Here is a 57,671-nt window from a genome sequence, read left to right on the forward strand (position 1 = left end):
CACGATCGAGCACATCTTTCAATTGGTCTTGTGTAATCATACTTCTATATAACTAAGGTTACTAACCCCACCCCCTGCCCCTCCCCTACAAGGGAGGGGAGAGAGGCGGCTTCCTCTGCGGTTCTTCCCTCCCTTCAAGGGGAGAGAGGCGGCTTCCTCTGCGGTTCTCCCCTCCCTTCAAGGGGAGAGAGGCGGCTTCCTCTGCGGTTCTTTCCTCCCTTCAAGGGGAGAGAGGCGGCTTCCTCTGCGGTTCTCCCCTCCCTTGTAGGAGAGAGAGGCGGCTTCCTCTGCGGTTCTCCCCTCCCTTGTAGGAGAGAGAGGCGGCTTCCTCCGCGGTTCTCCCCTCCCTTGTAGGGGAGGGGCAGGGGGTGGGGTCAGTATTGTTATTATTCATGTCTGCTTTCGTCTATTCGAAAAGTTTACTGCAAAGGTATAAAGAAGCGGGCGAACTGCCAAACAATTCGCCCGCTTTTTTGCTATATCGGTATCTTCAAGTTGTTGACTTAAAGGCGATGCGGTCATTTCAGGAGGTACTTCTTCTGCTGGCTCACGACGATGCGATGACGCGATGAAACCGGCAGTTTTTGTCCGTTCAGACCATAGAGAGACTGGTCGGTAGAGCAGATGGGCTTCTGGTGGGCCACCTCTATGCCACTGGCCGACGGGGTGCCGGGACGACGATAGAGGCGGAAGTTGTCTATCTTGAACCAGGTCTCGGCAGGCGCACCCTCGGTAGAGACGCCGATGGTGACGGGCAGACCGTCTTCGGGCTGTTCGAAATCCACCGAGATGGTCTGCATGGGATAGACATCACCACAGCCAGCGGTGCTGAGCTGACGGGCAAAGTAGCCTTTCTGACTACCGGCAAACACGTGCTGCAAGCCCAGGCGTACGGTCTCGTTAGAGCGGTTGCTAACCTGCATATCTACCGTCAGCGTGTAGTTGCCCTTGGGCAGGGTGGTCAGCGTCTGACTGACAGTGGGGGTCTTGGTGGCGGTACCATCCCACACACCGAAGATATAGCTGCCGTCGGTGGCCTGGGGATCGCCGTTGCCACCGCCTGTGTTCACGCCCCACCAGGTGGTCTCGCTGCTGACGGTCCAGCCCTGTGGTGCCACCATGTTCAGGGTCTTACCATCGGCCTCGAAGCTGGGATTCACAATCAGACTGGTCACATCCTCGGGGATGGTCTCGGTCTCGACAGTGTCTTTCAGGCTGACAACGAGTTGCTGACCGTCGTAGCTCACCTCCTGATCGTAGGTAGCAGCGGGCTGGTCGCCAAAGCCTTTCTGAGACGACACGCGAACCAGACGGAAGGTGCGCTGCTTCAACATGCCGGGGAACTCACCCTGACGGGCACCGATGGTGAGGGTCTGCGCGGCCTCGTCCCACACAAAGGGTATCTCGCTGCAGGCGCCCTGCTTATAACCATAGCCATCGAGCTCGTCTTCATAGAGGGTGAAGCGACCGTCGGCACCGGCATAGATGCGAATTTCGAGGTCGTCCCATGATTTCTCGTTGCTGTACTGCACCTCAGGACCGAAAGGCAGAATGGTGCCCGCTGGGATGTAGAGGGGCAGAATGTCTTGTGGAGCCGTGCGGAACAGGGTCTTACCACCTGCATGGGTAGCACCCGTCCAGAAGTCGTACCACAGACCGCGGTCGGCAGTGGCGGTGGGGAACTGCGGCAGATAGACGTTGCGACCGGCAGCACCATCGGTGACGATGGGCGCCACGAGGAAGCTGCGACCGAACATATACTGATCGACCAGACCTACACACTGGGCATCGTCTTCATAGGCCAGCGCCATGCCGCGCATGAAGGTATCATCGTTTTTCACCACTTGATGGGCGGTGCTGTAGAGATAGGGCAACAGGCGATAGCGCAGACGGATGTAGCGGAGGATATTGTTGTAGTCGCCCTGGGCATCGTCCTGAGCGCCAAACTGCCAGATCTCGCGGGGGGTGTTGTCGCCATGGAAGCGCATCATCGGGCAGAAGCACGAGAACTGCGTCCAACGGTCGTAGAGCGTGCGCCATGCGGGGTCGCCCACACCACCGTAGCTGCCAGTGAAGAATGCGCCGGTGTCGCTGTTCCAATAGGGCAAGCCAGACACGGAGAAGTTGCAGGCGGCAGGAATCTGGGCGGCCAGCGTCTGCCAACTGGAGGTGATGTCGGCACTCCAGATGAAGGCACCGGTGCGCTGCATGCCGGCAAAGGCCGAACGGGTGAGAATGCTAACGCGCTTGTCACTGAGCGTGGGGTCGGCCAGGTGATGGTCATAGACGCCTTCTACATGGCAGAGGGGGAAGGCATTACGCAGCGAACGGAAGGTGCGACCACTGAGACCAGTCACATAGTCGTAGTCGGTACCTTTATTACTGAAGTCGTCGGGTTCAGAAGAGTCGAGCCAAAGGGCATCGACACCCTTGCTCATAATGCCCTGAGAGAGGTAGTTCCAATAGCTATCGCGGGTGGCGGCATCATAGACATCGTAGGGACGGGTGGCCACAGTGGTGGGATAGCTCTGGATGGGAATGAGGCGACCGGCCTGCTGGTACTCCTGATACTGACGGGTGGCGGGACCGAAGTTGGCCCATACACTGATCATGAGCTTGGCATTCATGCCGTGCACCTCGTCGATCATGCGCTGATAGTCGCTATACTTGGGGTTGAGGAACTCCATGGCGTTCCAGTGGTTGTCATCGCCCCAGTACTGCCAGTCTTGCACCACGCAATCGAGGGGCACACGCAGCTCGCGGTATTTCTTCACCACGTCAATGACTTCCTGGGTGCTCTGGTAGCGCTGCTTACTCTGATAAAGACCGAAGTTCCACAGTGGAGGCAGCTGGGTGCTGCCGGTCATCTGGCGCCAAGCGTGAAGTACTTCGTCGGAAGTGGAACCCACGAGGACGTAGTAGTCGATGGCCTGACCGGTGGAGCTGAACATGGTACCAGCGGCATCGTCGGTGAACGTAGTGGGAGAATAGTTGTCCCAATAGAGGGCGTAACGCTTAGAAGAATATATATAAGGTATATGGATGCTGCGGTTGTCTTGTATCATGGTGGTGCTGAGACCGCGCATCGAGAGACGACCGTTCTGCAACTGTCCGAGACCATAGATCTGTTCGTCGTCGGCCAGGCGGAAGGTTTGCTTCAGCAGACAGGCATCATTGGGACCGTCGGCCTGAGCGGTGATGTTGGCAGCAAGCTCGGTATAGAGCTGTTCGCCGGTGGCACGATAGACGGTGACAACGGCATCGCCGAGATGATAGGTCAGACGGACCTTAGAAGTGGATAAAGTGACGGTTCCATCGGCTTCTGAGTGGGTGAAGGCTACATTGGCAGCAGCCGACTTCACAACGAGGCTGGGCTCTACGCGCGTCTCTTCGCCTACAAACTTGGTGATGCGCACGATGCTGTCGTTCATGAAACGAACGCGGATGGACATGTCGTCCCAACGGGCCAGCATACCATCAGCGGTGAACTGACAAGACACCTGACGACTGTTGGCGCGATACTGCTCCATGGCCTGCTGCAGGGTGGCTACGTCTTCACCGACGGTAGCATAGTTGCTGGTAGTAATGCCGTCGCAGATCTGCTGGGCAGCAGTGATAGCATCGCGGAGGTGATTTTTCACGGTTTCATCGGCAGGACGGCTTGTCAACAGCTCGTTGGCAGCAGTGATGGCATCCGTGAGTTGCTGGCGCATCTGCTGGGCCAAAGACTCGTGGGTGATGCCCAGCACCTGCATCAGCTCGGGATAGGCAGTGACCACAGCCATGTCGCTATAGTAATCGACATCGGTCACCGTACCATCGCTTCCTGTAGCGGTGAGGCCCATGGCAAGGATGAAGCCTGTGCCATTACTGTTGAGCACCATGCGCTCGCGGTTGACATCAAACCATGAGAACAGCGGATTGCCATTGCGCAGGTTCCACACAAACACGGTGCGCTCATCGGCAGTGGTGCACACGTGGTCGGGGGCCACCTGCGAACCGTGGTTGGTGCCGTTGAGCCACCACAGGTAAGCATCGGCGGTGCCGGTCTTCAACTGGCGCCCACTGACCACAAACCAATGTTCGGCTGGTGTGATGAAATACTTGCCGTCGCAGTCACCGCCCATCTTGAAGGCCACATTATTCTGGCCTGAAGCATGAACGGTGAACGACTGCTCATCATAAGAAAAAGCGCTCTGAGGCGCACGATTGTTGTCGGTCGACACATAATCGGCAGGCACAAACTGATAAGCTGATTGCGCTGCGATTGTGGACTGTCCGATAAGGACGACCGACAATGTTAATAGTAAATTGTTAAGTTTCATAGCTGGTAAAAATTTGATTGTTTTTCCTTTAAACCGCTGCAAAATTACTATGAAACGATGGAATACTCGGTCAACAAATGTTGATTTGAAGTGAAGAAATGAAGAAAGATGTGCGGCGTTGCCGCAAGATGAGAGGGGTGCGGCTGCGCCGCAAGATGAGAGGTGAGAGATGAGAGGTGAGGGTTTCCTTTTTTTTAATATTCGGAGGGTTTGCATCCAAATTCTTTTTGGAAGCACTTGCTGAAATAGCCGGGAGAGGAGAAACCGGCATACTCGGCAATCTCGGCTACGGACATGTTGCCCTCGCGAAGGAGGGCGGCGGCACGACGCAGGCGGATGCTGCGGATAAAGGCTACGGGCGACTGCTGGATCAGCGCGGTGAGCTTCTTGTAAAGTCCGGTGCGCTCCATGCAGAGGTCGGCAGCCAACTGCTCCACATGGTAATTGGGGTCGGCAATGTGCTGTTCGACCAGGGCGGTGGCTCGCGACATAAACTCCTTCTCCTGGGGTGTGGGCTCAGGCTCGGCACTGGCTTCCTGCTCGGAAGCGGGCTCACTGAGCATCACCATAGCAGCGGAGTGCTCATATTGGTTGACCTGCTCCACCAGGTTCTGGATGCGCAGTAACAGAAGCTGCTCGCGGTTCTGACGCTGCATCCGGCGACGGTAGAACAGGAAGGAGGCGCCTATCACCAGCGCCAGCGCCACCACATAGAGCACAAAGGCTAGAGGCGACTGCCACCAGGGGTAGTCGATGGTGAAATGGATGGTGCGGACATCGCGCTGGTTCCAGTTGTTGGGATTGGTAGAGGCCATCACCTCTAAAGTATAGTCACCGGGCGACAAGCTCATCAGGGGCAGATAGAACACGCCTTTGTCATCGACGAAATGACCGATGGAATCGGCAGAAATGGTATGCCAGCCTTGTTCGTCGCCCGAGAAGCGATAGCGATAGACGGTACTGCGAGGGCGCACATAGTTCATGGTGGAGAACTGGAAAGCTAGCGAGTTCTGACTATGGGAGAAATGGAGTTCATCGACATAGGGAGGTGTCACGGTGAGCAGTTCTTGCCCGTCGTAGCTGTGGCCTGGCAGCAGAGGCTGACCATGGAGATAGATGGTGGTGAGGATGGGATGGACCTCGATGTCGATGGGCTTGGTGTCGAACAAGCCCGACAGGGGCGAGGTGTAGAGGATGCCACTGTCGTAAGTGCCCAGCCACATGCCGCCTTCACGGTCGAGACAGACGGTGTTGACACCGGTAGAAAGCACGGTTCCATCGGGCAAACAGAGCTGACTGAAGAAGGTCTGTTCGGAGGTCTGGGGATTGATGCGCCAATAGCCAGAGGGAGCCGTGAGGTAGAGAATGCCGGAGGGTGTGAGCGTGAGGGTGTGAAGGGTGCGATCACTGCTGAGGATGGTGCGCCACTGACGGTGGTGTCGGTCGAACTCAAGCAGCACCGAACCGCCGGCACCAGTGCGCAACTGATAGAGACAACCGGCACCTGGCACCACCAGCGAGGTCCACTGATAGCGGGATACAGCCTCAGTGGGATAGGCCTGAGAGCTGAACAGCTGACGAGCACGACCCGTGAAGGCAACTAGCTGACCGGTGTCGAAAAAGGTATAGACGGTGTCGCCTACGGATACGACATCCTGCAAAAGGCCGGCTTGCGGGGGCAACTGCAGGCGGCGGGTGCCTGCTGCATTTCTAAGCATGCGCCCCTTCAACAGCCAGGTGTCGCCTGCTTCATCGATGAAGAAGTCGTCATCATGGTGCCAGTCGGCAGGGATAATCTGCCGCATGGTGGGCAGATGGAAACAATAAAGACGCTCATGCTGCTTCATCCAAAGACAGTCATGGGCGTCGGCAAAAAGATGGGTAGCCCCCTGATAAGCAGGAAGGGCCACCCATTGTGCGGTGTCGATGGTGAGCGAACTGAAGCGCTGGCCATCGTAGATATCTATGGTACGCGGCGTGATGGTCACCATTCGGCCGTCGTGGAGCTGAAGGAGCTGAAGGACACAGTTGTCACTGAGGCCGTTCTGCCGGTTCAACGTATAGAAATGCTGCTCCTGACTACTGGCTGACAGCGTCAGCACTGCAAATAGCAGAAGTCCGAGAAGGCGGGAACAGGACGAACGGGCGACCATCGTTGACACTACTCTGCGTACATGGCGTCGATTTCCTTCTTGTAGTTCTCGTTGAGCACGCGGCGCTTGATCTTCAAGGTGTTGGTGAGCTCGCCGCGCTCCATGGAGAATCCGTGAGGCAACAGGGTGAATCGCTTCACCTGCTCGTAGTGGGCCAACTGCTGCTGCAGGGTGTCGATGCGCTCCATCATCATCTGATAGATCTGCTGGTTGCGGCACAGGTCTTCACGATTGGCGAAGGCGATGTTGTGGGCACGGGCATAGTCTTCGAGCAACTTATACTCGGGGATGATGAGGGCTGACACGAACTTGCGCTGATCGGCAATGATGGCAATCTGGTCGATATACTTATCAACGAGCAACTTCGACTCGATCATCTGAGGCGCGATGTACTTGCCGTTAGAGGTCTTGAAGAGGTCCTTGATACGATCTTTCAGGAACAGCTCGCCATCCTGGATATAACCAGAGTCACCGGTGCGGAAGTAACCATCCTCGGTGAACGACTCGCGGGTGATGTCGTCGCGGTTGTAGTAGCCACGGGTGATGGTGGGACCCTTCAACAGGATCTCGCCCTCGCTGCTAATCTTGATGTCGATGCTATCGATGGGATGACCCACTGAACCGACGTGAAAGGGCTGACCAAGATGATCGCAAGAAACGGTGGCAAGACTCTCGGTGAGACCGTAGCCAACCACCATGTTCAGACCGATGGAATGGACAAATTCTTCGACATGAGCAGACACGGCAGCACCGGCTGTGGGGAAGAAATGAGCATTCTCAAGACCCAACTCCTTGCGAACGAGCGAGAAAACGGTCTTGTTGAGCATCTCGTACTCGAGGCGCAGAGCCAAAGGTGGCTGCTTGCCAGCGGCGAGATAGGTGATGTTATGCTTCTTACCTACGGCAAGGGCATGCTTGAAGAGGGTGCGCTGAACGGCACCGCTGCTCTCGATCTTCTCCTGTACGCCCTGATAAACCTTTTCCCAGAAACGGGGCACGCTGGACATACAGGTGGGATGGGTCTCGCGCATGGTCTTCTGAACCTCCTGGGGATAGGTGTTGACGATCAGACGGGCACCAACGGTGATGCAGAGGATCTTCCAGCCTTTCTCGAAGATATGGGTGAAGGGAAGGAAGTTGAGCACACGGTCGGCATCGGTGACGGGCACACACTTGTGGTTGGCAATCATGGCTGCATTATACTGACCCATGGTGAGGATAACGCCCTTGGAATCGCCTGTGGTGCCACTGGTGTAGAGGATGTTAGCAATATCATCCATGGTGGCCTCACGCTGCAACTGCTCGACAGCGGCCTGATGGGGCAATCCCTCGCCCAGACGCAGGAAGTCGGTAAACGACATCACGGTGGAATCGTTTTCAGGCAACTCTATAGAGGGGTCGAAAACAATGATGCGCTCGAGGGTCTTACAGGTAGCAAAGACACGACGGGTCTTCTCGTACTGATCCTTCTCGCCAACGAAGATGTAACGAATCTTGGCATCGTTGATCATGAACTGGATTTGCTGTTCAGAACTGGTAGCATAGAAGGGGATGGTGACGGCACGGATGCCCCAGGCACCAAAGTCGGTGAAGAGATACTGAACGGAGTTCTGTGAGAACACGCCGATGTTCTCCTGTACGCCAATACCCAAGCTGAGCATGGCATTCGACACCTGCTTGACAACGTCAGAGAACTGATTCCAGGAACATGACTTCCATGTCTTTCCACCAAAGTTTTTGTAAATAAGTGCCTCGCGGTCGCCGTACTTAGCTGCCACATCGTGCACGAGAACAGATAGATGACTGTTAATCTGCATAATCCCTAATAAGTAATAATTTCTTTAGTGCAAAAGTACTGCAAAATAATGAGACCACCAAATTTTAACAGGAAACAATGGCCGTAATTGCACTTTTTCGGGTGAAATGTGCAATCGTAATTATTTTTTTTGTATATTTGCCACTGAAAAGCTATCTTACAGCGATGTGATAGCTCTAACCTTATAGATAATAATATGAAGACCATTAACAGTTTTGACGAACTGGTAGAACATCTTGTAGAACGCCGCCAGAGAAAAAGGGTGGCAGTGGTTTGTCCAAACGATGTATCAACACTGACAGCCGTAACGAGAGCTGTGGACGAGGGTTTTATCGAGGCACTGCTCGTGGGATGCCACGAGGGTGTGGCGAAGCTGGTGGAATCATACGGTGAACACGCCAAACTGGTGGATGCAGCCACGCCGGAGGAGGCTGCTCTGAAAGCGGTGGAACTGGTGAGAGACGGACAGGCCGACGTGCTGATGAAGGGATTTCTGAACACGGACACGCTGCTGCACGCGGTGCTGAACAAAGAGAACGGCATCCTGCCGAAAGGACAGGTGCTGACGCATATCACCTGCGCTCAGGTGCCGGGACACCGCCGACTGATATACTTCACGGATGCAGCGGTGATACCCTACCCCAACAAGGTACAACGCGAGGCGCAACTGCGCTATGTGCTGGACACGTGCCGACGCATGGGCATCGAGACGCCACAAGTGGCACTGATCAACTGCTCGGAGAAGGTGAACGAGAGGACGTTTCCTTTCACGGTGGAATATAAGGAACTAATAGCGAAAGCTAACGAAGGGGCGTTTGGGGCATGCGTCATAGACGGACCACTGGACCTGAAGACGTCGCTATCACCGGCTGCCCTGCATAAAAAGGGCATCGAGTCGCCACTGGACGGTCAAGCCGACGCACTGATATTCCCCGACATACAGGCGGGCAACGTGTTCTATAAGACCATCACGCTGTTCTGCGAAGCCACGACAGCAGGTATCCTGCGCGGACCTATCGTGCCCGTGGTATTGCCCTCGCGGGGCGACAACGGCACGTCGAAATACTACTCGCTGGCGTTTGCTTCGGTGTAGTTGAGGGTTGAAGGGAGGATATGAAGGAAGTTAAAAGGAGAAGTTTTTAGGAAATAACAAAATAAAGAAAAGATAAAGATATGCTGATATTAGCCATTAATCCGGGATCGACATCAACAAAGATGGCGGTATTCGAAGACGAGAAACCCATGGTGCTGCGTAGCATCCAGCACTCGAACGAGGACCTAGCGGGCTTTGACGACGTCATCGAACAGATGGACTACCGGAAACAACTGATTCTGGACGAACTGAAACGTATCAACGTGCCACTGAAGTTTGACGCGGTGATAGGTCGCGGCGGACTGGTAAAACCTCTGGCCGGCGGCGTCTATGAGATCAACCAACGGATGCTGGACGACACGCACAACGGCATCGCCATGCACAACCACGCCTGTAACTTGGGCTGCCTGATAGCGCACGACATAGCAAAGGAGATACCTGGATGCCGCTCGTTTATAGCCGACCCCGGCGTAGTGGACGAGCTGAACGACTATGCGCGCATCAGTGGTTCGCCACTGATGAACCGCATCTGCATCTGGCACGCCCTGAACCAGCGGGCCATCGCACGCCGCTTTGCCAACGAGATAGGCAAACGCTACGAGGACCTGAACCTGATTATCTGTCACCTGGGTGGCGGTATCTCGGTGGCAGCACACGACCACGGGCGAGCTGTGGACTGCAACAACGCCCTCGACGGCGAAGGTCCCTTCTCACCGGAACGTGCCGGCAGTCTGCCTGCGGCCGACCTGATACGCCTTTGCTTCAGTGGGAAATACACCGAGAAGCAGTTGTTGAAACGGATTGCAGGAAAGGCCGGACTGAACGCACATCTGGGCACCAACAACGTGGTGGAGATTCAAGAGCGCATAGCCAATGGCGACAAGCATGCTGAACTGATACTGAATGCGATGATCTATCATATCGCCAAGAACATAGCAGGACTGAGCGCTGTGCTCTGCGGCAAGATAGACGCCATCCTGCTGACGGGCGGTATGGCACGCTCGGAATATATCATCAGCGGCATACGCGAACGCATCGAGTTTCTGGCGCCCGTGTATTGTTTCCCAGGCGAAGACGAACTGGAGGCGCTGGCACAAAACGCCTACGCCGTGCTGAAGGGTAAGCGCGAAGTAAAGACATACGAGTGAGACAAGAGGACTGAGCGGACTAAGCAGATCCGCCGCCTCAACTTCAATAAAACAAGAAAAGGACTGGTTTCGGCGATGAAACCAGTCCTTTTTCATATAATAGCTTTTTCTAATTATGCGTCGATGTTAGCATAGGTGGCATTCTTCTCAATGAACTCACGACGAGGCTCTACGTCATCGCCCATCAACATAGAGAATATCTCGTCGGCCTCGGCAGCATTCTCGATAGTCACCTGCTTCAGCAAGCGGTTCTCGGGGTTCATGGTGGTCTCCCACAACTGCTCGGGGTTCATCTCACCAAGACCTTTGTAGCGCTGGGTGTGCAGGGCTGAACTGTTCTCGTCACCTGCCACATACTTATCGATGAAGGCCTGACGCTGCTGCTCGGTGTAGCAGTACTCAGAGAACTTCTTGTAAGTACACTTGTAGAGGGGAGGTGTAGCGATGTAGAGGTGTCCACCCTGGATCACCTGAGGCATGAAACGATAGAAGAGGGTCATGATCAGCGTGTCGATGTGAGAACCATCGACGTCGGCATCGGTCATGATGATAATCTTGTCGTAACGCAGCTTGTCGATATTGGCATCCTTTGAATCCTCGCCATCAACACCGAAGCGAACACCGATACTCTGGATGATGTTCATCACAGACTCGGCCTCGAACACGCGGTGCCACTGCACTTTCTCTACGTTCAGGATCTTACCGCGGAGAGGCAGGATGGCCTGGAAGTGACGGTCGCGACCCTGCTTGGCAGAACCACCGGCCGAGTCACCCTCGACGAGGAAGATCTCGCAGGTCTTAGGATCCTTGTTTGAGCAGTCGGCCAACTTACCAGGCAGACCGCCACCACTCATAGGATTCTTGCGCTGTACGCTCTCACGAGCCTTACGAGCGGCGATACGGGCTGTAGCAGCCAGGATGACCTTCTCACAGATGGTGTGGGCCTCCTTAGGATGCTCCTCGAGGTAGTTGTTCATAGCCTCGCCCACTGCCTTCTGTACAGCACCGTTCACCTCGCTATTACCCAGCTTGGTCTTGGTCTGTCCCTCGAACTGAGGCTCGGCAACCTTCACAGAGACAATGGCAGTGAGACCCTCGCGGAAGTCGTCTTGTGCTACCTCGATCTTGGCCTTCTCAATCTGCTTGCGCAGCTGGTCGTCATCGTCGGCGTACTTCTTCAGCGCACGGGCCAACGCAATACGGAAACCAGTGAGGTGGGTACCACCCTCGATGGTGTTGATATTGTTGACGTATGAGTGGATATTCTCAGAATAGTCGCTGTTGTAGAGCAAAGCCACCTCGATGGGCACACCATCCTTCTCGGTCTTCAAACAGATAGGATCGCCAATGATAGAGGTGCGGTGACGATCGACGTAGCGAACAAACTCCTTCAAGCCTTCCTTGGCATGGAACACCTCGGGCTCGCGCAGCTTGCCTTCCTCGTCGGGACGCAGGTCGGTCAGCGTGATGGTGATACCGGCATTCAGATAAGCCAGCTCGCGCATACGCTTTGCGATGATGTCGTACTTGTATTCTGTGGTGGTGAAGATAGAACCATCGGGCCAGAACTGCTGGCGTGTACCGGTCTTATCCGTATCTCCTACGATCTTCACGTCGTAGAGGGGCTTTCCCTTCTCGTATTCCTGCTGGTAGATATGACCATTGCGGAATACCTGCGACTTCATATGGGTAGAAAGGGCGTTTACGCAGCTTACACCAACACCGTGCAAACCACCAGACACCTTATAAGAGCCTTTGTCAAACTTACCACCAGCGTGAAGCACGGTCATTACCACTTCGAGGGCAGACTTATGCATCTTCTCGTGCTCGTCAACTGGGATACCACGTCCATTATCCTGGACGGTGATAGAGTTATCTTCGTTAATAGTTACTTCGATATGAGTACAATAACCAGCCATGGCCTCGTCGATAGAGTTATCGACGGTCTCGTTCACCAAATGGTGAAGACCCTTCTCGCTGATATCGCCGATATACATAGCAGGACGCTTGCGCACGGCCTCCAATCCCTCAAGCACTTGAATATTACTTGCGGAATAATTTTGCTGTTCTTGCTGTAATTCTTCTGACATATTTCAAAAAAGCTTTATAGGGTGCAAAATTACATAAAAAAAGTGACTTAAGCGAATAAAATATATAATATTTTAGACTTAAAAAAACAAAAAAATCCGCATAAACAAAATTGTCTATGCGGACTGTATCGAATACTCTATTATTGTTTCTCTTAGAGCTTGTTCACGTGGAGAGCGAGGCTTGACTTCAGGTTTGAAGCCTTGTTCTTGTGAATAACGTGAGTCTTTGCCAGCTTATCCAGCATCTTCTGAACTTTGGGGAAGAGAGCAACAGCCTCATCCTTGTTAGTCATAGCGCGCAGCTTGCGAACTGCGTTACGCATGGTCTTGGCATAGTACTTGTTGTGCAGTGCCTTTTTCTTGTCCTGGCGAATTCTCTTCACCGATGATTTGTGGTTTGCCATTTTTTAAATTAAAATTTAATTGTTATTAAAGCTTATGGGTCTTACGCCGCTAAAGCAGCCCTGGGCGGATTTGATTAGTTGTCTGTTCTCGGTTCATAACGGTGTGTTACTGACCAATCCCTTAACTAAAAAAAATCCTCCGCCACCCCTTCCTAGCTTTCACCAGTAGCACATCACTGTGCAGATGACGGATTTAACCTTTTTCTTTGTAGTCCCTAGGAGAGTCGAACTCCTCTTTAGAGAATGAAAATCTCTCGTCCTAACCGATAGACGAAGGGACCAGACGCCTTTTAAGCGGGTGCAAAATTACTGCTTTTTTCTGGTTCCACCAAATTTTCTTCAATAAAAATGCATTTTTCTCTCGTTTTTTTTCTAATTTTGCCCCAATGTTTACAAAAACGCAGGCTATTGTGCTTCATACAGTTAGGTATGGCGACCAGAAACTTATCGTGGATATGTTCACGCGCCAGGCAGGGCGAATGTCGTTCTTCATACGGCTGCCCAAGACGGCGCATGGGAAGATGAAAAAGCAGCATTTTCAGCCGCTATCCCTGTTAAACATCGAGAGCGAGATACGTCCTAACGAGCAATTACAAAGGTTGAAGGAGGTGAACTTCCTGATGCCCCTACCCTCTCTTCACGGAGATCCCTCCAAGATGGCCATCAGCCTGTTCACCAGCGAGTTCTTGTCGCATGCTTTGCGAGACGAGCAACAGAACGAGCCGCTGTTCGACTATATCCGTTCGGGCATCGAATGGCTGGACAGTTGCCAAAAGGACTACGCCAACTTCCACCTGGTATTTCTGATGCACCTCACGCGTTTTCTGGGTTTCTACCCAAACATCAGCGACTATAACGATGGCGACTACTTCGACCTTCGTGCTGCGGTGTTCTGCAAACAGCCCCCAGTGCATCGCGACATCTTGCTGCCACAGGAAGCCCGCCTCATTCGTACGATGATGCGCATGGACCTGGGCACGATGCATCTGTTCCAAATGTCGCACGAGGATCGCAACCAACTGCTGGACCATCTCCTGCTCTACTATCGCATTCACCTCCCGTCATTCCCCGAACTTCGTTGTCTCCCCATACTCCGCGAACTCTTTAAATAGGGCATCTCCTTTTCTATACAGTCCAAACAGTCACCTTATTCTGCCCGTTTAGCAATGCAAAAGAGCTACTTTTACGTCCTAAAACCATTACCTTTCCCCCGCAAAAGCAAAAAAAAAGCCAGGCCACTAAACAGATGCTCAGCAGCCTGGACGCGAAATAAAACAGCACTACGGCTTAAACAAAACTAATGACGCCCTGCTGGAAATCCACCTGATTGGGCGTTTCGGGTGTTTGCGCAGGTGCTGGATTGCCAATGCTGGCCAGCACTTCGCGAGTACGTTTGTATGTAGGTGTCGACTCTACAGCCGAGATTACATCGTCATTGTCAAGGTCTTCGGGACCGAAAATATAAATATTAGGACGGCGCTTGCGAATCTTCTGGTTGTCGCTTTCGCTATAGTAGAGTCCACGACGCTCCTCACGCTTGGCAGCACGCTCCTGCTCTTCGGCAATGCGGTTGGCCTCTTCGCGCGTCTGCTGCTTCAGCATGCGCTCTTCCATGCCGTCCACATTCTGCACACCGAAGCCCGTGGCCAGGATGGTCACCTTCACCTTCTTGCCCAGATCGGGATCGATAGCCACACCCCACTTGATTTCGAAGTCGCCAAACTTGTCCATGAACTCATGCACATAGTTCATCTCCTCCATCATGAAGTTGTCCTTCGAGTCCTTCTGGTGACTGAACGAGATATTAAGCAGAATCTTCTTAGAGTTGAAAATATCGTTGTCGTTAAGCAGCGGTGAGTTCAGCGCATCCTCGATAGCCTTCTTCACACGATCCTCGCCTTCGCCATAACCCGTTGACATGATAGCCACGCCACCATCCTGCAGCACGGTCTTCACATCGTTGAAGTCGAGGTTCATCGTACCATGCAGGGTGATAATCTCGGCAATAGACTTGGCAGCCACCGACAGAGTGTCGTCGGCCTTACCAAAGGCGTCGAGGAACGACAGGTCAGGATAGATCTCACGCAGACGTTCGTTGTTGATAACCAACAGAGCATCAACGTGCTTATGCATCTCTTCCACGCCATCCAGTGCCTGGTCGATCTTCTTATTACCTTCGAAGCGGAAAGGAATGGTGACAATACCTACGGTCAGGATGCCCATCTCCTTAGACACACGAGCGATGACAGGTGCAGCACCAGTACCGGTACCACCACCCATACCAGCGGTGATAAAGGTCATGCGAGTGCCGTCGCTCAGCATCTGACGGATCTGATCGATGCTTTCCTCGGCAGCTGCACGAGCCTTTGCAGGACGGTTGCCGGCACCAAGACCCTCGCTACCCAACTGCAACTTCACGGGTACAGGCGAGTCGTTGAGGGCCTGATTATCGGTGTTACATACCACGAAGGTCACATCGTGAATACCTTCCCTATACATGTGATTAACAGCATTGCCACCGCCACCGCCAACGCCGATGACTTTAATAATGCTATGACGCTCTTCGGGGATTCCGAAGTCGAGTATCTCGTTTGATTTACTGAATTCTAACATGGTCTCTTCGTTTTTTGAGGTTATTCATCTTCGGTTAACTTCTGGAAGAAACGGTTAAGTTTCTTGCCGAACTTATTCAGCGCACTGTTCTCCTTACGTCTTCTGCGCTCTTCCTCTTCTTCTTTTTCACGTTCGCGTTGAGCAGCACGTTCCTCTTCCTCTTCCTTTCTGAGGCGCTCTTTTGCAGCAAGCGCTTCCTCCTGAGAAGAACGGATCACGCCCCCTTCCAACTCATGAGGCTGACGGGGACGACGGTCAAGACCAGTAGGCTGTGGAGCGCTCTGGCCCTCGAACAGGTCGCCATTAGGATCAATAAAGTTGCCAGCACAGTTCAGGTCGCCCTTAGCCAGGAGTCCCAAGACGGTGTTATACATGCCGTTGCGAGCCTTGATAGCCTCGTTAGCCGAGTTGATGGTCATCGTCACGAACTTAGCCACGCGCACCTTCTCGATGTGGGTGTACATGGTGAAGGCATGCTCTATGTTCTTCATGTTAGCGCCACCACCCGTCAGGATGATACCGCCCAACAGTTTATCGTAGTATTCTGCAGGAATCTGATAACGTACGTTCTCGATGATCTCCTCTACGCGTCCCTCTACAAGTTCAATAAACTGGCGGCTGTCCACCTGTCTGTCGGCGCTGATAGAGTACTTCAACGTAGGATCAATATCGCCATTGTCTGTATAGGCCGAGGCATATTTCAACTTCATCTGCTCGGCCTCGCTGTCTTCCATCTGCAGCGAAGTGATATCCTTTGTGATATTGTTTGAGCCCAAAGGAATAACAGCCAGGTGGCGAAGCACATTCTTCCAGAACACAGAGACCGTAGTGGTATCGGCACCGATATCCACCAAAGCACATCCCGAACGCTTCTCGGCCTCGGTCAGCACGGCATTAGCCAGGGCCAAGGGAGCCAGATACATCTCTGCCACATTGATCTGTGCAGACTCAAAACACTTGTTCAGGTTTTCGAAGAACGACTTACGTTCCAGGATATTCAGGAAGTTTCCTTCCAAGTGTGCAGCACGGATACCCACGGGATCCATCTGCAACTGCGAGTCAACGCGGTACTCCTGCTCTGCCACATCCAGGATCTTCTGATCTGGATAGTCCAGTGCACGGTTCTCGTCCATCAGCTGCACCACCATCTCCTGTGTGATGATGCCGTCGTCGGGCAGTTCCTTTACCACCGTATTGCGCACGCTACGAATAGACTGGCCGCCCACACCCACGAAGACCTGTGTGATACGGGTCTTCAGCTGGCCTTCCAGTTTTTTAATAATGCTTGTCAGACATTGAGCCGTCTTGTCGATGTTGTAAACAACACCCTTGCGGATAAATGCAGACGAGTCTTCGTTCACCATCGCCAGCACACTGATGCTGCCGTCAGGTTTCTTTTGTCCTGCAATGCCCGTCACCTTCGATGAACCGAGCTCAATTGCAATAATAAAATCTTTAATTTCAGCCATACTGTTTTATCTGTTTTATTTTCGCTTACAAATAATCTGATTATCAAACTCCACGTTGATGCGCGAGTAGCGGTTCCATCCGGCCTGGTTCAAACCATAGACGTAGAACTTCCACAGTCGGTCCAACTTCGTGCGGAGGTTGGTTGGCTGTCCTATATATATAATATGGTCGCCCACACGCGGCACCATCTCAATGGTACCATCGGCCAACACGTTCAGTTGTACGATCTGGTCGTTCCAGAACTCGTCCTTGCGCAGAATATTAGCCACTGGCCCCAACACTTTCTCGCCATATTTCATACTGATATGGCCAGTAGCAATCAGCAGGTTGCACGAATAGTCAGTGCGAGGCATGCGCTGGCCGCTGCTGTCGAGGAAATAATCGTCGCCATTGTCGCCCATCACCCTGATGACGGGGATGCGCTGTTTGATAATGACGTGCACCATCCCATCTTGTGCTTTATAGCATTCTGCGCTCTCCACCAGATCTTTTGATGCCAGTTTCTCCTCAATAACCCTCGTGTTCACCTCGCTCATCATCCGTCCTTGCGGGTTCAACTGGTCCACCGTCAATATGTTTCTCACGTCCTCGACGGTCAAGAACCCCACGTCTCCCTCCTGGGCAATCTCAATCTTCACGCCCTTGCACATGGTGTCTGGGCCTTCCGGATTCCTTTGCATGGCGAAAACGAATACCAGATAGACCGCTATCAAGAGGCTGAGAAGGATGATGACGACTTTCTTCATACGTGTATTATAATCTTGCTTTAAGTATCTCGGCGATCTCAGGCACCTGAGCATCCAGGTCGCCGGCACCAAGGATAATCAACACATCGAAATCGCGACTCTTGATCATGGGAAGCACATCCGACTTGTTCACCAGATGTTTCTCAACGCCAGGAGCCAGGCGATCGTAGATCAACTGCGAGGTGACACCTTCGATAGGCAACTCACGGGCAGGATATATCTCGGTCAGGATGACCTCGTCCAACTGACTCAGCGCCTCGGCGAAGTCCTGATAGAAGTCGCGGGTACGGGTGTAGAGGTGTGGCTGGAAGATGGCTGTGATATGACGTCCCTGATAGAGCTGACGAATGCTGCGTGCACTCTGGTAGATCTCTTTGGGATGATGTGCATAGTCTGAAAGGAACACCAGCTTGTCGGTCTTGATCTTAAAGTCGAAACGACGATCCACGCCACCATAGGTCTTCATGCCCTGGCGCAGTTCTTCGGCCGTGCAACCAGCCAACTGTGCCATGGCCATGGCTGCCACGCCATTCTCCACGTTGATGGGAATGGGATGTCCCAGCTGCACATCCTTCACCGACTCGATGGGAGAGATGAAGTCGAACGTGATCTCTCCATTCTCTATTCGGATGTTCTCTGCATGGAAGTCACCCTCGTTCAAGGCGTAGTCATAGCGCTTCACGCCATCCTGCAGATGCTCTTTCATCTCCAAGTCACGGTGAATGATCAGTGCACCACCCGGCTGAATCAGTTCGGTGTAGTGACGGAAGCTCTCCAGATAAGCCTCTTTGGTGCCGTAGATATCAAGATGGTCAGGGTCGGTGGCCGTGATCACCGTCATCCAGGGCGAGAGCCAGTGGAACGAACGGTCGAACTCGTCGGCCTCGATCACCACATACTCTGAATCGCTGACAATATAGTTGGTGCCATAGTTCTTGGTGATACCACCCAGGAACGCATTACAGTCCTGACTGCTCTGATGCATGATATGAGCACACATGCTCGATGTGGTGGTCTTTCCGTGTGTGCCGGCCACGCAGAGTCCTTTCATCTGGCGGGTCAGCGTGCCCAACACCTGTGCACGTTTCTGCACCTCAAAACCATTTGTCTGGAAATAGACCAGCTCTTTATGCTCTGCTGGAATTGCCGGGGTGTACACCACCAGACAATGCTCACGGTCCTTACATGCAGCAGGAATAGCATCTACGTTCTCTTCATAGTGAATCATAGCGCCCTCTTTCTCCAACTGCCTGGTCAGATCCGATGGCGTCTTATCGTAGCCGGCAACCACCAGGCCACGATGAATAAAGTAGCGCACGATAGCACTCATACCAATGCCACCGGCACCTACAAAATAGACGGCTTTTATATCTTTTGCTTCCATTATTTGATTATTTTTTTTCTGCTAACTTCAGTACCTCTTTGGCGATGATCTCGGCCGAGTTGGGCAATGCCAGCTTCAGCACATTCTCGCTCAGGCTCTTCAGGCGCGCATCGTCAGCGACGGTCTTTAAGGCCAGAGGAATCAGTTTCTCCTGTGCCTCTGCATCCTTCACAAACAGGGCGGCACCACGGTTCACCAGTGCCATCGCATTCTTCGTCTGGTGGTCTTCAGCCACATTCGGGCTGGGCACCAGGATGACGGCCTTTCCTATCAGGCAGAACTCAGAGATAGAACTGGCACCGGCACGGCTGATGACCAGGTCGGCAGCTTTATAGGCAGCAGCCATATCACTGATAAAGTCCATGACACGCAGGTTCTCGGGCTGGCCTTTCTCCTTCAGTGTCTCAGCTATCTGAGCACTGTAGTACTTACCGGTCTGCCAGATAAACTGCACGCCTGACTGGGCAATCTCGTCCAGATGCTGCAGCACACTCTCGTTGATGGTGCGAGCGCCCAGACTGCCGCCCACCAGCAGCACCGTCTTCTTCTCCTGACTCAGTCCGAAAGACTTCAGAGCCTCCTCACGCGTCACCTTCGAATCGAGCAAAGCCTGACGCACGGGGTTACCCGTCATCATGATCTTCTCTGCTGGGAAGAAGCGCTCCATGCCCTCGTAGGCCACACAGATCTTCGATGCCTTCTTGGCCAACAGCTTATTGGTGACACCAGCATAGCTGTTTTGCTCCTGTATCAGACAAGGAATACCCATCGAGGCAGCCTTGTTCAACGTAGGACCGCTGGCATAGCCACCCACGCCTACAGCCACCTGCGGCTGGAAGTCACGGATGATGGCTTTGGCCATGCGCTGGCTCTTCCACACGTGGTAGAGCACCTTGATGTTCTTTAATAAGTTCTTACGGTCGAAACCCATGATGGGCAGACCCTTTATCTCGTAGCCGGCCTGTGGCACGCGCTGCATTTCCATTCTTCCCTGTGCGCCAACAAACAATATCTTTGCATCAGGACAAAGTTCACGAATAGCATTAGCAATAGAGACAGCGGGAAATATATGTCCTCCTGTTCCACCTCCACTGATGATGATTCTTGGCTGTTTCATGATTCTTCCAATTCGCTAGTTATTTTCAAACGACTTTTCTTTTCACTCTTACCGTTCTCCTCACGACGCTTGGCCGAACGGCTCACGCTCAGGATGGCACCGATATAGGCACAGTTGATGATGGTCGATGTACCACCGCGCGACACCAAAGGTAGCGGCTGACCTGTGACAATGCCGAAATCGACAGCCACACACATGTTAATGGCCGCCTGGAACACCAGCAGCATGGTCAGTCCCATGATGAGGAACGCCGGGAAGTTGTTCTCACACCGACTGGCTATTCGTGCCGCCCTAAACAGCAATATCACATAAAGGAACACCACTGCGATGGCACCTCCTATGCCCATCTCTTCGATGATGATGGCAAAAATAAAGTCGGAATAAGCCTGCGGCAGATAGTCGCGTTCCTCCGAGTTGCCAGGTCCCTTGCCTACTATGTTAGACGAAGCGATGGCCAGGTTCGAGTGTGTCACCTGATAGTTCTTATCAGTCACCTTATACTGGGCTGCCTCCACATTCTTGTTCTCGTCCTCACCGGCAATACGGTTTTTCCAAGTCCAGAAGCGGTGGGTCAGTCTGTCCCAACCAGACTTTTCCTCCTTTGCCTTCTGCTTCTTGACCAGTTCCAGATTGCCCGCTTTCTGCGCAGCCTCCAGTTCCTTACCCTCGCGGTCGAGCTTCGACAAAGAGAACACCAGGATCAGGAAGCCTGCCACGATGAGCAGCAGCACACCCGTGAGCTTACCCATCTGAATCATTGGCACGCGGGCTATGAACATCATCAGGTAGATCACCATGAAGAGCAGCACCGCCGTTGACAGGTTCTCTATACCAATCAAGGCGACAGCAGGAACCGCCATAATCAGCACATATTTCATGGCCAGCGGATCGGCGCCCGAGCCATCGGGCTTCTGCATGGCACTCAGCACCTGAGCTGCGGCCAGCACCAGCGTGCCCTTGGCAATCTCAGACGGTTGGAAGGTGAATCCCGGCAAGGGTATCACACGGTTGGCACCATTAATGCTCTGACCGCCAAACAGCACCCATATCAGCGTGGCATAGGTCACCAACAGGAGCATGGGTGTGATGAGTTTGAAGTAACGGCATGGAATGTTCAGAATAACGATAGTCACCATCAGTCCGATCAAGATCTTGCTGACGTGTCCCAGGATAGGTCCCAGATAGCTCTGCGAATGATACGTCAGCGTGCTCGAAGCCGAAAAGACCTCGACGATACTGATGATGCAGAGGAACAGGAACACCGTCCATATTCCCTTGTCACCTTTAAACAGATTTCCTATCTTCTTCTCCATTCCTTATGATTATAAGCTTCTAACCAGTTCTTTGAACTGTTCTCCGCGGTCCTCCATGTTCTTGAAGAGGTCGAACGACGCGCAACAGGGCGACAGCAGCACTGTCTCGCCAGTCTTGGCCAACTCGTAGCAGGCTGCCACACAGTCTTTCATAGAGTGCGTGTCGCGCACGGGGATGCCCAGGCTGTCGAAGTTGTCGTGCAACTTCTGGTTGTCGGCGCCCAGATAGACCAGTGCCGAGCACTTCTCTTTCACCAGTGGCTTGATAGGATCATAGTCATTACCCTTATCCTTACCACCCAGGATCAGCACCACCTTGGTCTTCATCGAGTCGAGGGCATACCAGCAGGCATCCACATTCGTAGCTTTCGAGTCGTTCACATACTTCACGCCACGAACGGTAGCCACCTTCTCCAGACGGTGTTCCACACCGGGGAACTCGCTCAGCGACTTGCGTATCACCTCTTTCTTGATACCAGCGATATCACCAGCCAGTCCGGCTGCCAGCGAGTTGTAGATGTTATGGCGTCCCGTCAGGCTCAGCTGTTCCTGTTCCATGTTGAAGGGCTCTGGCTTCTCCAGCACATATTTTCCTTCTTCAATATAACCGATACTACCCTTTTCCTTCAGTTCAGAGAAAGGATACTGGATAGCCTTGATATCATATTTCTTCAGTTCGCGACTGATGATGGGGTCGTCGTTCCAATAGATGAAAGCATCCTCGGCCGTCTGGTTCTGCAGAATACGCATCTTAGCATCCACATAGTTCTGCATCTCGAAATTATAGCGGTCCAGGTGGTCAGGTGTGATATTCAGCAGGATGGCAATGTTGGCACGGAAGTCATACATGTTGTCCAACTGAAACGAAGACAGTTCGATGACATAGTAGGCATGAGGCTCCTCGGCCACCTGCAATGCCAGCGAATTACCGATGTTACCAGCCAGGCCCACATCATAGCCAGCCTCCTTGAAGATATGATAGATCAGAGAGGTCGTGGTGGTCTTACCGTTAGATCCCGTGATACAGATCATCTTAGAGTTTGTATATCTTCCGGCAAACTCAATCTCACTGATGATGGGAATCTGGCGGTCCATTGCCTTCTTCACCATGGGTGCTGTCTCAGGAATACCTGGGCTCTTGATAATCTCATCGGCATTCAGTATCTTCTCCTCGGTGTGCTGTCCCTCTTCCCATACTATCTGATGGTCGTCGAGCATCTTCTTATAGCGCTCACCAATGCGTGACATGTCTGAAACGAACACGTCAAAACCTTCTTTCTTTGCCAGCACAGCAGCTCCTGCGCCACTTTCACCTGCACCAAGTACTACAATTCTCTTCATCGTATCTTCAATGTTATAATCGTTAACGCTGCCAGGATAATCGTTGTTATCCAGAAGCGGATAGTAATCTTTGACTCATGGAACGGGCGGTGGGGCCATCCCTTCAGGATATAGCGCGATGTCTGATCCAACTGCGAGTCTAGTTTTCTAAAGTTATCGTGTATCGGCGTGGCACGGAACACGCGCACGCGCTGACCTTTTTTCTTCATGAGTTTGAACCACTGTGTCTGGATGATCACACTGAGGCTCTCCACGAAGAAGATGCCACAGAGGATGGGCAACAGCAGTTCCTTGTGAATGATCACGGCAGCCACACCAATCACACCACCAATGGTCAGCGAACCGGTGTCGCCCATAAAGATCTGGGCGGGGAAGGCGTTGTACCACAGAAAACCGATCATGGCACCCACAAAGGCCGACAAGAACACCACCAGTTCCTCACTGTGAGGAATAAACATGATGTCGAAATAGGAGGCGAAGCCCACGTGCGACGACACATAGGCCAGGATGCCCAGCGCCACACCGATGATGGCCGAGTTGCCGGCACACATACCGTCCATACCATCGTTCAGGTTGGCACCGTTAGAAACGGCCGTCACCACCAAGATAGTCATGGCCACAAACAGGATCCAGCCTGCTGCCACCTTATGTTTGCCCACGAACGACATGATCTCTGAGTAGCTCAGGTTATGATGCTTGGTGAAAGGCACCGTTGTCTTCAGCGACTTATGCGCCTTGGCCTCATGTTTCACCATCTCCATCTTGTTCTTCACGGGTGTCGAGATATTCTCCCTCATCACCACGTCAGGGCTCAGGTAGAGCGTCAGTCCCACGATAAAGCCAATAGACACCTGTCCTACAATCTTATATTTACCTTTCAGGCCTTCCTTGTTTCTGCGGAAGATCTTGATATAGTCGTCCATGAAACCCAGGAAGCCCAGCCAAATGGTGGTGATCACCATCAGGATGAGATAGATATTCCTGATACGTCCCAACAGCAGCACCGGCACCAGGATAGAGACGATGATGATGATGCCGCCCATGGTGGGCACACCCTTCTTCTCTACGCCAAAGGGATCGATGGCCGGATCGCGCTCGGTCTCGAAAATCTTGCGGCGCTTCATCCATTTGATGAAGAACTCGCCAAACCATGCCGAGATGACCAGCGACAGGATCATGGCCAGCAGGGCACGGAAGGAGATGTAGCTCCACAGGTGCGCCCCTGGGATGTTATACTGTTCTAAAAATCTAAAGATATAATATAGCATATCAATTCAATGTATTCGTTATTTCATAATATCGTTGTCTCTTGGCTCGTCTTGCCGACTGTCTGCGTCAGACTCGCGGAAGATCAGATGCCAAAGATTTCTCTCACCACCTCACGGTCGTCAAAATGGTGCTTCACGCCCTTCACCTCCTGGTAGTCCTCATGGCCCTTACCAGCTATCAGGATGACGTCGCCCTTTTCAGCCAGCATCACTGCGGTCTTGATGGCCTCCTTACGATCTACGATGCTCACCACCTTCTTCATCTGCTTCTGGTCAAGACCTGCCAGCATATCGTTGATGATATCCTGTGGCTCCTCAAAACGAGGGTTATCGCTGGTGATAATCACACGGTCGCTCTGCTTCACGGCTTCCTGCGCCATCAAGGGGCGCTTACCCTTGTCGCGGTTGCCACCGGCACCACACACGGTGATGATCTTACCTTCTTTGCCGTCCATCACCTCGTGAATGGCCTTCAGCACGTTCTCCAGGGCATCGGGCGTGTGGGCATAGTCAACCACTGCCGTAAATCCTTCGGGCGAGTGGATGGGCTCCAATCGGCCAGCCACGCTCTTCAGGGTGCTCAGCACCAGCAGGATATCCTCGGGCTTCTGACCCAGCATCACGGCAGCGCCATAGACAGCCAGGAGGTTGCTCACATTAAACTTACCAATGAACTGTACGCCCACCTCACGGCCATCTACCTCCAGGTACATGCCTTCGAAGTGGCATTCGATGATGCGACCACGGAAGTCGGCCATCTGTCGTGTAGAATAGGTCTTCACCTCAGCCTTGGTGTTCTGCACCATGAACATGCCGTTCTTATCGTCGGCATTGGTGATGGCGAAGGCATCCTTGGGCAACATGTCGAAGAACTGCTTCTTGGCGTTACGGTAGTTCTCCACCGTCTTATGATAGTCCAGGTGGTCGCGTGTCAGATTGGTGAACAGACCACCGGCAAACTTCAGTCCACCGATGCGCTGCTGGGCGATGGCATGACTCGAACACTCCATGAACACATACTGACAACCGGCATCCACCATGCGCTTCAGCAGGCGGTTCAGTTCGATGGGATCGGGCGTGGTATGACTGGCAGGCACTGCCTCGTCCTCGATATAGTTGCATACCGTTGACAGCAGACCGCACTTGTAACCCAGCTTGCGGAACATATTATATAATAAGGTGGCGATGGTTGTCTTACCATTAGTACCCGTCACGCCCACCAGTTTCAACTTCGACGTAGGGTCACCCTGAAACGTTGTGGCCACAGGTCCCACGGCAGCCTCGGTCGAAGCCACCTGTACGTAGCACACCTGTGGGTTCAGCTCTGCAGGCATGTCCTCGCAAAGCACAGCCGAAGCGCCCAGCTCAATGGCTTTGGGAATATACTGATGACCATCAGTTTGTGTACCCTTGATAGCCACAAACAGATGACCGGCAGCAGCTTTGCGCGAGTCGATATCGATATCCACGATGTCGATATCGGCATTGCCTTCCACCTTGATTACTGCAATACTCTTGATAATGTCTTTCAGTTTCATATCTTGTTCTTCTTTTTTTTCTTGTTAGTTCAGCTCCAGCGTGCAAATCATGCCATCCTTCAGATGACTGCCTGGCGCAATGCTCTGGCGCACCACGCGTCCCTTGCCTTTCACGCGAGCCTTGATGCCTTGCTTCTCCACGGCATAGACCGCATCGCGGGCACCCATTCCGATGGTGTTTGGCATCTGGTGAGGAGCGGTCTTCGCAGCCTCAAACTTCATCTCGCCCGTATGGATGCCCAAGTGCTCGAGCACATACTTCGCGTTCTTCGTGTTGCCGCCCTTCACGTCGGGGATAAACACCGACAGCGAGTCGCGGGCATCCTCCACTCTCAACTTCAGGCTCTTGGCCATCACGCCCTCAGAGATGTTATGGAACACCGCACCCGACATAGCACCACCTGAAGCAGGCAGTCCCGACTTCTTCAAGCAGACGATACAGCTGTACTGAGGATTGTCGGAAGGGAAGTATCCGCAGAACGACAACCAGTAGTCCACCACGCCGCTCTTGTAGCCGCCGGCCTTTGCCACCTGTGCCGTACCGGTCTTTCCCGATACCTGGAACGAGTGCGAACCGGCCCTCTTACCCAGTCCCTGGCTGACCACATGGCGCAGCACCGTCTGCATCATCTTGACAGCCGACGGTTTAGCGATGCGCTCTTTGATCACTTCAGGCTTTGTCTCGTAGATCACCTGACCGTCTTTCACGATTTTCTCGACGAAACGTGGGCGCATCATCTTACCATTGTTGGCAATGGCGTTGTAGAACGTCACCGTATTGATAGGTGCAATCTGTGTCTCATAACCGATACTCATCCATGGCAGCGTGGTCTTACTCCAGTAGTCCGAGCGCTTCGTGGTCTTGGTATTCGGCATACGTATCTTAGGCGGTGCATAACCCACGATGGGGAGCTTCAGGTCCTGACCGATGCCCACACGGTAAAGTCCCTCCACATATTTCGTAGGATTCTTGCCGTAGAATTTGTCTATCACATAGCTCACACCGATGTTACTACTTACCTCCAGCGTGCGGGCCGCGTTGATCACACCATAGCCTCCACGGTGCCAGTTGTGGTCTTTCATCTTAGCACCATGCATCTGCATGATACCGCAACCGGTGTCTATCGTATAGGTGGTGTCGATCACACCATCGTCGAAGGCCACCAGGAACGAGGCCACCTTGAACACCGAACCAGGCTCACAGCGATAGCTGATGGCATCGTTGAAGCGCTCGTAATATTCGCCGTCGGCACCGCGACGCATGTTGACAATGGCCTTCACATTACCCGTCTTCACCTCCATCAGGATGACAACACCCATCGAGGCTTCCCATTTCTTCAGCTCTTCGATCAGTGCCTGTTCGGCCAAGTCCTGCATGCCCACATCGATGGTGGTCACGATATCGGCACCAGCCACGGGCGATTTCACGGTGAAGGGCACCATGCGGTTCAGCACCTTCTGCTTACGACGGATGCCCACCTGACCACGCAGGATAGAGTCGTAGGTCAGTTCGATACCGAAACGAGCCGTGTCCTTACCGCCCTCAAAGCTGCGGATGTCGCCAATGGTACGTTCAGCCAGCGAACCGAAGGGGCGACGACGCGCCACGAAGGGCTCGGCATGGAAGCCATACTTGTTTTTGGGCAGGTTGAAATAGGGCAACTGCAACACCTCGCAATAGGTGTTATAGCTAATTCGCTTGGGATAGATCTTCCAGTGGCGCGCACCGACAGAGCCGTCGCGCAGCCTCTTGTTGTGTCCTTCCTCCAGGCGTTCCTTGAATTTCTCGGCCGTCCAGTCGGGGAAGATATCATGCAGTCCGTTGCACAGACTGTCCAGTTTGCTGTAATACACCGAGTCGCGCTTGTGGGTCCATGCCGTATCCTCGCGGTCGCCCGGCTGAAAGTCCATGAATATCATGTATTCAGGAATACTGCTGGCCAACAGCTGGCCGTCGCTGCTCAGGATGTTACCGCGGTCAGGGCGCACACTGTCACTGTCGCTCTTCAGTCGATCGGCCACCACCTCCCAGTAGCTTCTGCCCACAGTCATGGTATAGCCGGCCTTGAAAACCACGGCCAGACCTATCAGCGTCAACACCACCGCAATGGCGAAATAACGCGGCATCACCTTTTCTTTGTTAAACCTGCTCACGACTCTGTCTTATTCTTCTGGGATGTTAATAATATAAGGGGGCTGGTCGCTGATTCTCAGCAGTGAGTCATTGTTCTCACGCAGCACCTTCAGCACATTACTCTGTCGGCACAGCTCAGTCAGATTGCTCGAACTGGCCAGTGCCTTATACTTAGCATCGGTCAGCACCTTCTCCAGGTCGCTGATCTCGATCACGTCTTTCTGACACTGATAGCGGAAACCCACATAGACCGTGGTCAACAGCATAATCAGCAGAATGAGCCACACATGATGACGCACGAAGACCAGCAGATGGTCGCCGCCCAGAATCTGGCGCAGCGTCAGCGTACCGGTCATATCATCGTCGTCCTCAGTAGTGCTTTCTTTCAACTGCTCGTAGGCCGACGATGTTTTTTCATTTTCATCAGATGTTTCCTCGGTGGATGTCTCTTCAATGATGAGCTCCATGTCGGATAGTGTGGTTCCGTCGTTGTTAGTCATTCTGCATTATGTTATCTTTAAATTTTCTCGGCTATTCTCAATTTGGCGCTTCGGCTTCGAGGGTTGTTTTCCAGCTCCTCGGCAGAGGGTGTTGTCACTTTATTATTAATAAGGTGTAACGGACTCTTCACCCTTCCGAAGAAGTCTTGTTCCTGTCGCCCTTCGGCATTGCCGCTGCGCATCACGTTTTTCACGATTCTGTCTTCCAGCGAGTGATAGGTGATCACGCTCAGTCGGCCTCCAGGCTTCAGCATGTCGCAGGCGCCGAGCAACATCTCGCGCAGGGCATCCATCTCGTGGTTCACCTCTATACGCAGGGCCTGAAACAGCTTGGTCATTTCCTTCTTCTCGCGCTCGCGCTGAAACAATTTTTCGGTGACCTGCATCAGCTGTCCGGTGGTCTCTATGCGCTGCTGCTGGCGCGCCTTGGCCAGCACGGCAGCTATCTTGCGGGCGTTCTTCAGTTCTCCGTAGAGGTAGAACACGTCGGCCAGTCGCTGTTCGTCGTAGTCGTTCACCACGTCGGCGGCCGTCATGCCCGCACGCTTGTTCATACGCATGTCGAGCGGTGCGTCGAAGCGGAACGAGAAACCGCGCTCTGCATCATCGAAGTGATGTGACGACACGCCCAGGTCTGCCAGCAGACCGTCTATCTGTTCTACGCCATAATAGCGCATCCAGTTCTTGAGATATCTGAAATTGCTCCTCACGAAGGTGAATCGCTCGTCGGCCACGATGTTGTTTTCTGCATCGGCATCCTGGTCGAAACTGTACAGATGACCCTCGGCCGACAGGTGCTGGAGGATTTCACGCGAGTGACCGCCACCGCCGAACGTCACGTCCACATAGACGCCGTCAGGACGTATAGCCAACCCCTCTACGCTTTCTTTCAGCAGTACAGACACATGATATGTTTCAGCCGTCTTGATCATCCTTCTTTCACCCCGCTATTCATGATTTGCTTCAGTTTCTGAGAGAACTCCTCCTGACTCAGGAATGGCTCGGAGGTCTTCTCGGTGGCCCATATCTCAATGGCATCGTTCATGCCAATGAAGCGCACCGACTGCTCGATCTCTGCCATTTGCAGATAGCGCTTAGGAATCAGAAAACGTCCATTGCCGTCGAGCGTCAGCACCTCGGCCTCTGAGACATATTGTCTCAACACCTGCTGACCCATGTCGTCCCACTCGCTGATTCGCTCCAGTAGCGCATCCATGCGGCGGTTCCACGTCGATTCCGGGTAAAGCACCAAGCATTTCTGATGCACATCCTTGCGCATCACCAGCACCTCATCGCCTGCTGCCTGCAGCACCTTTCGGAAGGTGGCCGGCAGAAAGACGCGTCCTTTGGCGTCGGTTTTTGCTTCTATGTTACCTAAAAATCGCATGCGAACAATAATTATAGAGTCTCGGATGCAAAAGTAATCATTTTCCTCCACAATCCCCCACATTTCCCCACAAATTTTCATCAAACAACTAAAAAAAATCATTTTTTCTTTTTTTAATACATAGCATTACACACTTGGTCATTTTTGTGCAATGTCACTAAATTATCTTAATTAATGTAAAATTGCACATTTTAAGGCAAAAATGTGCTGAAAATGAAAGTTTTTGAGTACTTTTGCATGCCGTTAAAATAAAGACACGCATGGAGAAGACCATCGATATAGACAAGGTACTGAAAGGCAAAATGGGCAGCAAAGCCCGTTGGGTGCCAAGACCTCTCGTCTGGTGGCTGAAGCACATCGTTCATGAAGACCAGATCAACACCTTCCTTTGGAGTGCACGCAATCTGCAAGGCACACCATGGCTAAAGGCTGCTATCGACTTCCTAAACGTGAAGATCGAGGTAAAAGGACTGGAGAACCTGCCCGCCAAGGACGACCCCAAGCGCTATACATTCGTGAGCAATCACCCACTGGGGGGCATCGACGGCATCGCCATCGGCTCTGTCATCGGCGAGCACTACGACGACAACTTCCGCTATCTGGTCAACGACCTGCTGATGAACCTGCCCGGCTTGGCGCCGCTGTGCATCCCCATCAACAAGACTGGCAAGCAGTCGCGCAACTTCCCCGCCATGATTGAGGCTGGTTTTCAGGCCGACACGCACATACTGATGTTTCCTGCAGGTCTCTGCTCGCGCAAGCGCAACGGCAAGATTTGCGATCTGGAGTGGAAGAAGACGTTCATTGCCAAGAGCATCGAGACCCACCGCGACGTGGTCCCCGTCTATTTCGAGGGACACAACAGCAACTTCTTCTACCGACTTTCGAACATCAGCGACCGCTACGTGAAGAAGGTGAACATCGCCATGCTATTTCTGGCCGACGAGATGTTTAAGAACACGGGCAACACGTTTACGATCACATTTGGAAAACCCATATCCTGGGAGTCGTTCACCAACGACAAGACACCAGCAGAGTGGGCTAAAACAGTCAAAAAACAAGTTTACGAATTAGCACGATAAAGATACAAGCAAACGAAAACATGGAACAGCCGATTATTGATCCAATACCCGTCGAAGTGCTCAAGAGCGAACTCACGCCTGAGCGACAGTTGCGCATGACCAACAAGAGCAACAACCTGATCTATGTTGTCACGGCACATAATGCCCCCAACGTGATGCGCGAAATAGGACGACTGCGCGAGATTGCCTTCCGCGAAGCGGGAGGTGGCACCGGCAAAGAGGTGGACATCGACGAGTTCGACACGTGCGAGAACTGCTACAAACAGCTCATCGTCTGGAACCCAGAGGCCGAGGAGATCATTGGCGGCTACCGCTATCTGGAGGGCAACAAATGGGACATAGACAGTAATGGTCAGCCCCACCTGGCCACCAGCCACATGTTCCACTTCTCGGAAAAGTTCCTCAAGGAGTATATGCCTTACACCATAGAGCTGGGCCGTTCGTTTGTAAGTCTGCCCTACCAGAGTTCGAAGATGGGAGCCAAGAGTTTGTTTGCGCTCGACAATCTGTGGGATGGACTGGGCGCCCTGACGGTCATCATGCCCAACGTGAAATATTTCTTCGGCAAGATGACCATGTATCCCTCATACATCCGTGAGGGACGCGACATGATTCTGTATTTCCTAAAGAAGCACTTTGACGACAAAGAAAAGCTTGTCATCCCGATGAAACCGCTAAAAATTGAGGCTAACGAGGAGGACATGAAACGTCTGTTCTGCGAGGATTCATTCAAAGAAGACTATAAGATACTGAACCGCGAGATTCGCAAGTTGGGCTATAACATTCCACCTCTGGTGAATGCCTACATGAGTCTCTCGCCCACCATGAAACTGTTTGGAACGGCCATCAACTATGGTTTCGGCGACGTGGAAGAGACTGGCATCCTGATTGCCATGGACGAGATACTTGAAGAGAAGCGCGTGCGCCACATCGACTCGTTCATCAAGGATCACCCCGAGGCGCTGAAGATCACGAGCGGTGCCAACAAGGTCATCTACAAGGAAAAGAACTAAATAATGATTGAGGCCAAAACGCATTCTGTTTTGGCCTCAATTGTATCCCTACATCAGCCCTTTTACAAACCAATACTGTCACTATTGACACGCAATACTGCTACTATTATCGTGCAATAGTGCCACTTTTATCATGCAATAGTGCCACTTTTATCATGCAATAGTGCCACTTTTGGTCCTCATCTAGGGTCTAGAACGCACCATTCTAGACTCTAGACGCTGCCATTCTAGACCCTAGATTGACCCATTCTAGACTCTAGAAATGAACTTTCTAGCCCCTAGAACAAAAACGAAACGAAAAGTATAGGAAAACAAAAGGGGCACTAGCAGGTGCTAAAAGGGGCTGAATCAGTTGTTTATTCAGCCACAACAACAGCACCATTCATATACCTTTTGGCTATTAAAAAATCAAGTTTAAATGATAGGCAACGAGATACCACAGATCTTCTGATAGACATCGAGGGCATAGACATCGGTCATTCCACTGATGTAATCGATGACAGCCATGAGGCGAACTTCCAAGTCTTCGTGTTCAATCTCATACTGGCTCGACACACGACCAATCAGCTGCTGAGAGTAGTAGCGGTCGGGATGCTCGATAGCCTCGACCATCAGTTCCATGAGCGTGGCCATGATGCGATAACCCGACAACTCCACATCGAGCACAGGTTTACTGCGATAGATGCGACTCTTCGAGACCTCAGCACAATGGACATAGGCCTGACGCGGCACCTCAGAGATATGATTGATGAGCGAGCCTTGGAAGGTACCCTCCAAAATCTCGTCTTCGTGGGCCATAAATGTCTGGTAGCACTCGTGCTCCAGCAGTCCGATGACGCAGGCACGCAGGTACTGTATCTGCTCGTTGGGGTCATAAAGCAGTTCTTCGTCGATGCGCTGCATGATGTGTTTTTTGCCCATTTCATCGAAGAACGAGAGCATCAGTTCCTTCGCCTCAGCGAGGTTCAGAATCTTCAACTTGTAGGCATCCTCGAGGTCCATAATCTCATAGCAGATATCGTCGGCAGCCTCCACCAGATAGACCAGCGGATAACGTGCCCAGCGCTCGGCACCGTCTTCCGTCTTCAGACGGGGAATGCCCAGCATGTTGGCCACGGTGACATAGTCGTTGTGCTCGGGTGTGAAGAAACCGAACTTGTTTTTCTTGGCAGCATACGAGGGATAGGGATACTTCACGATGGAAGCCAGCGTGCTGTAGGTCATGGCAAAGCCACCCTTTCGACGCCCTTTGAAGCTATGGGTGAGCAGACGGAAGGCGTTGGCATTACCGTCAAAGCGGGTAATGTCCGACCAGAACTCTGGCGACACCTTCTCTTGCAGATAGGCACCTTTGCCCTCGGTGAAGAATGTCTGGATGGCCTTCTCGCCAGAATGGCCGAAAGGCGGGTTGCCCAGGTCGTGCGCCAAACAGGCTGTGGCCACAATTTGACCGATTTCACCGATGAAAGGGCCCTTTTCTCCGCGTGCCGACAAGGCTGCAGCCACATCGTTGCCCAGCGACATGCCGACGCTGGCCACCTCGAGCGAGTGCGTCAGTCGGTTGTGCACAAAGATACTGCCAGGCAAGGGGAACACCTGGGTCTTGTTCTGCAACCGACGAAACGGCGCCGAAAAGATCAGTCGGTCGTAGTCGCGTTTAAACTCCGTACGGTCATCATGACGTTCCAGATGACGATGCTCTTGTCCGAGTCGACAATTAGAAATCAGTTTTTCCCAATTCATCTTCATGGCTACAAAAGTACAACATTTTCAGCATAAAAACACAATTTAGCAGAAAATTTATGGCTGATTCAATTGTTTTTACTAATTTTGCACCTTATATAACACACATACATGACGCGTATGAAGATTAAAGTCGTAAACAAAGGACACCAACAACTTCCGGCCTATGCCACCGCATTGAGCGCTGGCATGGACCTGCGTGCAAATATCGACGCTCCTATCGAACTGAAACCCATGGAGCGCAAGCTGATTCCCACGGGTCTGCACATCGCTCTGCCCGCCGGCTATGAGGCACAGGTGAGACCGCGCAGCGGACTGGCCTTGAAGAAGGGCATCACGGTATTGAACTCGCCCGGCACCATCGATGCCGACTATCGCGGCGAGGTGGGCGTGCTGCTCATCAACCTGTCGGCCGAGCCCTTTGTCATCAACGATGGCGAGCGCATTGCCCAAATGGTGATTGCACGTCACGAAACGGCCGAATTCATCGAGGTTGACGTGCTCGACGAGACCGAACGTGGCGAAGGTGGATATGGACATACCGGTGTGAAATGAGAAAGACTTTAGGCATACTGGCAGCTTTTCTGTGCTGTCTGGGCACCACAGCCCAGACCGACTCGCTGCGCAAGTATGATATCTACTTCCACGAAGCGATGCTGCAGCGCCAAAAGGGCCACCACGATGCGGCCTTCGACCTGCTGCAACGCAGCCTGGAACTGAACCCACAGGCCTCTGAGGCCTACTATTTCCTGGCGCAATACTACTCTGAAATCAAGGCGCCCGACAAGGCGATCGAGCACTTCAAGCATGCCACCGAACTGGAACCGGCCAACAAGACCTACATGGAGACGCTGGCACATGCCTTCATCGCGAAGCAGAACTATGCCGAGGCCATCGACGTCTTGGAGCGGATGTATGCCACAGACAAGAGCCGACAGGACTTCCTGGAGATGCTGTACCGCCTGTACCTGCAGGAGAAGAACTTCGAGAAGGCCATCGATGTGCTGGACCGCATGGAGGCCATCGACGGCAAGTCAGAGCGCATCTCGCTGGCCAAGAGCGGCCTGTACTTCCAGATGAGCGACCACGAGAAGGCGCTGGAGGAAATCAAGGCGCTGTCGGACCAGTATCCCAACGACCTGAACTACCGCACCATCTATGCCAACACGCTGTTGGCCAACGGTGACAACGAACTGGCACACGACGTGCTGATGAAGATACTGGAGGAGGAGCCCGACCACGTCAAGGCTCAGCAGACGCTGCGTAACTACTTCATCAGCATGGAGGATGCCGAGGCGGTGGACTCACTGACACGCTGCATCCTGCTGAACCCCAAGGCTAACACCGAGGATAAGGTGATGCAGCTGCGCCAACTGATCAGCGAGAACGAACAGAGCGGCGGCGACAGCACGCAGATACTGACCCTCTTCGACTCGATGCTCGACGTGCCTCAGCCCGATGCTGACATCGCCGAGATGAAAGCGGCCTATATGGACCTGAAGCAGATGCCACGCGAAGACATCGCAAAGGCACTGGAACAGGTGCTGACGCTGGCCCCCGACCGTGCTTCGGCACGTCTGCATCTGGTGCAGTATGCCTGGGACGACGAGGACAAAGACCGCGTCATCAGCCTGTGTCAGGCAGCGCGACAGTATAACCCCGAGGAGATGGCCTTCTACTACTATCAGGGCATTGCCTATTATAATAAGGGCGACACCGACCATGCGCTGGAGGCATTCCAGAACGGCATCAGCGTAATCAACGAAGAGAGCTCTACGGAGATCGTGTCAGACTTCTACGCCGTGATGGGCGACCTGCTCTTCCAGAAGATGCGCGAACGCGAGGCTTTCGCTGCCTACGACTCTTGCTTGCAGTGGAAACCCGACAACATTGGCTGTCTGAACAACTATGCCTACTACCTGAGTGTGAAGGGCACCCGACTGGACGAGGCCGAACAGATGAGCTATAAGACCATCAAGGCCGAACCGAAGAACTCCACCTATCTGGACACCTACGCCTGGATCCTGTTCATGCAACAGCGCTATGCCGAGGCTCGCATCTACATTGACCAGGCCCTGCAGAACGACTCTGTGATTGGCGGTGTGCTGAAAGAGCATGCTGGCGACATCTACATCATGAACGGCGACACGGAGGGTGCGCTAAAAATGTGGAAAGAGGCATTGGAGCTAGACCCTAAGAACAAGATTCTTATTAGAAAAATAAAACGCAAAAAATACATCAAGCAATGAAACTATTCAACTACGCCAAAGCGGTCATCCTGATAGCACCGCTGCTGCTGACTGCCTGTTTTTCGAAGAAGCAAGTGGTCACCCAGCCAACTCCTCAGGTCACCGAGAGCCTTGCTCAGGCCGAGATTTTGACAAAGGTAGCTGAGAACTCGCAAGCCCCACAGTTTGTCAGTTCTAAAGTGAAGTTCTCTATTGAGATAGGTCCGCAACAGGTGTCGCTGACGGGCAACCTGCGCATTAAGCGCGACGATGTCATCCGCCTGCAACTGATGGCCTTCGGCTTCGTAGAGGCTGGTCGCATCGAGTTCACCAAGGACTATGTGCTGATCATGGACCGCATCAACAAGATGTATATGCGTGCACCCTACAACTACATCGACTTCCTGCGCAACAGCGGCATGAACTACTACACGCTGCAGGCACTGTTCTACAACGAGCTGTTCAAGCCCGGAGAGAAGAGCCTCAACCGCAAGAAGATGACGGGATTCCAGACCACGCTGAACGACGATGATGCCATCATCTCGCTGGAGAAAGACAGGATGAGCTACAGCTGGCTGACCAACCCCAACAGCGGTCAAATCAAGATTGCCAACATCATGTATCGCGACAGCTATAAGGGCAACTCGCAACTCACGTGGGAGTATCTGGGCTTCAAGCCTCTGGCACAGACACACTTCCCCAGCGACATGAAGATCACGCTGACAACACCCAGCAAACAGGTGAAGATGGGCATGAAGTTCAACAACCTGGAGACGAATAGCGACTGGGAGACGCGCACCACCATCAGCAATAAATACCGCGAGGTGGATGCCGAGGAGATACTGCGCCGCATCATGGCTCTATAATCAAGACACTATATAATAAGGATAACTGCGATATGAAGAAAATCTGTTTCCTGCTCATGGTACTCATGTGCTTCGGCCTGTCTTCTGCCCAACAGCGAAAGACGCAGACACGCCGTAAGCCTGCCACCACGCAGACTCAGGCCAAAAAGAAGAAGACAACTGCCAAGAAGAAGACGACTACCAAAAAGGCTGTACCCAGGAAAAGCGAGAAGGAACAGCTACAGGACAGGAGAAAGAAGATTTCACAGAACATCGCAGCTCAGAAGAAACGTCAGGTGGAACTGGAGCGCAACGTGAAAAAGCGCATGCAGGACGTGCTGGTGCTGAACAATGAGATCAGCGAGAAGCGTCGCACCATCGACAGTATCAACTCTGACATCACCAACCTGAGTGCACACATCGAAGTGCTGGACTCACAACTGGTCATCCTGCACCAGGAACTGGTGGAGCGACAGGAGCGCTACGCCAAGTCGATGCGCTACATGTATCGCAACCGGAAGGTGGAGAACAAGCTGATGTTTGTGTTCAGCGCCAAGAACGTGAACCAGATGTATCGCCGCATGCGCTTCATGAAAGAGTATGCCACATACCAGAGGGCTCAGGGCGAGGCGGTGAAACAGAAACAGGCGCAGATAGAAAACAAACAGGAGGAGCTGAGAAACACGAAGAGCGAGAAGACCACCCTACTGAACCGTGGTGAACGCGAGAAGCAGACGCTGGAGAAACAACAGACCGAACAGAAGAAGATGGTGGCCTCGCTACAGAAGGAACAGAAGACGGTGGCTAGCATCATTGCCCAGCAACAGAAGGAGGAGGCTGAGCTGGATGCACGCATCGAACGACTGATACAGGAGGAGATAGCACGCGAGAAGGCACGCATCGAAGCTGAGAAGCGACGCCAGGAGGAACTGGCCCGCAAGAAGAAAGCCGAGGAGGAAGCACGCAAACGACGCATCGCCGAGGCAAAGGCGCGCGAGGCGAAGGCACGCGAAGAGGCGCGCATAGCCAGAAACGAGGCCGAGAAGAAGGCGGCACACGAACGTGCTAAGCGAGCTGAAGAGGAACGAAAGACTGCTGAGAAGGAGATTGTGGAGGCACGAAAGGCGGCACCAGAGCCTAAGCTGATGGCTGCCGATGCCGACGCGAAGCTGAGTGGCAGCTTTGCCAGCAACAAGGGTAAGCTGCCTATGCCTATCACGGGTCCTTACCAGGTGGTGCGCGGCTTCGGCTCTAACGTGGTAGATGGTATGAGCCATGTGCACCTGAGCAGTAAGGGTCTGCACCTGAAAGGTCAGCCTGGTGCGTCGGCACGCTGTGTGTTCGACGGTGAGGTGACCAAGGTGTATGCCACGGGCAAGGGCTACATCGTGATGGTGCGCCACGGCAAGTACATCTCTGTATATAGCGGTATGGCCAGCGTCAGCGTGGCTGCTGGTCAGAAGGTGAAAACCAACCAGGCATTAGGAAAGCTGGGATCCACCAATATAATGCAATTCCAACTGCGCAACTGGACCGAGCTACTGAACCCGATGCTGTGGTTAAGAAGATAACGATACTGATTTTCTAAGTTTTTTCATGGAGGTCGATTGATAGTGGAAACACATCAATCGACCTCGTTTATGGTGATATCGAGCAGTTGCAGGTAGGTATGAAATGCCTGCGCGATCTCGTCGATACGGATAAACTCGTTGGCTGAATGAGAGCGTGATGACTGGCCAGGGCCTAACTTAAACGAGGGGAAGGACATCAGGGCCTGGTCTGAGAGTGTGGGCGAACCGAAGGGTTCCATGCCCATCTGCAGGCAGCGCTGGATGAGCGGATGCGTCTCGCTGATGTGCGACGAGTGCAAACGAAACGAGCGGGCCTTGAGTTCGCAGCGCTTCATGTGCTTTTCGAGGAAGGCAAAGACATACTCGTTCTGATAGTATTCGTTGGTACGGATGTCAACGACGAAATGCAACTGGTCAGGGATGACGTTGTGCTGCGTACCGCTTTCCACCTGTGTCACCGTCATCTTGGTATTGCCCAGCAACGGACTTTCCTTCGTAAAGCGATAGTCGCGCAACCAGCACAGGTCGTCGAGGGCTTCGTAGATGGCATTCACACCTTCATTGCGGGCGGCATGACCACTCACACCATGGGCATAGCCATCGATCACCATCAGACCTTTCTCGGCAATGGCAGGTTGCATGCCTGTGGGTTCGCCAACGATAGCCACGTCGATACGGGGCAACAGGGGCAGTGCATGCTCCACACCATTCTTGCCGCTGACCTCCTCTTCGGCAGAAGCCAGATAAACCAGGTTATAGTTGCGGGGACGCTGCGCCATCACACGGAACACCTGCAACAGCGTCACCAGACCGCCGCCGCAGTCGTTGGAACCAATGCCATAGAGGCATCCATCCTCCACGGAGGGCTGATGCGGGTCGCGTGTCCAAGTGGCCACGGGCTTCACCGTGTCGATGTGTGCATTGAGCAGCACCGTGGGGCGCGATTCATCATAATCGCCGGCCACCACCCAGAGGTTGTTGCACGAGCGGTTCACCGCCAGTCCCCACTCTTTCATCACGGCTTCAAGGTGGTTGGCAGCGGCGGTCTCATCGCGACTGACACGCGGTATGGCTATCAGTTGTTTCAACAACTCTACAGCCTCGTCTATATACTTATTCTCGTCCATATCTCGTGCAAAAGTATTAAAAAGGAATGGAATAATCAAAGAATAACAAAAAAATTGTTCTAAAAGTACTATAAACGAAAGTTTTTTAGTACTTTTGCACACCTAACTACATAGGATATTAGTAACTAATAGAGATAACAAAAATGAAACAACTACTGCAGAAACTTGCAGTTGCTGCAATGCTGATGTTCGCACCAACTGCTCTACAAGCCGCTGTAAAACCAGGTTCTTTCACAACGGGCGACAAGACCTTCTTGTTGAACGGTGAGCCTTTCGTGGTGAAAGCAGCCGAAGTACACTACCCTCGCATTCCTCGTCCTTACTGGGAACACCGCATTAAGATGTGTAAAGCACTCGGCATGAATGCCGTGTGTATCTATATCTTCTGGAACATCCACGAACAGAAGGAGGGACAGTTTGACTTCACTGGCAACAACGACGTGGCTGCGTTCTGCCGTCTGGCACAGAAGAACGGCATGTACGTCATCGTGCGTCCCGGCCCCTATGTGTGTGCTGAATGGGAGATGGGCGGTCTGCCTTGGTGGTTGTTGAAGAAGAAAGATATCCGTCTGCGCGAGCGTGACCCTTATTTCATGGAGCGTGTGAAAATCTTCGAGGAGAAGGTGGGTGAGCAGCTCAAGCCCCTGACCATTCAGAATGGTGGTCCTATCATCATGATTCAGGTGGAGAACGAGTACGGCTCGTATGGTGAGGACAAGCCTTACGTCAGTGAGATTCGCGACTGCCTGCGTGGCATCTATGGCAAGGAGCTGTCGCTATTCCAGTGCGACTGGAGTTCCAACTTCGAGAAGAACGGCCTTGACGACTTGACATGGACCATGAACTTCGGTACGGGTGCCAACATCGACCAGCAGTTCCGTCGTTTGGGCGAGTTGCGCCCCAATGCGCCTAAGATGTGCTCTGAGTTCTGGAGCGGTTGGTTCGACAAGTGGGGCGCCCGCCACGAGACACGTCCTGCCAAGGATATGGTAGAGGGTATGGACGAAATGTTGTCGAAAGGTATCTCGTTCTCGCTCTACATGACCCACGGAGGCACCTCGTTCGGCCATTGGGCTGGTGCCAACTCACCAGGCTTTGCACCTGACGTGACCAGCTACGACTACGACGCGCCTATCAATGAGTATGGTCATGCCACACCTAAATTCTGGGAACTGCGCAAGATGATGGAGAAATACAACGACGGCAAGAAGATGCCCGCTGTGCCTAAGGCTCCAATGTCCATCATCACCGTGCCTAAGTTCGAGCTGACGGAGTTCGCACCTTTCATGACCGCCATGACCAAGCCCGTCAAAGGCGCACCCAAGACCTTCGAGGAGATGGACATGGGCTGGGGCACGATGATGTACTCTACACGCCTGCCCGAGATTACTTCACAGAGCGTGCTCAGCGGTGAGTTCCACGACTTCGCGCAGGTGTTTATTGACAAAAAATATATTGGTAAGATTGACCGCGTGAAGAACGAAAAGTCGCTCACTATACCTGCCGTGAAGAAAGGTGCCGAACTGATTATCATCGTCGAAGGTATGGGCCGCATCAACTTCGGCCGCGCCATCAAGGACTTCAAAGGCATTGTCGGCAACGTCACGCTGACCACTGAGACCGACGATGTGGAGATGGTGCTGACGCCGAAGCAATGGTTAAATGTGGCTATTCCCGATGACTATCAGACGGCTATCAAGGCACTTGACATGGTGAAGGGCGTCAACGACCAGGTTGCTACAGGCAAGGTGAAGGGAAGTGTTCCTGCACTCGCCTTTATACAGGGCTACGAGGGTTCAAAGAAGCTCGGCGATATCATGAAGCCCGGCTACCACCGCGGCTACTTCACGCTGAAGAAGGTGGGCGACACGTTCCTGAACTTCGAGACATGGGGCAAGGGACAGGTATATGTGAACGGTCACGCTATGGGCCGCATCTGGAGCATTGGCCCTCAGCAGACGCTCTATGTACCTGGCTGCTGGTTGAAGAAGGGTAAGAACGAGATCATCGTGCTCGATGTGGTTGGTCCAAAGGAGACCGTGGTTTGGGGACAGGCTGAGCCTGAGCTGAACAAGCTGCAGCTGGAGAAGAGCAACAAGCACAACAACATTGGCGACAAGCCCGACTTGAACAGTGCTACACCGGTGGCTACGGGTGCCTTCAAGGCTGGCAACGGCTGGCAGACCATCAACTTCGGTAAAACCGCCAAGGGCCGCTACCTCGCCATCGAATGTCTCTCTGCACAGAAGGACGGTGACCGTGTGGCCATCGCTGAGCTTTACCTGCAAGGACAAGACGGTAAGCGCATCTCTCGCGAGTCATGGAAGACGAAGTATGCCAACTCTGAGGATGAGAACGGCAACCACCTGGGCGATAAGGTCTTCGACCTGCAAGAGTCCACCTATTGGCAGACGGAGAAAGGCACCTCAGCGCCTCACCTAATCGTCATCGACCTGGGATCGGAGCAGAACGTGAAAGCGCTGGAATACCTGCCACGCGCCGAACAGGGAGCACCCGGGTCTGTAAAGAACTATAAAATATACTTATATTAATGAGAAAAAAACTGTTATGCCTTCTCTCATTAGCAACTGCTGTAGCCTCTGCTCAGCAGTTGCCCATGAGACTGTGGTACAATGAGCCCGCACGCTATTTCGAAGAGTCACTGCCCTTAGGCAACGGAAGATTGGGAGCCCTAATCTATGGCAACCCCAGTGACGACATCATCCAACTCAACGACATCACCCTCTGGAGCGGTAAGCCTATCGACCGCCAGGAAGATGCCGGTGCTTCGAAGTGGATACCAGAGATCCGTAAGGCTCTCTTCAACGAAGACTATCGCAAAGCCGACTCACTGCAACTGCATGTGCAAGGACATAACTCCAGCTACTATATGCCTCTGGCCACCATGCATATCGTAGATCATCAAAGAGCGGGAGCCGTCACCAACTATCACCGTTCGCTCAGTCTTGACTCTGCCGTGGCTTATACTACTTATAATAAAGGTGGAGTAACCTATACACGCGAATACCTGACGTCGGCTCCCGACCAGCTCATCGCCATCCGTCTCAGCGCATCAAAGCCTCAACAGATCAATACCGAGATTCAGCTGACATCGCTGCTGAGCCATCAGGTGAAGGCAAAAGGCAACCAGCTGACTCTCACGGGCCATGCTACAGGCAACGAACTGGAGACCGTTCATTTCTGTGCCTTGCTGCAGGTGAACCATAAAGACGGCACGGTGGAAGCCACCGACAGCACCCTGCAACTGACAGGTGTGACCGAGGCCGTGGTTTATTTCGTCAACGCCACCAGCTTCAACGGGTTCGACAAGCACCCTGTCAAAGACGGAGCGCCCTACATCCAGGAAGCGATGGACCGCATATGGCACACCAAGAACGTCACCTTCGAGGAGGTGCGCCAGCGCCATCTGGCCGACTATCAGCAGTTTTACAACCGCCTCGCGCTGTCTCTCTCTGCCGACAAAAAGCCTCTGGCTATTCCCACCGACCAGCTGCTGAAAGGTTATCATCAAGGCAACGACGCTGCCGACCGCTATCTGGAGACCCTTTTCTTCCAGTACGGACGCTATCTGCTCATCAGTTGCTCGCGCACGCCGGCCGTCCCAGCCAACCTGCAGGGACTGTGGAACCCACATCTTCAGGCACCATGGCGCGGCAACTACACCATCAACATCAACCTGGAGGAGAACTACTGGCCCGTCTTTGCTGCCAACCTGCAAGAGATGGCGATGCCTATCGATGGCTTTGTCAAGGCCTTAGCCGAGAATGGACGCTACACTTCCAAGAACTATTACGGCATAGAACACGGTTGGTCGGCAGGCCACAACAGCGACCTCTGGGCCATGGCTAACCCCGTGGGCGAGAAGAACGAGAAGCCCGAATGGGCCAACTGGCCACTAGGCGGTGCCTGGCTAGTGGAAACACTGTGGGAGAAATACCTCTTCACACAAGACCTGCAGTATCTCAAGACCACGGCCTACCCACTGATGAGAGGCGCTGCCGACTTCTGTAAGGACTGGCTCATCGAGAATCCTCACAACCCACAGGAGCTGATCACCGCTCCCAGCACCTCGCCCGAAAACGAATATATCACCGATCAGGGCTATCATGGCATGACATGCTATGGCGGTACGGCCGACCTGGCTATCATTCGCGAGCTGTTCATCAACACCATCGCTGCCGGACGTATGTGTGGCGATGACATCACAGCACTTGAAGAGGTGCTGCCTCGTCTGCACCCTTATACCATCGGAAAGGATGGCGACCTCAACGAGTGGTACCACGACTGGCGCGACTACGACCCGCACCACCGCCACCAGAGTCACCTCATCGGTCTCTACCCCGGTCATCACATCACACCCACTGCCACACCATCGCAGATGGGATATGCCGGAACAGCCAGCGACCTGCTGACGGCCTGCGAGCAGACCCTAATACAAAAGGGCGAAAAGACCACCGGTTGGAGCACCGGCTGGCGCATCAACTTGTGGGCACGTCTGCACAAAGGCGAGCAAGCCTTCCATATCTATCAGAAGCTGTTGGAGTATGTTCCTGCCGGACCGCGCCGAAAGGGTCAGGGCGGTGGCACCTATCCCAACCTGTTTGATGCCCATCCGCCCTTCCAGATTGACGGCAACTTCGGTGGCACCGCCGGTGTTTGCGAGATGCTGCTGCAGAGCAACGTGCAGTTTGATGCAGAACCACAGACTATCATAGAACTACTTCCTGCCCTGCCCAAGACATGGTCTGAAGGCGAAGTGAAAGGCCTGCGTGCCCGTGGCGGGTACGAGATTGACGCCACATGGAAGCAAGGCAAGATCACCTCGGCCACCATCAAGGCCGACAAGGGCGGCATTATCACCATGAAATACAACGGAAAGAGCAAGACTTTCCGACTAAAACAAAAGCAAATAAAGAAACTGAATGGATAAAAAGATTGCATTATCAGACTTTGAAAAGGTTAAGCAATGGGGCACAAGCGCATCGCTCAATGATGATCTGATCCTGTTGTCGGACGTGACCAATCTGCCACAGATGACAGAGCCACACCGTCTGAACTTCATCGTGATTGGCCTCTGCCAGCAAGGCAGTGCCCGCTATATGCTCGACACCGAAGAGAAAATCATCAATCAGGGTGACATCATCATTGTCTCCGACCGCCATGTGGTGGATCATGTCACCTCGTCGGACGACTTTGAATGCGTAGGCATGGCGCTCAGCATGAAGTTCTTCTACGAGGTAATTCGCGAGGTGAGCGACATCTCTGCCCTCTTCCTCTATTCCCGCTATCACCCCGTGATGTCGTTGTCGGAACAGGAACAGCAGATGTTCCACGATGACTTCAAGATTCTGAACAAGAAAATCACCGAGACGCAGAACCACTTCCACAAGGAACTGATGCGCACACTCATCCTGGCCATGTTCTATGACCTGAGCAATATCATCTATCGCGCCCAGTCGATCAAGGAAGACCACCAGACGCGCAGCGATATCATCTTCACTCGCTTCATCCGTCTGGTAGAGGAGAACTGTCGCCAGCAGCGTCGCGTCAGCTGGTATGCGCAACAGATGAACATCACGCCTAAGTACCTCAGCCAGTCGGTGAGGAACGTCAGCGGACGCACACCAAACACGTGGATAGACAACTATGTGACACTGGAACTGCGCCTGGCACTGAAGAACAGCACCAAGAGCATCAAGGAGATTACCCTCGACTTTAACTTTCCCAATCAGTCATTCATGGGAAAGTACTTCAAAGAGCATACGGGTATGAGTCCTAGCGACTATAGGAAGAACTGATGATTATTCCTTCTGGTTGTCAGAAGAAAGAAGCATCTCGGCCACGTCACAGAGTTCCTGATACCACTCCTCGCCAAAGCGGCGAACCAGCGGTTCTTTCAGAAACTGATATACGGGAAGGTCAAGAGCCTTCCCTTTTTTGCGTCCGCACTCACAGATATTCCAACGGTGATAGTTCAGGGCCACCGTTCCATCCGAAAAGACCTTCTCTCGGATAGGATACAGCGCACAACTGATGGGCTTACAGTAGCCCGTCAGGCCTTTGCGGTAGGCCTTTTCCAGCGCACAGAGACAGTTGTCGCCATCGTAACAGGTAAAGACACAGTCCTTGCCGCCCACAATGCTGGTCACCAGATCGCCCTCCTGGTCGGTGTAGGCCACACCTTGCTGGTCAATCACGCTCTGTGCCGAGGCCGACAAGTCATCCCACACCACATCGGTACTGTTCTCTATCTCCATCACTTCGTCGATGGTCACCGGCGCACCGGCATCGCCTTCCACACAGCAGATGCCCTTGCAGGTTTCGTAGTCGCAACAAAATTTCTCAGTAATGATATCCGAAGAGATGAGGATATCGCCTATTTGTATGATGGGAGGGATGTTCATCTTAATTAATAATTGATAATTGACAATTGATAATTATGAGTGAGGAAAACTAACCTATTCTCCCTACCACTCGATGGGGGTCTCGCCTACTTGTGCCAGATACTGGTTGCAGCGCGAGAACTGATGCTGACCGAACCAGCCACCACGGTTGGCCGATAGTGGTGAGGGGTGAACCGACTCCAGGACGAGGTTGCGCTGACGGTCTATCATCGCAGCCTTCGAGCGGGCAAAGCCACCCCACAGCATATATACTATATGTTCGCGCGACGAGGCCAGCGCCTTGATAGCTGCATCGGTGAAGTGCTGCCATCCCAACGAAGCATGGCTGTTGGCCTGGTGTGCCCGCACGGTCAGTGTGGCATTGAGCAGCAACACGCCTTGACGGGCCCAGCGACTCAGGTCGCCCGACGTCGGCATGGGTGTGCCCAGGTCATCGTGTATCTCCTTGAAGATGTTCTGCAACGAAGGGGGAAAAGCCACCCCGTCCTGCACCGAGAAGCTCAGTCCATGGGCCTGGCCCGGCTCATGATAGGGATCCTGACCGATGATGACCACCTTCACCTGGTCAAACGGACACAGGTTGAAGGCATTGAAGATCAACTTGCCCGGAGGATAGCACGCCCCTGCGGCATACTCACGCCTCACACCGTCGGTCAACTGCGTGAAGTAGGGCTTGTCAAACTCCTCTTGCAAGTGCTGTTTCCACGTTTCTTCTATCTGTACGTTCATCGTTCTCGCCTTATCTGTTTCGCCCACAAAGTTACAAACTTTTTCTCAATAATCATGGTCTGTTCAACAAAAAGTAGTATATTTGCATCACTGATAGGCCGCAACCTAACACCACACTGAACGTCAAACTTAAAACCAAATGAATATGGATTTCCTTAACAACATTACCAACTATCTCGACACGTTCATCTTTCATCACGACTGGGAATGGCCCGTATGGGGCATCTTCTTCGTGGGCCTGCTGCTCATCGCCGTGGGACAGTTGAACCGTGAGGACAGAGAGCGCAGCAGCAAGAACACCGTCTATGCACAGGTGGCACTCTTCATCGTGCTCAGCCTGCTCGAACTGACGCAGTTCCTGTTTGCCGAAAGGCGCATCTGGTTTGTACGCCCCAGCGAGGTGGGCTGGCTGTGGACCATCATCAATGGTGCACTCATCATCACCATCTTCTTCTATCAGGTGAAACTGTTTAAGCGCACCCTCGACCTGGCCAACGAGCATGCCCAGCGCGAGTGCTCATGGCTGTGGGGGCTCATCGGCCTGCCCATCAGTGCGCTGCTGGCCTTCTTGCTCTACTCGCACGGCCATCCTTGGTGGGCCATCACCATCATCGCCATTCCCCAACTGGCGCAGGTAGGACTAGCCGTCTATGCCACCATCAAGGGCGGTAAAGACTGGACCAACTTCAGTCTGACGCTGGCCGTCTATTTCATTGGCGGACTGGCCGTCACCATCGCCCTCTACGTCATTATCTGGGCCACCATCATCGCCATTGCAGGCTACGTGGCACTACTGCTGGCCAGCAAGTCGCTGTCAAAGCCCGTCGATAAGTCACAACTACAAACAGACGAAGAGGCAACACCCGTTCTCGAAGACGAATCAATAGCACAATAGCTCCCAGAATTTCTCCTCTTAGAGGAGGTTAGGAGAGGTCATAAGAAAAACGTGAGTCCCCTGTTTGGAGACTCACGTTTTTCTATTTATCATACTGGTTCTTTCAGCTTAGTCCTGAATCAGGTTCTCGCCAGTCATGTCGGCAGGCTTCTCAAGTCCCATGATGTGGAGGATAGAAGGAGCCACGTCGGCCAGACGACCGTCCTTCACCGTAGCCGAGTTGTTGTTGGTCACATAGATGAAGGGCACGGGGTTCAGCGAGTGAGCCGTGTTAGGTGTTCCGTCGGGGTTGATAGCGTTGTCGGCATTACCGTGGTCGGCAATGATGATAGCCTCGTAGTCGTTGGCCTTAGCAGCCTCGATGACATCCTTCACGCAGTTGTCAACAGCCCATACGGCCTTTGCGATGGCATTGTAAACACCCGTGTGACCAACCATATCACCGTTGGCGAAGTTCACCACGATGAAGTCATACTTAGCCTCGTTGATAGCAGCCACCAGCTTGTCTTTCACCTCGAAGGCACTCATCTCTGGCTTCAGGTCGTAGGTAGCTACCTTTGGACTGGGCACCAGGATGCGGTCCTCACCCTCGTAGGGTTGCTCACGACCACCGTTGAAGAAGAATGTTACGTGTGCATACTTCTCGGTCTCGGCGGTGTGCAGCTGCTTCTTACCCTGCTGAGACAGGTATTCGCCCAGGGTGTTCTCTACGTTCTCCTTGGGGAAGAGGATGTTCACACCAGTGAAGCTTGCATCGTATGGCGTCATGCAGTAGTACTGCAGTCCGGGGATGGTCTTCATGCCCTGCTCAGGCATATCCTGCTGAGTCAGTACCACGGTGAGCTCCTTAGCACGGTCGTTACGGAAGTTGATGAAGATCACTACGTCGCCCTCTTCGATGCATCCGTTCACGGCGCTGTTGTGGATAGGCTTGATAAACTCGTCGGTTACGCCGTCGGCATAGCTCTCCTCTACGGCCTTCACCATATCGGTAGCCTGCTTACCTGTGCCGTTCACGATGAGGTCATAACCCTCCTTCACGCGCTCCCAGCGCTTGTCGCGGTCCATGGCGTAGAAACGACCAATGATGCTAGCGATGGCAGCGTCGTTGTCGGCACACACCTTAGTTACCTGCTCAATAAAGCCCTTACCGCTCTTGGGGTCGGTGTCACGACCATCCATGAAGCAGTGTACGAAGGTCTGGTTCTTCAGTCCATAGTGCTTACCCACCTCGATGAGCTTGAAGAGGTGATCAAGGCTTGAGTGCACACCACCGTCAGAGCAGAGGCCCATCAGGTGCAGTTTCTTACCGTTCTCCTTAGCGTAGGTATAAGCAGCCTTCACCTGGGGGTTCTCAACGATAGAACCATCCTTACAGGCACGGTTAATCTTTACCAGGTCCTGATAAACGATGCGACCAGCACCGATGTTCAGGTGACCAACCTCCGAGTTACCCATTTGTCCGTCGGGCAGACCAACATCTTCGCCTGAAGCCATGAGCTGTGAGTGAGCCGAAGTAGCAGTCAACAAATCGAGGTAAGGTGTGGGAGTGTTGAAGATCACGTCGCCCTTACCATGCTTACCGATTCCCCATCCATCGAGAATCATCAATAGCGCTTTCTTTGCCATAATAATTTCCTTTGCGTTTATATTATTTAATTAAGTATCAATATGTTCAAGGGTGCAAAATTAATCATTTTGCGCCACATAGCAAAACTTCTATGGCAACGAAATCGCTTTTTCTACAGTTAATTGATGCAATTCGCATCTTCTACCGCAACAATAGCTGCCGTATTGCATTGTCAAAGTGGCACTTCTAGCATACAATAGTGCCACCTTCAGCCGGTCAAAGCAGCACTTTAACGGGCCAAAGGCGGCACTATCGTTGAGTGATTGCTTCAATTACTTGAAGTCGAAGCCCATGCGCAGACCGTCGTAGTTCTTAGACAGGTCGCTGATGGTGTTCATGGTCTTGTTGCCACTCAGTGCAGACATGGTCTGGAAGAGTGTGAGCAGCTTGGTTGACTCGAAGAGCAGACCGATACCATCGGCATTCTTCTTGGCATAGCAGGTCACATTGAGCAGCAGTGTTGACAGCACCACTTTGCCTGTAGAGGGCTCGAAGGTGTAGGTTCCACTCAGCTTCTTGCCGGCAATCTGCGCTGCGAAGGTCTTGTCCTCGTTGAAAGTGATGGTGGTGTTAGAAGCCTTCACACCCAGTTTGGTGAACGTGGGCAGCATTTTCTCCTTGATCTGCTGGGCAGCAATCTCGCCACCAGCCTGAGCCAACAGCTGCTGAGAAGTGAAGGCACAACCAGGAGAGCTGTACTTCCAAGTGCCAACGATGCTCTTCTCGGTCATCTTGTCGAGGCCCAGCACGCTCTGGAACATATTGCTCAGAGCCTGTCTGTTGGTTGCAGCCTGCATCACGCTGCCCAGCACGTTGGTAGCAGCCGTTGTGGCATTGTTAGTTACTGTCGATGTTGCATCTTGGTTCAGTGCAATCGAACCGCAGCTGGCCATCATCATGGCGGCAGCTGCCCAAATCATCATGTTCTTTTTCATTGTTGTTTATAAATATAAAGAGTTAAAATACTTCCAACATATAGATAGCATCGAGCGACCACAATGCGGCATCGTTGGTAGAGATGCCCTTGGCGGGTGCCAACAGCGACTGCCACACGTGTGCACGGCGCTCCACATCGCGGTCTTTCCATGCCGCATAGGCATCGAGACGGCGCACTGGGAACTTGTTGCCACTGACCTTCAGAGCCATCTCACGGTAACGACGGGCGTGGTCAAGCCAAACACTCTCGAACTGAGGTGAGGGCAGCATCGGCATCAGCTCGTTCATCAGTTCAAAGCCTCCCATGATGGTACACAGGTGGTTGGTGTTAAGCAGACTGTCTGGTCCTTCGTAGGTGATTCGTCCTGTAGCAGGGTCATAGCCCAACGCCTTATTGCCCGTGAAGAGTCCATGCTTCAGCGCAGCCATAGACTGTAGGCCGGTCTTGATCTTGTCGGCATAACGGCGGTTGCCCGTACGTTCCCACTCTGTCATCCAGTTGCCGGCATAAGCCAGCCAGTCGGGACCGATACGCAGTCGGGCCGGGGCCTGACAGGGATAGAGCGAACGAGGTTCGGCCAAACGCATGGGGTCTAGATGATAGAGCAGCGTGTCGCAGTCGGTCTGTGCATGCATCAGATCGCCCGTACGCTCATCGGCAGTGAGATAGTAGAAAAAGCGCAAGAAGACCGACTGAGAGATGCGTGCCTCCTTAGCACCACAGCCCCAGTGACTCACATTATGTCTGCTGCCCAACGGAGCAAAGGGGCCGATATGATAGGTATCCACTTCGCTATTGTGGCGGGTCATAGCCATAGCCATGCGCCAGATGTCAGCACGTCCGCTACGCAAGAAGCTGTACCACAACCACATGGGCGACGCCAACTCTGTATTGTCCCAGGCAAAGCCACCCACATCGTAGCGCCACTCATGACGTTCCTCATCGTAGGCATGCATCACATCGCCATAGTTCCAGAAGCCATACCACTTGCAGCGCTCCGTCTCGCACTGGAAGATACGGATGTAGTTGTCCAGACGCTGTTCCACCTCCTGATGTTTGGTGGGCAGCGACCAGATGCCGAAGGCACGTTTGCTATGTAGGTATTCGGGGGTAGGCAATAGTTGATAGTTGCCCATCTGAGTATCATATTGAGGTTTCCCGGTGTAGGGCTGCAACCACAGTTCACTGGTACGACCGATGCCATAGGGCGTGCTCATGCCCTCCTGCACATCTTCGTAGCTAGACAAAAGGCCGTGAGCAATGGTGTCGTAGTGGCACAGGTTCATCGCTTCTGCCTCGGGCGACCACAGGTACATGGTGAGTTGGGCCTCATTGCTGCGGGCATGGTCCACCTGGATGGTGGAAGGATAACTCTGCCAGAAGTCGGTCAGGCGCAGACTGATACCACCTTCGGTGTCGCCCACGAACGCTTGTCCTGTGGCACGACAGCCCGTCAGCGTACCTATCCACGGACTACGGTCGGTGGCTCGCTTACGGATAGACCAGGCATTATCGGTGAGCTGCGACAGACGGAAGCCGTCCCACTGTGCCCACTCGCTGAGCAGCATCTGCCCCTGCCCGTCGAAGGTTTCTGGTGCAGGAATGCGCTCTTGCTGCATCTGCAGCGCCTGCCAGTTGGTATCTCTCGATAGTGTGCGGCGACCGTCGAGCGGTTGTACAGGTTCGTGCCACAGCGAGTCGCCATCCACAGCGAAGGCTATATGACGGTTGTAGGCCTCGGTACGCATGGGCACGCCAAAGCGGACACCTAACGAGGTGATGAAGTCGCGCGACTGCTCACCATCATATATAAAAGAGTGAACAAGCTTCACTTGGTCGGTGCCTTGCCAGAAGTAGAGACGCAGGGTGAAAGGTAGCCAGCGGCGACCGTCTTTTCCTCCGTGACGCCCGGTAACTTTCACCACGGCAGAGGCCTTTCCCTGTCGTTCTATCGCAGCATGCTCGACCTTGGCCGTGTAACGACCCTTTGTGGTGGTGGCCACCAAGGTAGCACCGCTGCCAACCTTCAGTCCATCCACCAGCATACTATCGAGGAAGTTGTCGCCTTGCTTAGGAATAAATACCTGCAGGTGCTGGTTGGCGATATACAACTGGCGCCCCAGGTCCTTCACCGTGAGTGTGCCCTCTTTCTGAGCTGGGAAGACACCAGACACGCCCATCCACTTGACAGACCCATCGGGCCAGTAGGCCAAAGGCCAACAGTCGGCCGCAGCAAACTGGCGGGCATCGGTCACTTTCTTCAATTCGCCCTGAGCAAAAGGCACACCAAAGGTTGACGGCTGGGGCGTGGCAGGGGTAGCACCAATCCAATGCAGAGGTACCTCAGACTGCACTGGCAGTTGCTCCATGCGGAAATTCGTGATACGGATGCGCGAGAGCGTGGTGCGGAAACCAAACCAGCCACTGGTCAGCGGCGTCGGGTCGAGGTAGTCTACCAGCAGTTCGCCATCGACAAAGATGCGGGTGCGACCCTCGCGGGTGCTCTCCACACGCCAGTGATACCAATGGCCTGAGCGCAACAGGTGAGCGGCATCGGTATATTCCTTCCACACTGGTGGCACCTCGCCACCGCCCATATAACGGCGGAAACGCGTGGTAGAATTGTAGTTGCCACCATAGCCCAGGTAATACATCTGCAGCTGATAGCAGTTTTTGAACACACCCTGGCGCTGGTTCATGCGCTTAAAGACTGATGCAGCAGCCGGGTCACTGGCCATCCAGAAGAGGTTCATATCGCTCAGGCGGTCGTCGGTGACCAGCACATCGTAGTCCACCGCCATGCCTTGCTTCACAGCCTGTTTGCGCCATAGCGTCAGTCCTTTGGGCGCTACCACCTCGCAGGTGTCGCCCGAGAACGACACACGGTAGTCGGGGGCTTCCGACTCCACCGTCCAGTATTTCTTGAACGAGCGAGCGTCAAGCCCCGACTGTGCATGAACCATCAGCGCACAGACGACAGATAGCAGAAGACTAAAAATCCGTTTTTCCATCGACGCTGAAGATTGGTTCATTGGTGTTTATCTCTTGATCGTAGAAATGCACCGCACTATCGTTCATCTTGGGATGCTGCGCCTTGAGCAGTTTCAGCACCTCGGCACCGGCCCAGATCACAGGACCATAGCCGTGGGCAGCCATCACGTGGACAGGGCGATAGGCATAGAAGGCGGCATCGAAGCCCATGCCGGTGCCTACGCAGACGCCGGTCACCTGACCGCGGTCGCTGACAGCCTTCGCTACGGCCTGCCATCCCAGCATCACCACAGGTCCATAGGCCTTGGCATCGAGCCAACCACTGTTGATGGCGTGGGCCAGACAGTAGGTAAAGATGGCGGTGCATGACGTTTCCTCATATGTTTCAGGACGGTCTAGCAACTGGTGCCAGTAGCCATCGATGCCCTGCAGTCGGGCCAATCCCTCGGCATGTTGCTGCAACAGCTTGACGATGGCCTGACGCTGCGGATGCTGCTGGGGCAGCACATCGAGAACCTCACAGAGGGTGAGGATGGCCCAGCCATTGGCACGCCCCCAGTGATAGGCAGGATGCGGGTTCATACCCTCCACCCATCCATGGCGGAACAACTGTTTCTCGGGCACAAACATACGCTGAGCGAATTGCTGCACCTGCGTGGCAGCCTGATCGAAGTACTTTGTATTGCCTGTATAAAGTCCCATGTGGGCCACGGTGGGGATACCCATAAACATGTCGTCTAGCCACAGTGTGTTGTGCTGAGGGCGCAGACGGGCAAAGGTACCATCGTCCAGTCGGTACTCCTTATTTAATATATAAGCGCTATAGTTATTGATGAGGGCTCCCAACTGCAGCGACTTGTCGGCCATGCTGGCCTTGATCATCGACGAGCATACGGCGCCGGCATCGTCGAGCGCTTGCGGGTCAACAACCTTGCGCATCACGGGGTCAATCTTCTTGCCCTGCTTGCTGAGTCGTGTGAAATAGGGGGCGGCAGCAGCCAGAAGACGATAGCGCTCGTAAACATAGTCACGATAGGCCACATCGCCCGTGGTCTTATAGGCAGCCATCATGGCCGAGTAGGTGACGCCCCACTCGTAGCTGGTCAGTCGGAAGTCGCCCCTGCGCAGCTGCGTATGTTCGTTGATGGCCTTGAAGTCGCTGACCACACGGTGTGTCTTGCTGTCCTCAAGCACTGCTGGGGTGGACCGTTGCAGATAGTGCAGCACGCGGTCCATGGTTTGTTTCACCGCCTTGGCATCGGGCACGCCATAGCCACACTTATAAGCAGGCGCCATGAGGTGCAGCGGCGTGTTCGAGTCGTTGACTTGCTGTGCTTTCGTCGTGGTGCAACAGATCAACGCCAGAAGAATAAGATTTGTTTTCAATTTGTTCATAGTCGTTGTTTCATAGTTTGTATTTTCTGTCGTAGATAGTCTTTAAAATCGTCGTTCTCCAGCACGTCGATGTCTTCCATGAGTCCCAGCACGAAACGACCGATGCCCTTAAACGAGCTGACGGGTAGCTCCACCAGCCAGTGGTCATTGCCGTCGGGCTCAATATAGCGCTCGCTCTGGGGGTATTCCTCGCGCAGCAGACTGGCCGACAGTCGGCCCAGTCGCAGTTTGACCAGCTGCTGACTCTCGCTACTGAACATAAAAATGTCGGTCAACATCTCGCGGTGATACTTCTCGTATTGCCAGAAGAGATCCAGTATCTTCACGTCTTGCACACGCGACAGCTTGAACGTCTTGTTCATCTTGGACGCTATCTCGAAGCAGCGCACCTCCTGATTGCCGTTCAAGAACAGGAACGGCTCTACGAGGCGGTTGCTCAGCGTATTGCTGTTGGCCGAGGAGTAGCCCTCGAGCACCACGGTGCGTTTCTGCTTGATGGCATCATAGATAGACGACACGTTGCGCCCCACCTGCTCGCGCAGCTCCACATTGTCGAGGATGTCCAGGTCGTAGAGCTTGTCCAGCTTCTGCTTCAGGCGTTGCATCTGCTGACTGTCATCGCCAGTCTTGTCCAGGATATGGCGCATCATGATGGCCTCATCCTCGGTGAAGTGGACGGCGGCATCGAGCTTCTTGAACCACGGCGAGTCCTTGCGTATGCGGTAGTAGGGCTTATTGTTTTCCACGTGGAAGCCCATGAACTTAAACGACTCCAGATAGTAGTACAGGTTGCGGCGCGAGATATCTATCTTATTGCAGATATCCGCCACCGTGTAGTGATGGTTCTCGATGAGCAACAGCAGCAGTCGCAGCTCTCTTTCCAGTTTATCGTGTCGCATTATCTCGGTTGCTAGTCATGAATAGAACGGTGGTCTGCAGGCATCGGTCGGGATGCTTACTCGTCAAACGGGATGCTCAGCTGCCCGTCGCCCAACAGGTTGTAGCTCATGCGGTGATAGGGCGTGGTACCATATTGGCGAATGGCCTCGCGGTGTTTCTTGGTGGGATAGCCCTTGTTCGACTTCCAGTCGTACTGCGGATATTCGTCGGCCAACTGGTTCATATAGTCATCACGATAGGTCTTGGCCAGAATCGAGGCGGCGGCAATGGCAAGATACTTTCCGTCGCCCTTGACAATGGTGGTATGGGGAAGCGGCTCAGCGGTGGCGGGATCCTTGTAGGGCTTGAAGCGGTTGCCATCCACGATGATGGCCTGCGGGCGCACCTTCAGTTGGTCCAGCGCACGGTGCATGGCCAGGATAGAGGCATTCAATATATTAATACGGTCTATCTCCTCGGGCGTCACGATGCCCACGGCCCATGCCACGGCGTCGCGCTCAATCTGCTTACGCAACTCGTAACGCCGCTTCTCGGTGAGTTGCTTAGAGTCGTTCAACAGTTCATTCTGGTAGTCGGGCGGCAGGATAACTGCAGCAGCATAAACGCTGCCAGCCAGACAACCACGGCCAGCCTCATCGCAACCAGCCTCTACCAATCCTTCGTAGTAATGGTTAAGCAACATCGTTTTCTTCATTTTAGGCTACAAAAATACTAAAAATAATTAAAAACCTGCATTTTTAACACAAAAAGTTTCGTTTGTGAACTTATATTGCACTCTTACTCCTTTATTTTGCACCCAGAAAAGAAAACAAAAAGCTTAGCATTATGAATACAGAACTATTAATCCGTGAAGAGAAAATGAACACAGTGATGAATCTCAGCGCTGCCATCATGCAGCCAATAGAGAAGCTGGCGCATTACTACGGCAGCGTGCTGGGTCGCAAAATCAACATCAACCAGACGCTGCACCTGCTCAATGCGCAGGTGGCCTTCCTGGCTACAGTATTCCCCGATTGTTCCATGGCCATCAAGGCCGTATGCCTGGCATGGTTTGTGGCTGCTGTCCTGAAGTGTCGCGAGAAACTAGCATAGCACCCCATCTGCATAGAAACAAAAAGGCCTCCCCGAACTGGGGAGGCCAGCACTATCCTCCAGATAAGGGAGGTTAGGTAGGAGTTAGAACATTTTAGATACACGGTGGATGCCTTCGACGAGGGTGTCCACCTCTTTTTTTGTATTATACAGGGCAAACGAAGCGCGAACGGTGCCGCTGATGCCAAGGCGATCCATCAGAGGCTGGGCGCAGTGGTGACCGGTGCGGACAGCAATGCCCAGACGATCAAGCAGTGTTCCCATGTCCAGATGGTGGATGTCGCCAACATTGAAGCTGACCACAGCATCCTTGACAGATGCATCTCTCGGACCATAAATCTTCATGCCATCGACGGTCTGTAGCTGTTCCATGCAATAGCGCGTAAGCTCGTGCTCGTGCTGCTGTACGGCATCGAAACCTACGGAATCAATATACTCAATAGCCTTGGCCAAACCATGAGTAGCTACATAGTCGGGGGTGCCGGCCTCAAACTTGAACGGCAGGCGCTCGAAGGTGGTCTTTGTCCACGTCACCTTGTCGATCATCTCGCCACCACCCTGATAGGGAGGCAACTTCTCAAGCCACGCTTCCTTACCATAGAGCACGCCAATGCCCGTAGGACCATACATTTTATGACCACTAAAGGCAAAGAAGTCGCAGTCCATCTTCTGTACATCTATCGCCATGTGGGGAGCACTCTGGGCACCATCCACCAGCACGGGGATGCCATGGGCATGCGCCACACTGATGATTTGCTCAACGGGGTTTACCGTGCCTAGCACATTGCTGACATGCGCCACGCTGACAATCTTGGTCTTTTCGGTGATGAGCGATTCCAACTGATCCATGCAGAGCAGGCCATCGTCGGTGATGGGGATGTGCTTTACCACGATACCGCGCTTCATGGCCTGCAGTTGCCACGACACGATGTTAGAGTGGTGCTCCATCTCAGTGACCAGCACCTCATCGCCAGCCTGCATCTGCGACTCGCAAAACGATGAAGCCACCAGGTTGATAGCCTCGGTGGTGCCGCGGGTGAAGATAATCTCTTCGGTCTTGCCGGCGTTGATAAAGCGGCGCACAGTCTCGCGGGCAGCTTCGTGCAGGTCGGTAGCCTGCTGCGAAAGGTAGTGCACACCGCGATGCACGTTGGCATTCACGTTCAGGTACTCGTCGCGCATGGCATCGAGCACGCACAGGGGCTTCTGCGTGGTAGCCGCATTATCC

At 53.3% G+C, this 57,671-nt stretch carries 43 protein-coding genes and 1 tRNA gene (1 of these 44 running past the window's edge); 14 read left to right on the forward strand and 30 right to left on the reverse strand.

The annotated features are described in order from the left end of the window. Window positions 1–518: 518 nt before the first annotated feature. The 3 genes from T433_RS15685 to T433_RS0100055 form a co-directional block, all read right to left on the reverse strand. A complete protein-coding gene (locus T433_RS15685) occupies window positions 519–4,325 on the reverse strand; it encodes a glycoside hydrolase family 31 protein (protein WP_162164147.1) in 3,807 nt (1,268 codons plus the stop codon). A 194-nt stretch (window positions 4,326–4,519) separates the two neighbouring features. Then, the gene (locus T433_RS14155; protein ID WP_081778269.1) at window positions 4,520–6,478 is read right to left on the reverse strand and encodes a helix-turn-helix domain-containing protein; all 1,959 of its coding nucleotides are present in this window, start codon (window positions 6,476–6,478) and stop codon (window positions 4,520–4,522) included. Window positions 6,479–6,486: 8 nt separating this feature from the next. Further along, complete coding sequence (locus tag T433_RS0100055) at window positions 6,487–8,295, reverse strand: AMP-dependent synthetase/ligase (RefSeq protein WP_027454370.1); 1,809 nt, start codon at window positions 8,293–8,295, stop codon at window positions 6,487–6,489. Between the two features lie 195 nt (window positions 8,296–8,490). Between T433_RS0100055 and T433_RS0100060 the strand changes: the two genes are divergently transcribed. Both T433_RS0100060 and buk read left to right on the forward strand, forming a co-directional pair. After that, entirely contained in the window at window positions 8,491–9,387 is an 897-nt protein-coding gene (locus tag T433_RS0100060; RefSeq protein WP_027450662.1) for a phosphate acyltransferase, read from the forward strand. 80 nt (window positions 9,388–9,467) lie between these two features. Continuing rightward, window positions 9,468–10,535, forward strand: a complete 1,068-nt coding sequence (buk, locus tag T433_RS0100065) for a butyrate kinase (protein ID WP_027450663.1) — start codon at window positions 9,468–9,470, stop codon at window positions 10,533–10,535. Window positions 10,536–10,648: 113 nt separating this feature from the next. Here buk and gyrB read toward each other — a convergent pair whose 3' ends face one another. The 3 genes from gyrB to T433_RS16355 all read right to left on the reverse strand — a co-directional run bounded on the left by gyrB (window position 10,649) and on the right by T433_RS16355 (window position 13,310). After that, the gene (gyrB, locus tag T433_RS0100070; protein WP_027454371.1) at window positions 10,649–12,625 is read right to left on the reverse strand and encodes a DNA topoisomerase (ATP-hydrolyzing) subunit B; all 1,977 of its coding nucleotides are present in this window, start codon (window positions 12,623–12,625) and stop codon (window positions 10,649–10,651) included. Window positions 12,626–12,777: 152 nt separating this feature from the next. After that, window positions 12,778–13,029, reverse strand: a complete 252-nt coding sequence (gene rpsT / locus T433_RS0100075; protein ID WP_027450665.1) for a 30S ribosomal protein S20 — start codon at window positions 13,027–13,029, stop codon at window positions 12,778–12,780. 209 nt (window positions 13,030–13,238) lie between these two features. Next, window positions 13,239–13,310 (reverse strand) — tRNA-Glu (locus T433_RS16355). A gap of 105 nt (window positions 13,311–13,415) precedes the next feature. Between T433_RS16355 and recO the strand changes: the two genes are divergently transcribed. Continuing rightward, window positions 13,416–14,141 (forward strand): DNA repair protein RecO, encoded by a 726-nt coding sequence (recO, locus tag T433_RS0100080; RefSeq protein ID WP_027454372.1) that lies wholly within the window; start codon window positions 13,416–13,418, stop codon window positions 14,139–14,141. 175 nt (window positions 14,142–14,316) lie between these two features. Here the strand turns inward: recO and ftsZ are convergent, their stop codons facing one another. From ftsZ to mraZ, 13 genes are all read right to left on the reverse strand, one after another. Beyond that, complete coding sequence (ftsZ, locus tag T433_RS0100085) at window positions 14,317–15,642, reverse strand: cell division protein FtsZ (protein ID WP_027450667.1); 1,326 nt, start codon at window positions 15,640–15,642, stop codon at window positions 14,317–14,319. Between the two features lie 20 nt (window positions 15,643–15,662). Next, window positions 15,663–17,102 carry a cell division protein FtsA gene (gene ftsA / locus T433_RS0100090; RefSeq protein ID WP_027450668.1) on the reverse strand — a complete coding sequence of 480 codons (1,440 nt, stop codon included), beginning with the start codon at window positions 17,100–17,102 and terminating at the stop codon, window positions 15,663–15,665. Window positions 17,103–17,126: 24 nt separating this feature from the next. Then, entirely contained in the window at window positions 17,127–17,858 is a 732-nt protein-coding gene (locus tag T433_RS0100095) for a cell division protein FtsQ/DivIB (protein WP_027450669.1), read from the reverse strand. Between the two features lie 7 nt (window positions 17,859–17,865). Continuing rightward, complete coding sequence (gene murC, locus T433_RS0100100) at window positions 17,866–19,242, reverse strand: UDP-N-acetylmuramate--L-alanine ligase (RefSeq protein WP_027454373.1); 1,377 nt, start codon at window positions 19,240–19,242, stop codon at window positions 17,866–17,868. Window positions 19,243–19,249: 7 nt separating this feature from the next. Beyond that, a complete protein-coding gene (murG, locus tag T433_RS0100105; protein WP_428837363.1) occupies window positions 19,250–20,359 on the reverse strand; it encodes an undecaprenyldiphospho-muramoylpentapeptide beta-N-acetylglucosaminyltransferase in 1,110 nt (369 codons plus the stop codon). After that, on the reverse strand, window positions 20,356–21,672 hold the full coding sequence (locus T433_RS0100110; RefSeq protein ID WP_027454375.1) for an FtsW/RodA/SpoVE family cell cycle protein: 1,317 nt from the start codon (window positions 21,670–21,672) through the stop codon (window positions 20,356–20,358). The genes murG and T433_RS0100110 overlap by 4 nt, the downstream gene beginning before the upstream one ends. Window positions 21,673–21,681: 9 nt before the next feature. After that, window positions 21,682–23,013, reverse strand: coding sequence for a UDP-N-acetylmuramoyl-L-alanine--D-glutamate ligase (murD, locus tag T433_RS0100115; protein WP_027450673.1), 1,332 nt, complete (start codon window positions 23,011–23,013; stop codon window positions 21,682–21,684). Beyond that, the gene (locus T433_RS0100120; protein WP_027454376.1) at window positions 23,010–24,281 is read right to left on the reverse strand and encodes a phospho-N-acetylmuramoyl-pentapeptide-transferase; all 1,272 of its coding nucleotides are present in this window, start codon (window positions 24,279–24,281) and stop codon (window positions 23,010–23,012) included. Before T433_RS0100120 ends, murD begins: the two co-directional genes overlap by 4 nt. A gap of 83 nt (window positions 24,282–24,364) precedes the next feature. Beyond that, window positions 24,365–25,819, reverse strand: coding sequence for a UDP-N-acetylmuramoyl-L-alanyl-D-glutamate--2,6-diaminopimelate ligase (locus T433_RS0100125; protein ID WP_027450675.1), 1,455 nt, complete (start codon window positions 25,817–25,819; stop codon window positions 24,365–24,367). A gap of 24 nt (window positions 25,820–25,843) precedes the next feature. After that, window positions 25,844–27,973, reverse strand: a complete 2,130-nt coding sequence (locus T433_RS0100130) for a penicillin-binding protein (RefSeq protein ID WP_027454377.1) — start codon at window positions 27,971–27,973, stop codon at window positions 25,844–25,846. Window positions 27,974–27,982: 9 nt separating this feature from the next. Further along, entirely contained in the window at window positions 27,983–28,453 is a 471-nt protein-coding gene (locus T433_RS0100135) for an FtsL-like putative cell division protein (RefSeq protein ID WP_052342181.1), read from the reverse strand. Window positions 28,454–28,470: 17 nt separating this feature from the next. After that, window positions 28,471–29,385, reverse strand: coding sequence for a 16S rRNA (cytosine(1402)-N(4))-methyltransferase RsmH (gene rsmH / locus T433_RS0100140; RefSeq protein WP_027450678.1), 915 nt, complete (start codon window positions 29,383–29,385; stop codon window positions 28,471–28,473). Beyond that, window positions 29,382–29,840, reverse strand: a complete 459-nt coding sequence (gene mraZ, locus T433_RS0100145; RefSeq protein WP_027450679.1) for a division/cell wall cluster transcriptional repressor MraZ — start codon at window positions 29,838–29,840, stop codon at window positions 29,382–29,384. Before mraZ ends, rsmH begins: the two co-directional genes overlap by 4 nt. Window positions 29,841–30,100: 260 nt before the next feature. On the opposite strand from mraZ, the gene glsA reads away from it, so the two are divergent. Next, window positions 30,101–30,922, forward strand: a complete 822-nt coding sequence (glsA, locus tag T433_RS0100150) for a lyso-glycine lipid O-acyltransferase GlsA (protein WP_027454378.1) — start codon at window positions 30,101–30,103, stop codon at window positions 30,920–30,922. Window positions 30,923–30,942: 20 nt separating this feature from the next. Continuing rightward, window positions 30,943–31,935 (forward strand): glycine N(alpha)-acyltransferase GlsB, encoded by a 993-nt coding sequence (gene glsB / locus T433_RS0100155; protein ID WP_027450681.1) that lies wholly within the window; start codon window positions 30,943–30,945, stop codon window positions 31,933–31,935. A 414-nt stretch (window positions 31,936–32,349) separates the two neighbouring features. Here glsB and dgt read toward each other — a convergent pair whose 3' ends face one another. Beyond that, window positions 32,350–33,678, reverse strand: coding sequence for a dGTP triphosphohydrolase (gene dgt / locus T433_RS0100160; RefSeq protein ID WP_027454379.1), 1,329 nt, complete (start codon window positions 33,676–33,678; stop codon window positions 32,350–32,352). Between the two features lie 120 nt (window positions 33,679–33,798). Between dgt and dut the strand changes: the two genes are divergently transcribed. Genes dut through T433_RS0100180 form a run of 4 tightly spaced genes read left to right on the forward strand, consistent with a single transcriptional unit; the run spans window position 33,799 to window position 38,322 of the window. Then, complete coding sequence (gene dut / locus T433_RS0100165; protein WP_044108919.1) at window positions 33,799–34,233, forward strand: dUTP diphosphatase; 435 nt, start codon at window positions 33,799–33,801, stop codon at window positions 34,231–34,233. Then, window positions 34,230–35,927: a tetratricopeptide repeat protein gene (locus T433_RS0100170; protein ID WP_027454380.1), complete on the forward strand. Its 1,698-nt coding sequence runs from the start codon at window positions 34,230–34,232 to the stop codon at window positions 35,925–35,927. The genes dut and T433_RS0100170 overlap by 4 nt, the downstream gene beginning before the upstream one ends. Beyond that, window positions 35,924–36,772 carry a lipoprotein insertase outer membrane protein LolB1 gene (gene lolB1, locus T433_RS0100175; RefSeq protein ID WP_027454381.1) on the forward strand — a complete coding sequence of 283 codons (849 nt, stop codon included), beginning with the start codon at window positions 35,924–35,926 and terminating at the stop codon, window positions 36,770–36,772. The genes T433_RS0100170 and lolB1 overlap by 4 nt, the downstream gene beginning before the upstream one ends. 32 nt (window positions 36,773–36,804) lie before the next feature. Then, entirely contained in the window at window positions 36,805–38,322 is a 1,518-nt protein-coding gene (locus tag T433_RS0100180; RefSeq protein WP_027454382.1) for a peptidoglycan DD-metalloendopeptidase family protein, read from the forward strand. Window positions 38,323–38,375: 53 nt separating this feature from the next. Here the strand turns inward: T433_RS0100180 and T433_RS0100185 are convergent, their stop codons facing one another. Further along, window positions 38,376–39,449: a M20 family metallo-hydrolase gene (locus T433_RS0100185; RefSeq protein ID WP_027454383.1), complete on the reverse strand. Its 1,074-nt coding sequence runs from the start codon at window positions 39,447–39,449 to the stop codon at window positions 38,376–38,378. Window positions 39,450–39,592: 143 nt separating this feature from the next. Between T433_RS0100185 and T433_RS0100190 the strand changes: the two genes are divergently transcribed. The 3 genes from T433_RS0100190 to T433_RS0100200 are packed head-to-tail and all read left to right on the forward strand — an operon-like array spanning window position 39,593 to window position 45,268. Beyond that, on the forward strand, window positions 39,593–42,001 hold the full coding sequence (locus T433_RS0100190) for a beta-galactosidase (RefSeq protein WP_027454384.1): 2,409 nt from the start codon (window positions 39,593–39,595) through the stop codon (window positions 41,999–42,001). Then, window positions 42,001–44,400 carry a glycoside hydrolase family 95 protein gene (locus T433_RS0100195; protein WP_027454385.1) on the forward strand — a complete coding sequence of 800 codons (2,400 nt, stop codon included), beginning with the start codon at window positions 42,001–42,003 and terminating at the stop codon, window positions 44,398–44,400. The genes T433_RS0100190 and T433_RS0100195 overlap by 1 nt, the downstream gene beginning before the upstream one ends. Further along, a complete protein-coding gene (locus T433_RS0100200) occupies window positions 44,393–45,268 on the forward strand; it encodes an AraC family transcriptional regulator (RefSeq protein WP_027454386.1) in 876 nt (291 codons plus the stop codon). Before T433_RS0100195 ends, T433_RS0100200 begins: the two co-directional genes overlap by 8 nt. Before the next feature lie 3 nt (window positions 45,269–45,271). Here the strand turns inward: T433_RS0100200 and T433_RS0100205 are convergent, their stop codons facing one another. Beyond that, window positions 45,272–45,874 (reverse strand): DUF3109 family protein, encoded by a 603-nt coding sequence (locus T433_RS0100205; RefSeq protein WP_027454387.1) that lies wholly within the window; start codon window positions 45,872–45,874, stop codon window positions 45,272–45,274. Window positions 45,875–45,937: 63 nt separating this feature from the next. Then, the gene (ung, locus tag T433_RS0100210) at window positions 45,938–46,603 is read right to left on the reverse strand and encodes a uracil-DNA glycosylase (RefSeq protein WP_027454388.1); all 666 of its coding nucleotides are present in this window, start codon (window positions 46,601–46,603) and stop codon (window positions 45,938–45,940) included. A 145-nt stretch (window positions 46,604–46,748) separates the two neighbouring features. On the opposite strand from ung, the gene T433_RS0100215 reads away from it, so the two are divergent. Then, complete coding sequence (locus T433_RS0100215) at window positions 46,749–47,498, forward strand: hypothetical protein (RefSeq protein WP_155808192.1); 750 nt, start codon at window positions 46,749–46,751, stop codon at window positions 47,496–47,498. A 108-nt stretch (window positions 47,499–47,606) separates the two neighbouring features. Here T433_RS0100215 and gpmI read toward each other — a convergent pair whose 3' ends face one another. From gpmI to T433_RS0100245, 6 genes are all read right to left on the reverse strand, one after another. Further along, the gene (gene gpmI, locus T433_RS0100220) at window positions 47,607–49,127 is read right to left on the reverse strand and encodes a 2,3-bisphosphoglycerate-independent phosphoglycerate mutase (RefSeq protein WP_027450694.1); all 1,521 of its coding nucleotides are present in this window, start codon (window positions 49,125–49,127) and stop codon (window positions 47,607–47,609) included. Window positions 49,128–49,400: 273 nt separating this feature from the next. Next, a complete protein-coding gene (locus T433_RS0100225) occupies window positions 49,401–50,063 on the reverse strand; it encodes a DUF4923 family protein (protein ID WP_027454389.1) in 663 nt (220 codons plus the stop codon). A gap of 22 nt (window positions 50,064–50,085) precedes the next feature. Continuing rightward, complete coding sequence (locus tag T433_RS0100230) at window positions 50,086–53,076, reverse strand: exo-rhamnogalacturonan lyase family protein (protein ID WP_052356908.1); 2,991 nt, start codon at window positions 53,074–53,076, stop codon at window positions 50,086–50,088. Beyond that, a complete protein-coding gene (locus T433_RS0100235; protein WP_027454391.1) occupies window positions 53,057–54,451 on the reverse strand; it encodes a glycoside hydrolase family 88/105 protein in 1,395 nt (464 codons plus the stop codon). Before T433_RS0100235 ends, T433_RS0100230 begins: the two co-directional genes overlap by 20 nt. Further along, window positions 54,448–55,350: a WYL domain-containing protein gene (locus T433_RS0100240; protein ID WP_027454392.1), complete on the reverse strand. Its 903-nt coding sequence runs from the start codon at window positions 55,348–55,350 to the stop codon at window positions 54,448–54,450. Before T433_RS0100240 ends, T433_RS0100235 begins: the two co-directional genes overlap by 4 nt. Window positions 55,351–55,406: 56 nt before the next feature. Continuing rightward, complete coding sequence (locus T433_RS0100245) at window positions 55,407–56,033, reverse strand: ribonuclease HII (protein WP_027454393.1); 627 nt, start codon at window positions 56,031–56,033, stop codon at window positions 55,407–55,409. 143 nt (window positions 56,034–56,176) lie between these two features. Here T433_RS0100245 and T433_RS0100250 point away from each other — a divergent pair, with 143 nt between their 5' ends. Further along, window positions 56,177–56,443, forward strand: coding sequence for a hypothetical protein (locus T433_RS0100250; protein WP_027450700.1), 267 nt, complete (start codon window positions 56,177–56,179; stop codon window positions 56,441–56,443). An 84-nt stretch (window positions 56,444–56,527) separates the two neighbouring features. On the opposite strand, the gene T433_RS0100255 is transcribed toward T433_RS0100250, so the two are convergent. Then, window positions 56,528–57,671 carry the 3' portion of an aminotransferase class V-fold PLP-dependent enzyme gene (locus T433_RS0100255; RefSeq protein ID WP_027454394.1) on the reverse strand. 77 nt of this gene lie beyond the right edge of the window, so 1,144 of the gene's 1,221 nt are visible here — the last part of the coding sequence; its start codon lies off the right edge, out of view; it ends in the stop codon at window positions 56,528–56,530.

The organism is Xylanibacter brevis ATCC 19188 (genome assembly GCF_000621725.1).
Classification (GTDB): Bacteria; Bacteroidota; Bacteroidia; order Bacteroidales; family Bacteroidaceae; genus Prevotella; species Prevotella brevis.

What these genes read in the sequence shown, in the direction of transcription:
- T433_RS15685 (WP_162164147.1), bottom strand. Translation starts at nt 4,325, where the DNA reads ATGAAACTTAACAATTTACTATTAACATTGTCGGTCGTCCTTATCGGA.
- T433_RS14155 (WP_081778269.1), bottom strand. Translation starts at nt 6,478, where the DNA reads ATGGTCGCCCGTTCGTCCTGTTCCCGCCTTCTCGGACTTCTGCTATTT.
- T433_RS0100055 (WP_027454370.1), bottom strand. Translation starts at nt 8,295, where the DNA reads ATGCAGATTAACAGTCATCTATCTGTTCTCGTGCACGATGTGGCAGCT.
- T433_RS0100060 (WP_027450662.1), top strand. Translation starts at nt 8,491, where the DNA reads ATGAAGACCATTAACAGTTTTGACGAACTGGTAGAACATCTTGTAGAA.
- buk (WP_027450663.1), top strand. Translation starts at nt 9,468, where the DNA reads ATGCTGATATTAGCCATTAATCCGGGATCGACATCAACAAAGATGGCG.
- gyrB (WP_027454371.1), bottom strand. Translation starts at nt 12,625, where the DNA reads ATGTCAGAAGAATTACAGCAAGAACAGCAAAATTATTCCGCAAGTAAT.
- rpsT (WP_027450665.1), bottom strand. Translation starts at nt 13,029, where the DNA reads ATGGCAAACCACAAATCATCGGTGAAGAGAATTCGCCAGGACAAGAAA.
- recO (WP_027454372.1), top strand. Translation starts at nt 13,416, where the DNA reads ATGTTTACAAAAACGCAGGCTATTGTGCTTCATACAGTTAGGTATGGC.
- ftsZ (WP_027450667.1), bottom strand. Translation starts at nt 15,642, where the DNA reads ATGTTAGAATTCAGTAAATCAAACGAGATACTCGACTTCGGAATCCCC.
- T433_RS0100095 (WP_027450669.1), bottom strand. Translation starts at nt 17,858, where the DNA reads ATGAAGAAAGTCGTCATCATCCTTCTCAGCCTCTTGATAGCGGTCTAT.
- murC (WP_027454373.1), bottom strand. Translation starts at nt 19,242, where the DNA reads ATGGAAGCAAAAGATATAAAAGCCGTCTATTTTGTAGGTGCCGGTGGC.
- murG (WP_428837363.1), bottom strand. Translation starts at nt 20,359, where the DNA reads ATGAAACAGCCAAGAATCATCATCAGTGGAGGTGGAACAGGAGGACAT.
- T433_RS0100110 (WP_027454375.1), bottom strand. Translation starts at nt 21,672, where the DNA reads ATGGAGAAGAAGATAGGAAATCTGTTTAAAGGTGACAAGGGAATATGG.
- murD (WP_027450673.1), bottom strand. Translation starts at nt 23,013, where the DNA reads ATGAAGAGAATTGTAGTACTTGGTGCAGGTGAAAGTGGCGCAGGAGCT.
- T433_RS0100120 (WP_027454376.1), bottom strand. Translation starts at nt 24,281, where the DNA reads ATGCTATATTATATCTTTAGATTTTTAGAACAGTATAACATCCCAGGG.
- T433_RS0100125 (WP_027450675.1), bottom strand. Translation starts at nt 25,819, where the DNA reads ATGAAACTGAAAGACATTATCAAGAGTATTGCAGTAATCAAGGTGGAA.
- T433_RS0100135 (WP_052342181.1), bottom strand. Translation starts at nt 28,453, where the DNA reads ATGACTAACAACGACGGAACCACACTATCCGACATGGAGCTCATCATT.
- rsmH (WP_027450678.1), bottom strand. Translation starts at nt 29,385, where the DNA reads ATGATCAAGACGGCTGAAACATATCATGTGTCTGTACTGCTGAAAGAA.
- mraZ (WP_027450679.1), bottom strand. Translation starts at nt 29,840, where the DNA reads ATGCGATTTTTAGGTAACATAGAAGCAAAAACCGACGCCAAAGGACGC.
- glsA (WP_027454378.1), top strand. Translation starts at nt 30,101, where the DNA reads ATGGAGAAGACCATCGATATAGACAAGGTACTGAAAGGCAAAATGGGC.
- glsB (WP_027450681.1), top strand. Translation starts at nt 30,943, where the DNA reads ATGGAACAGCCGATTATTGATCCAATACCCGTCGAAGTGCTCAAGAGC.
- dgt (WP_027454379.1), bottom strand. Translation starts at nt 33,678, where the DNA reads ATGAATTGGGAAAAACTGATTTCTAATTGTCGACTCGGACAAGAGCAT.
- dut (WP_044108919.1), top strand. Translation starts at nt 33,799, where the DNA reads ATGAAGATTAAAGTCGTAAACAAAGGACACCAACAACTTCCGGCCTAT.
- T433_RS0100170 (WP_027454380.1), top strand. Translation starts at nt 34,230, where the DNA reads ATGAGAAAGACTTTAGGCATACTGGCAGCTTTTCTGTGCTGTCTGGGC.
- lolB1 (WP_027454381.1), top strand. Translation starts at nt 35,924, where the DNA reads ATGAAACTATTCAACTACGCCAAAGCGGTCATCCTGATAGCACCGCTG.
- T433_RS0100180 (WP_027454382.1), top strand. Translation starts at nt 36,805, where the DNA reads ATGAAGAAAATCTGTTTCCTGCTCATGGTACTCATGTGCTTCGGCCTG.
- T433_RS0100185 (WP_027454383.1), bottom strand. Translation starts at nt 39,449, where the DNA reads ATGGACGAGAATAAGTATATAGACGAGGCTGTAGAGTTGTTGAAACAA.
- T433_RS0100190 (WP_027454384.1), top strand. Translation starts at nt 39,593, where the DNA reads ATGAAACAACTACTGCAGAAACTTGCAGTTGCTGCAATGCTGATGTTC.
- T433_RS0100195 (WP_027454385.1), top strand. Translation starts at nt 42,001, where the DNA reads ATGAGAAAAAAACTGTTATGCCTTCTCTCATTAGCAACTGCTGTAGCC.
- T433_RS0100200 (WP_027454386.1), top strand. Translation starts at nt 44,393, where the DNA reads ATGGATAAAAAGATTGCATTATCAGACTTTGAAAAGGTTAAGCAATGG.
- T433_RS0100205 (WP_027454387.1), bottom strand. Translation starts at nt 45,874, where the DNA reads ATGAACATCCCTCCCATCATACAAATAGGCGATATCCTCATCTCTTCG.
- ung (WP_027454388.1), bottom strand. Translation starts at nt 46,603, where the DNA reads ATGAACGTACAGATAGAAGAAACGTGGAAACAGCACTTGCAAGAGGAG.
- T433_RS0100215 (WP_155808192.1), top strand. Translation starts at nt 46,749, where the DNA reads ATGGATTTCCTTAACAACATTACCAACTATCTCGACACGTTCATCTTT.
- gpmI (WP_027450694.1), bottom strand. Translation starts at nt 49,127, where the DNA reads ATGGCAAAGAAAGCGCTATTGATGATTCTCGATGGATGGGGAATCGGT.
- T433_RS0100225 (WP_027454389.1), bottom strand. Translation starts at nt 50,063, where the DNA reads ATGAAAAAGAACATGATGATTTGGGCAGCTGCCGCCATGATGATGGCC.
- T433_RS0100230 (WP_052356908.1), bottom strand. Translation starts at nt 53,076, where the DNA reads ATGGAAAAACGGATTTTTAGTCTTCTGCTATCTGTCGTCTGTGCGCTG.
- T433_RS0100235 (WP_027454391.1), bottom strand. Translation starts at nt 54,451, where the DNA reads ATGAACAAATTGAAAACAAATCTTATTCTTCTGGCGTTGATCTGTTGC.
- T433_RS0100240 (WP_027454392.1), bottom strand. Translation starts at nt 55,350, where the DNA reads ATGCGACACGATAAACTGGAAAGAGAGCTGCGACTGCTGCTGTTGCTC.
- T433_RS0100245 (WP_027454393.1), bottom strand. Translation starts at nt 56,033, where the DNA reads ATGTTGCTTAACCATTACTACGAAGGATTGGTAGAGGCTGGTTGCGAT.
- T433_RS0100250 (WP_027450700.1), top strand. Translation starts at nt 56,177, where the DNA reads ATGAATACAGAACTATTAATCCGTGAAGAGAAAATGAACACAGTGATG.